Below are 55,413 nucleotides of genomic sequence, written 5' to 3'. Positions count from 1 at the left end.
CCGGCCCCTTGTTCGCCGCTGACAACGATTCGCCCATCGCCGGGGATATGGGCCGTTTCCGACCGCTGATCGTGATCGCGCAAAGCACCGTCGACCCCGTGTGGGTCGCCCTGAAAAAGTCGCTGGAAGACCCCGCGAACAAAAAAGGCGTGACCGATCGCAATATCAAGGTCTACACCATCCTCAACATGGCCGGCCAGCTCGACGGCAAGGACATGGGCCAGCAAGACACCATGGCGCTGCTGCGCTCACTGAAGCTGGGCGCCGGGGCGTACCCGAAAGTGTTCCTGGTGGGCAAGGACGGCGAGACCAAACTCTCGGCCTCGGGGGATGAAGCGAAGGCGGTGGACTTGAAGAAAATCTTCGACACCATCGACGCCATGCCAATGGCTGAGAAGGAAGCGGCCGCTGCGGCCGCCGCTCAGGCACCGGCCGCCGCCGAGCCTGAACCGGCCAAAGGTGCGAAAGGCGCCAAGCCGAGCAAACCGGCAAAACCGAGCAAGCCACCGGAAATGCCGGATGATTGATCGCAGAGTCACTGAATAAAACACGTCCCCTGTAGGAGTGAGCCTGCTCGCGATAGCGGTGTATCAGTCACCATCAGCGTTGATTGATACACCGCTATCGCGAGCAGGCTCACTCCTACAATGTTTATTCCGTCACCTGCATATTTGCGGGCACTGATGCCCTCGCAGCAACTCGTCTACCCACGGCTATTGTCCTCATCAAACAGGTAAACCAGCACACCTTTGGTATCACCTATGACCAGTGGAGAATGCGTGGTCAACACGAACTGGCAATTGGGAAAGGTCGTACTTAATTGTGCAATCAGACCGAGCTGCCATTGCAGATCCATGCGCAACTCCACCTCGTCGATCAGAACAATGCCGTCACCGTGCAGGGGGGTGTCCATCGACGGGTTCATCATCGCCAGACGCCTGGCCATGTCACCCACCAACGCAATCAGCGACCTTTCGCCAAGCGAGAGCTGAGTGACACTGAATGTAGCGCCATGTTTGTCGACGGCCATATGCAGATGCGGTTTGCGTTGTACGCGCAGGTTAGTGAAGTCCGGCATGAATGCGGTCAGAGCCGAACGAACGGCAGTCAATTGGCGATCGCGAGTAGAGGCTTTCAAATTGGCCAGGGTTTTCCAGACATCGCTGTCAGTACCGAATTTTTCCGCCATTTCGGCCAGTGTGGTATCGGAAATCCCGTCTTCGTTTTCGCTGTCCTCGCGTTCACGGAACCATTCGAAAAAACTGCCAAAATCGGCGCCCCCGTGAAAACTGGTGTCGTAGCCGTCGAGTTGATCGAAGGCTTGTTTGCCGCTGATTTTCAGCGGGACTTCAACAACGCAACGTTCGGCTGGGTAATAAGCGATCAGCGGGAGTGAGGCGCTATCGTCGGCGGTGAGTTGAGTGCGGTAGTGGTCTGCAAGCAGTCTGACTTCGTTCAAATATCCACGGCCCGAGATTGCACCTTCTTGTCGACTTCGGGCAGCGCCCCATACGAATAATTCGTTTTCGGAGCTCGCATCACTGTCAGCTGCGCGCGGGTGCGAAACGTCGGTGATGCCAATCGAAAGGACGGCTCCTGAGGCGCCGTTGCGAATGTCTTCATCGACAAGGTATTTACCATTGCCTTTATTGGAGCGAATTTTTGCGATCAGCCAGCTCAGACAAATATTCAGGGATTTCAGAATGGTGGTTTTTCCGCTGCCGTTGTTTCCCACCAGCACCGTGATGTTCGAGCGGTGTGTCAGGGTAGGGGCAAACTGAATATCCATATCTCCAAAGTGTCCGACATCCGTAAGCTTCAAACTTTTGATTTCCATCACTGCGCCCTTCAACTGACTGTTTCTTTGCCCGACGCCATCCTCGTTCAAAGATTGACTCGATGCAGTGTAGATACAACGAATTCATTCGATAAACCAAAGTCATTGCAGCATGTGCCGGCCGAAATGTCTGACACAAACCCCCTTCAACCCCCGTGGATTTTTCCTGCAAGTCGCGGCGGCGGTGGTGAACTGGTGGGCTTGGGGGAGGAGGGATAGTCTTCTTTGGCCGCTGCAAAAAACAGTGGTCGGATGTGGAAGTCCGCTGGATAGAGAATGAAACAGGCTTTCATAAAGCGCAGTGCGACATTATTTATGTCAACATTGCCGCGTTTATGGCGGCTGTGCGCGGGAGCACTTTCGAGTGCGCCGGGGTTTCGTTCTCTTCCCAGGTCTTCCACACCTGCGTACAGCTGCCACCTTTCATGTGGAAGTGAGTTTGGGTGGCCTTCTGAAATTCAAATAGAGAACTTCTGACATGAAAAAACACACGCCAAACCCTCCCGAATCCCCCATGGATTCAGGATCCTTCGACGCCCACAACCCCCGCTTACGCAACCCCCATCACCCCGATCCCATCAGCCATCTCTTCACCATCCTCCCCGATATCGATACGCCCACGCTGCTCTGCCACGCTTGCGAAACCCTCGCTTCACTGAACGTCCTGACCACCGATCTGGCCGCAGAACTTCAAGGTTCACCGCGCAGCCTTGCCCTGTCGATTCAACAGTTGGCCGTGCTCGGCGAGTTGCTGGTCAATCGGGCGCTGGACAATCTCGACCCACCGGCGGCGACGCAACATTGAGCAGGGAGGTTCAAACATGACGCGATACATTCCGATTACCGGGATTGACTGCAAGATTCCCTGCCTGCTGATCGACCGCGACGCACCGGTGGACGTGCTGCATGGCACGGCGGCCTACCGTTTACGCTGTGTGACGCAATTGATGGAGACCCTGGCGCAAGGTGACGGCAAGGGCCACGACACCTTGCTGTTGCAGGATTTCGCCCGGGTGATGGCGATTCCGTTGCGGGACAGTTGCGACTTGATGGATGTCATCGGCTGGAAGCTGCAGGCGCAGCTTTAAAGACAAAAGATCGCAGCCTGCGGCAGCTCCGACATCGACCGAGTGAAAACCCGATCCTGTAGGAGCTGCCGCAGGCTGCGATCTTTTGATTTTCAGTCAGTGACAGCGTTGAGGATTTTGTGGGCGATTTTCACCCGCTCAGGAATCGGAAAGTTCTTGTTGGCCATGATCACGATGCCAACATCCTTGCTCGGCACAAACGCCACGTAAGTCCCGAAGCCACCCGTCGAGCCGGTCTTGTTGATCAACACATCATTCGGTTGCGGTCGCGGCGGATTCAGCCACTGCACCTTGTGCGCCTCCATGGCCATTTCCGTCGAGTTGCCGGCCAGTAAGCGTTCGAGGCTGATCGGGTAGCGGTACATTTCCCAGCCCAGGCCCTGGGTCATGTCGCCAACGGTGTAGTAACCGGTGTGGGTGTTGGCGATGGTTTTTTGCAGGGACGTTTCAAGCGTTTCAGGCTTCAGGTTGGCCTGCACGTAACGCAGCATGTCCACCGCGCTGGTTTTCACGCCATACGCCTGCGCGTCCAGCGCACCGGGCGTGACGCGAACCGGTTTGTCGTTCTTGTCATAGCCCTGCGCATAAAGGCTCATTTGTGCGGCAGGCACTCTGAGGTAGGTGTGCGAAAGGCCAAGTTTCGGCAGCACGGTTTGCGTCATCGCCTGCTCAAACGGCTGGCCGAGGCTTTTTGCGGACAGATAGCCGAACAGGCCCAGGCTCGGGTTGGAATACTGGCGATGGCTGCCTGCCGGATAAACCGGTTTCCACTGCTGGAAATAGCCGAGCATCTTGTCCGCCGAATCCGAATCGGCGGGGAATTGCAGCGGCAAGCCGCCGGCGCTGTAAGTACCCAGTTGCAACACGCTGATGTTATCGAAGGCGCTGCCTTTGAGTTCCGGCCACAGTGTGCTGGCCTTGGTCGACAGGTCCAGTTTGCCGGTCGCCTGGGCGTAACTGGCGAGGGTGGCAGTGAAGGTTTTGCTCACCGAGCCGATTTCGAACAGGGTGTTTTCGCTGACTTTCTGCCCGGTGTCTTTGCTGGCAACACCGTAGTTAAAGTAATGCGGCTGACCGTTGATGGTCAGCGCCACGCTCAGGCCGGGAATGTTCTGCTGCTGCATGACTGGCGTTACTGCTGCGTTGACCAGTGCTTGCAGTTGCGCATCGCCGGGCGTGGCGGCGGAGCAGGCTGTGGCGCCGAAAAGCAGGCCGAAAGCGGCGCAGGAAATGACTTTGCTCGATTGAATGGATGGCATGAATGAACCACTCTCCATGAGTGTTGATAGTGTTATCCCGCTACACTGCGGGCGTCTTCTTTGTTGGGTGGCTGATCAGCGTCGCCAATCTAGTCAGCGCGGCGCCAATCGACAAACGATGAAAACTCGCACGAGCCATTAGAAAAATTTGGGACTGGGCATGATTCGACCACAATTGCCGCTCAACGCACTGCGCGCCTTTGAAGCGTCCGCGCGTCATTTGAGTTTCACTCGCGCGGCCGTGGAGCTGTGCGTCACACAAGCGGCGGTCAGCCATCAGGTGAAAAGTCTTGAGGCGCAACTCAACGTCACCCTGTTCAAACGCCTGCCCCGTGGGCTGATGTTGACCAGTGAGGGCGAAACCTTGCTGCCCGTGCTGAGCACTTCGTTCGATCACATCGCGCAGATTCTCGAGCGCCTCGCCGGTGGACAGTATCGCGAAATGTTGACCGTCGGCGCGGTGGGCACTTTCGCCGTCGGTTGGCTGTTGCCGAGGCTGTCTGACTTTCGGGCGAAACATCCGCTCATAGATTTGCGGCTGTCGACCAACAACAACCGTGTGGATGTCGCGGCGGAAGGGCTGGATTACGCGATCCGTTTTGGCGCCGGGGCGTGGCATGGCATCGAGGCGACGCGTTTGCTTGATGCACCGCTGTCGGTGTTGTGTGTGCCGGAAATCGCCCGGCAACTGCAATCGCCGGGGGATTTGCTGCAACAGACGCTGCTGCGTTCCTATCGCACGGATGAATGGCCGGAGTGGTTTCAGGCTGCCGGTTTGGCGACCCATGCGGCGCCGCCACAGAGCATAGTGTTCGATTCGTCATTGGCGATGATGGAAGCGGCGTTGCAGGGCAGTGGCGTGGCGCTGGCGCCGCCGCTGATGTTCGCCCGGCAACTGGCGGCGGAGGCGATTTGTCAGCCGTTTGCGATTGAGATCACCACGGGCAGTTACTGGTTGACGCGGTTGCAGTCGCGGCCGGAAACGGCGGCGATGCTCGCCTTCAAAAACTGGTTGCTACACATATCAAGCTGACACAAACCCTGTAGGAGCTGCCGAAGGCTGCGATCTTTTGATTCTGTTTTTAAGATCAAAAGATCGCAGCCTTCGGCAGCTCCTACAGTTATCAGTGAGGCATCAGCGCACCAGACACGGCCGCTTGTTATCGAACGTCCACCCCGGAATCAGAAACTGCATCGCCACGCTGTCATCCCGCGCGCCGAGGCCCATGCCTTTATATAGCTCATGAGCCTTGGCCAACTGATCCATGTCCAGCTCGACTCCCAGCCCCGGTTTCTTTGGCACCTGCATCAGACCGTCGACGATTTGCAGCGGCGCCTTGGTCAGGCGCTGGCCGTCCTGCCAGATCCAGTGGGTGTCGATCGCGGTGATCTCGCCCGGCGCAGCGGCAGCGACATGGGTGAACATCGCCAGCGAGATATCGAAGTGGTTGTTGGAATGCGAGCCCCAGGTCAGGCCCCATTCATGGCACATCTGCGCCACGCGCACCGAACCCTGCATGGTCCAGAAGTGCGGGTCGGCCAGTGGAATGTCCACCGACTGCAACTGGATCGCGTGGCCCATCTCGCGCCAGTCAGTGGCGATCATGTTGGTGGCGGTTTTCAATCCGGTAGCACGGCGGAATTCGGCCATCACTTCACGGCCGGAATAACCGTTTTCCGCACCGCACGGGTCTTCGGCATAGGCGAGCACCTGATGCTGGTCGCGGCACAAACGAATGGCCTCTTTCAGTGACCACGCGCCGTTCGGATCAAGGGTGATGCGCGCCTCGGGAAAGCGTTCGGCCAGGGCGGTGACGGCTTCGATTTCCGCATCGCCACTGAGCACGCCGCCCTTGAGTTTGAAGTCCTTGAAACCGTATTTGGCATGGGCTGCTTCAGCGAGGCGCACCACGGCTTCGGCGCTCATGGCTTTCTCGTGACGTACGCGGAACCAGTCGTTGTCGGCGTCCGGTTCGCTGCGGTAGGCGAGGTTGGTTTCGCGCTGATCGCCCACGTAGAACAGATAACCGAGCATCTTCACTTCATCGCGTTGCTGGCCTTCGCCGAGCAGCGCCGCCACCGGTACGTCGAGATGCTGACCGAGCAGATCGAGCAGCGCCGCTTCAAGTCCGGTTACGGCGTGAATGGTGATGCGCAGGTCAAAGGTCTGCAGACCACGACCGCCGGCATCGCGGTCGGCAAAGGTCTGGCGCACTTGATTGAGGATCTTCTGATACGTGCCGATCGGGCTGCCGATTACCAGGCTGCGCGCGTCTTCCAGGGTCTGGCGAATGCGCTCGCCACCGGGCACTTCACCGACGCCGGTGTGGCCGGCGTTGTCCTTGAGGATGACGATGTTGCGGGTGAAAAACGGCCCGTGGGCGCCGCTCAGATTGAGCAGCATGCCATCGTGGCCGGCCACCGGGATGACTTGCATGTCGGTGATGATCGGGGCTTTGGCGGTGTCGTGTGCGGTCATGTTCTTATCCTTGTAAAAAGTTCAGGCGTGCTTTGGCGCGGCGTCAGCCACGGCGAGGTCGGCAGCAGGTTTCGGCGTGGTGCGCGCGAAGAAGACAATGATTGCGGCAATGATCGACGTCGCGGCCAGGCCATAGAGGCCGCCCTGAATCGAGCCGGTGTGTTGTTCCAGCAGGCCGAACGTGGTCGGCGCGACGAAGCCGCCAAGGTTGCCGACCGAGTTGATCAGCGCGATCACCGCCGCAGCGATGCGGGCATCCAGATACGCCTGCGGGATCGGCCAGAACAGCGACGAGGCGGATTTGAAGCCCAGCGCAGCAAAGCAGATCGCGACGAAGGCGAAGATCGGCCCGCCGGTGGTGGACATGAACATCCCCGCGGCGGCGATCAACAGGGCGGTGGCGACCCACGCCTGCTGGTGTTTCCACTTGGCCGAGAACGAGGCGAAGGCGTACATGCCGATGATCGACAGCAACCATGGAATCGAGTTGAACAGGCCGACCTGGAAGTCACTCATCTCGCCCATTTTCTTGATGATGCTTGGCAGCCAGAAGGTCGCCGCGTAGATGGTCAGTTGAATGAAGAAATAGATCAGGCAGAACAGGATGATCTGACGGTCCTTGAGCAGTTTGCCCATCGATGGCCGGATCGGCGTCGCAGCTTCGCGGGCCTTCTGTTCAGCGTCGATGGCGTTGACCAGTGCGTCCTGTTCGGCGCGGCTCAGCCATTTCGCGTCGTGGGGTTTGGCGTCGAGCCAGAACCAGACGAAGACGCACAGGCACACGGAAAACATCCCTTCGATGAAGTACATCCATTGCCAGCCGTGCATGCCCAGCCCGTTGATTTGCAGGAGCAGACCGGACAAAGGGCCGGAGATCAACGAGGCCACGGCGGAGCCGCTGAGGAAGATTGCAATGGCCTTGCCGCGTTCGGCGCCGGGCAGCCAACGGGTGAAGTAGTAAATCACCCCGGGGAAGAACCCGGCCTCAGCCACGCCGAGCAGAAAGCGCAAGACATAGAAGTGGGTTTCGTTCTGGATGAAGGCCATGCCGGCGGCGACCAGACCCCAGGTGAACATGATGCGGGTCAGCCAGATGCGTGCGCCGACTTTCTGCAGAAGCATATTCGACGGGACTTCGAACAGCGCGTAACCGATAAAGAACAGCCCGGCGCCGAAGCCGTAAGCGGCGGCACCAATGCCGAGGTCATGTTCCATGTGGGTGCGGACGAAACCGATGTTCACCCGGTCAATGTAATTGACGATGAACATGATCACGAAGAGCGGCAGGACGTGGCGTTTCACTTTCGAGATGGCGGTCGCGAGTGTCGAATCGACGCCCTCGTGCATCCCGGAGACGGAGGTTTTCACTTGGTTTTCTCCCACTGATTATTTTTATGCGGGGCAGGGCATGTGTTGCGCTGTTGATAGACATCATACAACTCGGAAAATTTGTCCTACAAGTGGGGAGGGTCGATTATTTTCCTCTGGGAAGGCGATTTTTTATGCTGTTTTGCGTTACTTCTCAGTGTTTGTTGGAGATTGCAGGTCGTAAAACGTGACGTCGTCTCTCGATCACACGGCTTTGATCGGCAGGGTTGCAGGAGGATTTCACGATTAATTCGAATGTTGTCATACAAGTAGAGGCGCTAAACTCAACTGTGTTATCCCCGCAGGATGCTACGATCCACAAGCCCCGATCACCGGAACCGACCATGCAAGAAGACCTCGACGCTCCCACCCGCAAACGTGCGCACAACCTCGCCCATGATCTGGTTGAGAAGCTCACCCAGAGCATCCTGCTTGGCCAGTTGTCACCCGGCGACAAGCTGCCGTCGGAGAATTCCATCGTTCAGGAACACGGGGTCAGCCGCACCGTGGTGCGCGAGGCGATTTCCAAATTGCAGGCTTCCGGGCTGGTGGAGACGCGCCACGGCATCGGTACGTTCGTCATCGAGCGTGTTGCGGAGCAGGGCTTGCGTTTGAATGTCGACACGGCGCTGGGTGTGCGCAGCATCCTCGAATTGCGTCTGGGCCTTGAAACCCAAGCGGCGGCGTTGGCGGCGCAGCGGCGCACGGAGCCGCAAGTGCTGCAGATGCGTCAGGCGCTGGATGACTATCAGCGGCTCCTCGACAACAACGACAGTTGCGTCGAAGCGGATCGGCGCTTTCATCTGCTGATCGCCGAGGCCACCGGCAATGTTTGCTTCAGCGAGATCATGCAGCACCTGGGCAGCGCGATGATTCCGCGTCATCGGCTCAATGCGGCCGAGCGCGGTGCGGCGGATCTGAGCAAACTCGGGCAACTGGCTCATCTGGAGCATGAGGCGATTCTGAATGCGATCAAGCGTCAGGATGCAGATGCTGCGCGGGCAGCGATGTGGCTGCACCTGACCAACAGCCGCGACCGGTTTTCCGCGCGGGGTTGATGGCCGTTGGTCTGTTCGATAGCACGCCGTCTGCAGGGCTGATTCCAAGTTGTACGGCCCGGGTTTTCCGGACCTCCTTGGTGAGGTGTGTCATGGCTAATGATGTGCTGTTTCAGGGTGGCGTGCTGCCCACCGATCCGACCCGGTCGCTGCCCGGTACCGATGAGCCGACACTGGCTGATCACGATTCACCGATGGGAATGCCCCCGGGGCGCGATCCATTGAGTGACGCCGACCGGCCAGATGATTGGAAAGACCCGGAGGCGGACGATGAGGATGTGCCGCCGGCGGATGAGCCGACGCCGTTGTCGGATGATCGGCGCTGAACCTTGGTTTTAATGTTGAGTTTGCCGGCCTCATCGCGAGCAGGCTCACTCCTACAAGATTTTGTGGCTTGCACAGACTCTATGTACAGTCCACCCGGCGCGCCCTCACCCCAGCCCTCTCCCGGAGGGAGAGGGGGCCGACCGAGGTGTCAGGCGTTATACGTCGACCTGAACAATCGAGTCGATTATGGATTCAGCCAAGTTGAACAATCGAGTCGATTATGGATTCAGCCAAGTTGAACGACCGAGTCGATTATGGATTCGGCCAAGTCCAATCTTCTTGATTAGAAGAGTCGATTGTGGATTCACCGACGAATTTTCTGGTCGTTGGATTTCTGCAATATCCCCTGATCGGTCCCCTCTCCCTCTGGGAGAGGGCTAGGGTGAGGGCCTGCTCAGGCATCACGCAAATCCCGCATCAACAACCCGAACCGCAAATCCACTGCATCCGGAATCGGCAGATACACCGTATGCCCGTCCCCCGGCGCCACCTCGATGGCCTCGCCCTTGAAGCCCTGCAACTCATGCAGATCAAAATGAAAGTTGCCCTTGGGCGTCATCAACTCCAGATGATCGCCAAGGGCAAAGCGGTTCTTCACTTTGACCTCGGCCAGCCGCCCACGCCGCTCGCCGGTCAATTCACCGACGAACTGCTGGCGCTCCGACACCGAACTGCCATTCTGATAATTCTGGTACTCGTCATGCACATGCCGGCGCAGGAAACCTTCGGTGTAGCCGCGCTGCGCGAGTGATTCCAGGTCGGTCATCAGGTTGCGATCAAACTCACGGCCAGCCACTGCATCATCAATCGCGCGGCGATAAACCTGGGTGGTGCGCGCGCAATAGAAGTGCGATTTGGTCCGGCCTTCGATTTTCAGGGAATGCACGCCCATGCGCGTCAGACGCTCGACGTGCTGCACCGCGCGCAGATCCTTGGCGTTCATGATGTAGGTGCCGTGTTCGTCCTCGAACGCCGGCATCAATTCATCGGGGCGGTTGGCTTCCTGCAGCAGGAACACTTGATCGGTGGGCGCGCCAAGGCCCAGCGTCGGCTCTGGCTGGAAGGTCTGGACGATCTCGCCGAGCTGGTTTTCCGTGGCTTGCTGCGCCGAGTATTTCCAGCGACAGGCATTGGTGCAGGTGCCCTGATTGGCATCGCGCTTATTCATGTAACCCGACAACAGGCAGCGCCCGGAGTAGGCCATGCACAGCGCGCCGTGGACGAACACTTCCAGTTCCATGCCCGGCACCTGTTCGCGGATCTCGCCGATTTCCTCCAGCGACAATTCCCGCGACAGGATGATCCGGCTCAAGCCTTGCTGCTGCCAGAACTCGACACTCGCCCAGTTCACCGTGTTCGCCTGCACGGAAAGGTGAATCGGCATCTGCGGGAAGTGTCGACGCACGAGCATGATCAGTCCCGGGTCGGACATGATCAGCGCGTCGGGTGCCATGTCGATGACCGGTGCCAGATCCTTGAGGAAGGTCTTCAACTTGGCGTTGTGCGGCGCGATGTTGACCACCACGTAAAAGCGCTTGCCCTGCGCCTGCGCTTCACGAATGCCCAGAGCCAGATTGGCGTGATCGAACTCGTTGTTGCGCACCCGCAGGCTGTAACGCGGCTGGCCGGCGTAGACCGCATCGGCGCCGTAAGCGAAGGCGTAGCGCATGTTTTTCAGGGTGCCGGCGGGGGCAAGCAGTTCGGGGGCGGCGAGGGTAGGGGTCATGGCGGTGTCGGTCGCAAAAGTGCGGCAGGGTAATGCGCACTCGGACGCGGTTTATTGATCTGGATCTACGCTTTGCACTGAGCGTGCTTCGTTGTCGGTGATCGATCTCGATAAGCGGCTCGCGCTGATCCACAACTATGCTCCATGAATAAAAGATGGCACTCGTGCAGGCCCCGGGTGACTAAGCATCGGGGCGTGCACGACGCCTGACTGACATGGATCGGACATGAACGAAAAAAGCCTTCAATTCAAATCCCTCACCGTGCTGCTGTTGCTGGTCACGGTGGCGTTTATCTGGATCCTCTTGCCCTTCTATGGCGCGGTGTTCTGGGCGGTGATTCTCGGCATTGTGTTTGCGCCGATGCAGCGCCGGCTGCAGGCGAAATTTGGCTGGGAGCGTAATCTAACGTCGCTGTGTACTTTGTCGATCTGTCTGGTGATCGCGATTCTGCCGGTGATCATCCTCAGTGTGCTGCTGGTGCAGGAAGGGGCGACGGTCTACAAGAACATCGAAAGCGGCGAGCTGGACATTGCCGCCTACCTGGCGCAGTTCAAACACAGCCTGCCGCCGTACTTTCAGCACTTGCTCGACCGCTTCGGCATGGGTGAACTCAATGGTCTGCGCGAGAAGATCGTTAAATCGGCGATGCAGGGCAGCCAGGTGCTGGCGAGTCAGGCCTTCAGTTTTGGCCAGGGCACGTTCGAATTCGTGGTGAGTTTTTTCATCATGCTGTATCTGCTGTTTTTCTTTCTGCGTGACGGCGCCGAACTGGCGCGCAAGGTGCGGACTGCCGTGCCGCTGGAGGAAGGTCACAAACGTCGCCTGCAGTTGAAGTTCAACCGCGTAGTACGGGCGACGGTGAAGGGCAATCTGGTGGTCGCGGTGACGCAAGGCGCATTGGGCGGGGCGATTTTCTGGTTTCTCGACATCCCCAGTGCATTGCTGTGGGCGGTGTTGATGGGGTTTCTGTCGCTGCTGCCCGCAGTGGGCGCGGGGATTGTCTGGGCGCCGGTGGCGGTGTATTTCCTGCTCAGCGGGATGATCTGGCAAGGTGTGGTGCTGGGCTTGTTCGGGGTGTTCGTGATCGGTTTGGTGGACAACGTGATGCGACCGATTCTGGTGGGCAAGGACACCAAAATGCCCGATTACATGATTCTGATCTCGACCCTGGGTGGTCTGGCAGTCTTCGGCCTGAACGGTTTTGTGATCGGGCCGCTGATTGCGGCGTTGTTCATGTCGAGCTGGGCACTGTTCGCCGAGACCAAGCCCAAGGTGCAATTGCCTTAAGCGTGAAACGGCTCGCTGACCAGCTTCTGCGACAGTGCCTGCGCAGCGGGCAAGGACGTCAGCGGGCCACTGATCGCTTCGCCATCACGCATCAGATACCAGCAGGCGAGCAGGCCTGAGGCCCTGAGCGAAGCGGGAACAGCGCTGCCGATAACGGACATGATTTGAACCTGAGCCATGACGAGTACCTCCATCTATCAATGGAGCTACCTTAGAGACTCGCCGTTTTTACGGACAATCAACGCTTTCGATAGTGGTCATTGACGCCGTTGAGGGTTGGCTCAATCGACCACTTGGTCAAGCATGTGCATGACTTCGCGCTCGTTGAGCAGCCCTTTGTGCACAAGGTTCTCCGCCAGCAGCGAAAGAAGCTTGGCGCAGCGATGGCCTTCGAGGTGCTTGAGTTCGGTCAGCGCGCTGTACACCTTGCTGGAGGTGCACAGGCCGACGATGCGGTGCGGATTTTGTGTTGGCATACAGTCGTCCTTGTTGTTATCAACCTGTTGTTTACGGACGGATTCAGATTGCGGTTCCGTCATGACAAATAAATGACCGTTTGATGGAAATGTACATAACGGTCAATCAATCATGCCGACTTTAGCCGGTGAAACTGTCCTCACAGCGACCTTGGCGAGATTTTTTCAGACGCTGGCCGACCAACGGTCATAAAAAAGCCCTGCTGTAAAAGCAGGGCTTTGTGTTTCGGTTACCAGCGTGGGCCGCCGTAGTAGCCATGAGGCCGACCGTAATAGCCGCGCGGCGGGCCGTAATACACCGGGGCCGGCTGCACGTAGACCGGTTGTTGCACGTACACCGGCGCTGGCTGGTAGTAGACCGGTGGTGGTGGTTGCTGCACGTAGACCGGTTGTGGCTGAACATAAACCGGCTGTTGTTGCACATACACCGGTCGATCCTGGTTGATCAGCGCCGAGCCGATGATGGCCGAGCCGACGATCGCGCCAAACACCGCAGGGCCTTGCCAGCCGTGGCCACCACCGGCTTCTGCCTGACCTGTGACCGCAAGTGCGCCAATCAACAAGGCCATAATGGGGAGTTTACGAATCATGATAATTCCTCGGTTCTTCGACCCGGCGGCAGGGCCTGCACCAGGCCCACAGTTGTCGCGGGGATACTTCTAAGACAGCGAGATTCTGAAAATCAGCACAGCTGTTGGGTAAATTTTGTGTAAGGTCTGTACCGGCTTCTTTACCAAGCCAAGTGATGGCCCCGGAACACGTTTAAACACGCCCCTATGATCGTTCAGAAGCCGCTGGGCTGGCTAATCCCGTTTATCCGAAAGTGCGTTTGAAGGAGAAGTTTCATGCAGATGAACCCGAACAAAGACACCCAGTTGTGCATGTCCCTGTCGGGGCGCCCGGGGAATTTCGGTCTGCGTTTTCACAACCATTTGTATGAGCAGTTGGGTCTGAACTTCTATTACAAGGCGTTCAGCAGCCAGGACCTGACCGGCGCGGTCGGCGGGATTCGCGCCTTGGGCATCCGTGGTTGCGGCGTGTCGATGCCGTTCAAGGAAGCGTGCATTGCGCTGGTTGATGAACTGGATGCGTCGGCGGCGGCGATCCAGTCGATCAACACCATCGTCAACACCGCCGGCCACCTCAAGGCTTACAACACTGATTACATCGCCGTTGCGCAGTTGCTGGAAACCCACGCGGTGCCCAAGGAATCGACGTTTGCCCTGCGAGGCAGCGGCGGCATGGCCAAAGCGGTGGCCAGTGCCCTGCGTGATGGTGGCTACAAAAACGGTTTGATTGTTGCGCGTAACGAGCGCGCCGGGCGTGCGCTGGCGGATTCGCTGGGTTATCGCTGGCAGGCGGAACTGGGTGATGAACGTCCGCAGATGCTGATCAATGTGACGCCGGTGGGCATGGACGGCGGGCCGGAGGCGGGACAGTTGGCGTTTGAACCGGAGGTGATAAAAGCTGCCGAAACGGTGTTTGATGTGGTCGCGATTCCGTCGGAGACGCCGTTGATCGTGCGTGGCCGGGCCGAGGGCAAAAAGGTCATCACCGGGCTTGAGGTGATTGCGATTCAGGCGCTGGAGCAGTTTGTGCTGTACACCGGCGTGCGCCCGACTGAAGAGCAATTCGCGGCGGCGGTGGCGTTTGCCCGTAGCTGATCATTGAGTTGTGTAGGGGCCTTACCGGCCCCATCGCTGGCAAGCCAGCTCCCACAGGTATCGGGGCGGAGCATAAATATGTGAGCAGCCCCAGGCCCCATCGCTGGCTTGCCAGCGATGAATTCACCTCGGTTTATCCTGTTGCCTATACTGCCTCACCAGCAAGCCCAGACTTGCCCACCACAAAAACCGTGACCGAGGCTCCCATGCATCCGCCCATACTCAACCTGCATCAGGTCGAACTCGAACCCCTGCCCGAAGCCCTTGCCCCGCAAGGCGAAACCGCCGGCCGCTACCAACAGCGCATGGCGCGAATTGGCCAGCAATTGGGTTCGCAGAAACTCGGTTATCGCCTGTACGCCCTGCCACCGGGCATGCGTGGCAGTCCGTTTCACAGCCATCGGGTCAATGAAGAAATGTTTTACGTGGTGGCCGGGGAGGGCGAGGTACGTCTTGGCGTCGAGCGTTTTCCGATCCGCGAAGGCGACGTGATTGCTTGCCCGCCGGGTGGGCCGGAGAAGGCGCATCAGATCATCAATACCAGCTCGGGCGAACTGCGTTATCTGGCGGTGAGTACACAGCAGCAACCGGACATTTGCGAATACCCGGATTCGAACAAGTACGTGGTGATGGATAACTTCAAGGTGGATGCCGAGGGCAATGCCTCAGGTTTTGTGGCTGTGGCACGGCAGGCGGATGGTGTGGATTACTGGGAGGGTGAATAACCCCAGGATCTGAAGCCTGATGAATAACCCCTGTGGGAGCGAGCCTGCTCGCGAATGCGGTGTGTCATTCAAAAATGATCTGGTTGACACAACCTCTTCGCGAGCAGGCTCGATCCCACAATAAAACGGTGGTGATTATTCGAGGCGGGCCAGGCGCTCTTCCAGCGCCGCAATCCGCGCTTCCAGCTCTTCGATGCGTTCTACGGAAACGCCGGCGCTCGATCGATCCTGCGGATTCTGCCGTGCCGCCATGATCGCCTCGCTATCCGCCGGATCACCCAGCGCATGGGTATAACGATCTTCGCGCTGCCCGGCCTGGCGCGGAATCAGCACCGCCAGCCCGCGCGCAATCAAGCGCTCAAGCTGATGCACCACCTGTTCGGCGTCTTCGAAATCATGCATGCGTCCGCTGCGGGTCAGCAGCTCATTGACGGTTTGCGGACCGCGCAGAAACATCAGTCCGCTGAGAATCACCTGCGCCGGCACCAGTTCCAGCGCCTTGTCGACCTTATGCTCCCAGCGGTCGGCTCGGCTGCCCATCACCAGTTTGGCGAAACCGCGGCTTTCGAGAGCGCGCAAGCTCTGGCCGACCTGGCCTTGGGTCAGGTTCATCACCGGTTCGCGACTGGTTTTCTGATTGCAGGCCAGCACCAGCGCATTGAGGGTCAGCGGGTAGGTTTCCGGGCTGGTCGCCTGTTTCTCGATCAGCGCACCAAGGATGCGGATTTCCGTGGCATTGAGCCGTGGTTCGTCGAAGCTGGATTCTGTCTCTGTGGTCATCGCGCGTTCCCTCTGCAGTCGAAGGCGCCTAGCCTAATCCTTGCCAAACAAAAGGCAAGCCGTGTGGTCATCAAGCATGGCTATAATCGCCTCCTTGTTCCACCCAGCCACCACACGAGACTGCCATGACCATTTCCCTGTACGCCGCATCCGTCCCGGTATTTCAACAAATGCTCAACGCCCTGAGCGATGTACTGAAAAAGGCTGAAGCCCACGCCACCGAGAAAAACATCGACCCGAACGCGTTCCTGCAGGCCCGCCTGTACCCGGACATGTTCCCGCTGACCCGCCAGGTGCAGATCGCCGTCGATTTCGCCAAAGGTGTTTCGGCACGTCTGGCCGAAGTCGAGCTGCCGAAATACGACGACACAGAAACCACCTTCGCCGAGCTGCAAGCCCTGATCGCCAAGGTTCTGGCCTTTATCGGCGAGATCAAGCCAGAGCAGATCAATGGCAAGGAAGGCATCGAAATCGTCACCCGTCCGGGCACGCCGAAAGAGAAGCGCTTCAGTGGCCAGTCGTACCTGCTGACTTACGGTCTGCCGCAGTTCTTCTTCCACGTCACCACCACCTATGCGCTGCTGCGTCATAACGGTGTTGAAGTGGGTAAACGCGATTACATGGGCGCGTTCTAAAAAGTCAAAAGCCCCTCACCCTAGCCCTCTCCCGGAGGGAGAGGGGACTGATCGCGTTGTTTGTTCGAGATACGCCGACCTGAACTATCAAGTCGAACTCAGGTTTGAACAGCACTCGGTCTGCCCCCTTTCCCCCTCGCCCCCCTTGGGGGGAGAGGGTTGGGGTGAGGGGGGAAAAGATCTCAGCCACAAAAAAGCCCGCCAAGGTTCACACCTCGGCGGGCTTTTCATTTTCCATTGTGGGAGCGAGCCTGCTCGCGAATGCAGTGTGTCAGGCGACATCTATGTCAACTGACCCACCCCTTCGCGAGCAGGCTCGCTCCCACAGGGTAAGACGGTTACGCCGTACGTTGGGCTTTCGCTTCCTCACCCAGGCACGCCGCAGCGGTGAACAGCACGTCTGTCGACGAGTTCAGCGCGGTCTCCGCCGAATCCTGCAGCACACCGATGATGAAACCGACTGCTACCACCTGCATGGCGATTTCGCTCGGAATGCCAAACAGGCTGCACGCCAGCGGAATCAGCAGCAGCGAACCGCCAGCCACACCCGAAGCGCCACAGGCACAAATCGCCGCAACAACGCTGAGCAGGATGGCGGTCGGGATGTCCACGGCGATGCCCAGTGTGTGCACGGCTGCCAGGGTCAACACGGTGATGGTGATCGCCGCGCCAGCCATGTTGATGGTCGCGCCCAGCGGGATCGACACCGAATAGGTGTCTTCATGCAGGCCCAGACGCTTGCTCAATTCCAGATTGACCGGAATGTTCGCCGCCGAGCTGCGGGTGAAGAACGCGGTGATCCCGCTTTCACGCAGGCACTTGAGTGTCAGCGGGTACGGGTTGCGACGCAGTTTCCAGAACACGATCAACGGGTTCATCACCAGCGCCACGAACAGCATGCAGCCGAGCAGCACGGCCAGCAGGTGCGCGTAACCGATCAGTGCGCCGAAACCGGAGGTGGCCAGCGTCGAAGCCACCAGACCGAAAATGCCCAGCGGCGCGAAGCGAATCACCACACGCACGATTACCGTCACGCCATTGGACAGATCACCCAGCACTTCGCGGGTGGTGTCGCCGGCATGACGAATCGCGATGCCCATGCCGATCGCCCACGCCAGAATGCCGATGAAGTTGGCGTTCATCAGCGCGCTGACCGGGTTGTCGACCACGCTCAACAGCAGGCTCTGCAGCACTTCGCCGATACCGCCCGGCGCCGTCACCGAGACGTTGTCGGTCGACAATACCAGGTGCGACGGGAACGCCATGCTCGCGACCACCGCCACGACTGCTGCCGCGAAGGTGCCCAGCAGATAGAGGAACAGGATCGGGCGGATATGGGTTTCCTGACCGTGCTTGTGGTTGGCAATCGAGGCCATCACCAGCACGAACACCAGAATCGGTGCGACGGCTTTCAATGCAGATACAAACACTTTGCCGATGAACGCCGTGCCTTTCGCCGCTTCCGGGGCGAACATCGCCAGGGCGATACCGGCGATCAGGCCGATGACGATCTGCGTGACCAGGCTGAGGTTTTTCAGGCGTTGCAGTAGAGAAGGGGATGAAGCGGTCATAGCGGCATCTCTGATTTTTTATAGGGTGCAAGGTTGCGTAACGCGATGGCAAAACAGGGGCAGGCCACCGCCACGAACCGAAAGTGTTGTCGCGACATCAACGCCAATAAACCGGTCGTTGAACAGGCTGTACGTTTTTCAGGGCGCGGACTTTATCACAGCGTAGGCCTTATCCTTCAGGCCTGTGACGATCTGCCACCGGATCAGGCAACAAAGTCGGCAGGTTTGTGCAAGTCAGCCCGGACACACTCTGTTAAGATTGCGCATCCTTATTTTCAAATTCCGCCAGCGGGCCTCCGGGTCAACGCTGGTGTCGTCGTTTTGCTGGAGTTGCGCATGCTGTTGCCCATTCTTCTGTTGTCCGCTGCCGGGTTCACGGTGCTGACCACGGAATTCGTCATCGTCGGCCTGTTGCCGGCGATCGCCCGAGACCTCGAAGTCACCATCCCGCAGGCCGGGTTGCTGGTGACTCTATTCGCTTTTACCGTGGCGATGTTCGGGCCTTTCTTGACCGCGTATTTCGCCCGCTTCGAGCGGCGCAAACTGTTTATCAGCATCCTGATCATGTTTGGCCTGGCCAATACCGTGGCGGCGCTGGCGCCAAATATCTGGGTGATGGCGATTGCCCGGTTGATCCCGGCGCTCGGTCTGCCGGTGTTCTGGGCCCTGGCCAGTGAGACCGCCGTGGACATCGTCGGCCCGGACTTCGCCGGTCGTGCGATCGCCAAGATCGGTTTCGGCATTGTCTGCGCCACGGTGTTCGGCATCCCGGTCGGCACGCTGATTTCCGATGCGTTCGGCTGGCGTAGTGCCTTTGGCATTCTGGCGGTGATCGCGTTTGCCAAGGCATTGTTGCTGTTTGTTTATCTGCCGAAAACCAGCCTGCATCAACATCAGGTCAGCTTCCGCTCGCAATTCAAGATCCTGCGCAGTCCGCTGATGATCGGCCATATCCTGCTGTCGATCCTGGTGTTCAGCGGCATGTTTACCGCTTACACGTATCTGGCCGACATTCTTGAGCGCCTCGCCGGGTTCAACGGCACCGTGGTCGGTTGGTGCCTGATGGCGTTCGGTGCAGTCGGGCTGATCGGCAACTCCCTGGGCGGTCGTGCGGTGGACCGGCATCCGCTGGGGGCGTCGGTGTTGTTCTGTGCGTTCATGATTGCCGGCATGGTCTCGCTGGTGCCGAACATTCATTCGCCGCTGGGCTTGGCGGTGGCGATGGGGATCTGGGGCGTGACCCAGGCCGCGTTGTTCCTGGTCAGCCATGTGCGCCTGATGAAAGCCGCGCCGGAAGCGCCGGCCTTTGCCGCCTCGTTGAACATCGCCGGGGCCAATCTGGGGATCGGCCTGGGCGCCATCGTCGGTGGCCGGGTCATCGACAGTGCGGGTCTGGGCTTCCTCGGCTTTGCCGCCGCCGGGTTCATTTTGCTGTCGGTGTTCCTCGCCATGGTGCTGATGACGCTCAAACCGCGCGAAATGTGCGCCGAGGCCTCATAACGCAGTAAACAGCTCGCGTCGGGCACCTTCGGTAATCGCAACGATGCCGGGGTGCTTGACTTTGCGCTCCACCGAAATGGCATAGAACGACTCGGTCACCGCGTCGGTCTGGCCAATCAGTTCGACGCCGTACTGGCGCTTCACTTCATCGGCAATCACGCTCGGGCCGATAAAAATCCCGCTGCCGGATTGGCCGAAGGCCTGCATCAACGCACTGTCATCGAACTCGCCGACGATTTGCGGCTGGATCTGCTGCTCGGCAAACCAGCGCTGCAAGCGGCTGCGCACCACGGTTTCCGGCCCGGGAATCAACAGTGGTGCACCGTGCAGGTTGCGTGGGAAGTCCTGACCGTATTTTGCTGCCAGTTCCGGGGTGGCAAAGAAACTTATCCCGCACTCACCGAGCTTCTGGCTGTAGCCCTTGATGTCCAGGTGTGAGGGCATCGGACTGTCGGAGATCACCAGATCCAGGCGCTGAATCGCCAGATCGGCGAGCAAACGTTCGAGTTTGTCTTCGCGGCAGGTGATGCGCAGTGGCTCGTTCAGCTCCATGGTTGGCGCGATCAGGCGATAGACGATGGATTTCGGCACCACGTCAGCCACGCCGACGCGGAACAGAATTTGCTGTTCGTTGGGCTGTGCGCGCAGCATCAGTTCCAGTTCACCGCCCAGTTGAAACATTTGCTCGGCGTAGGGCAGGGCTTGTCGCCCGGCTTCGGTCAATTCGAGTTGTCGGCCGACCCGTCTGAATAATTCGATGCCGTAAGTCTGTTCGAGCAAGGAAATCTGCCCGCTGATGGTTTGTGGAGTCAGGTTCAGTTGCTCGCAGGCGCGCACGATGCTGCCGGTCTTGGCTACGACCCAGAAGTAATGCAGTTGTCGGTAATTGAGCATGGCGTTCTACAGTTCGTGAAAACCGAAGTATAGCCGCTAAAAATACGAATTTTACTGAAGTGTTTGTCTCCCTAGAATGCCCAGCCATCGACGGGTGGTCTATGGCCCTGTCTGTTCATTCGAAGGAAGCCTCATGAAATACACCATCCCCGCATTGATGTTTACGTCTTTACTGCTTCTGGCTGGTTGCGATCAAGCCGAGAAAAGTGCCCAGCAACTGATGGGCAAAGCGGCTGAAAACGCCAAGCAAGCGATCGACGACACCCATAAAGCCGCCGAGCAGGCGCTCAGCGATGCCACCGGCGGGTTGATCGAGAAGAAAGAAACACCGGAAAAAGATGCGGAACAATCCGAATCTTCCTCCAAGACCATCTAAACCGTCTTACACAGAGTCAGGACTGACCCATGGAATATCTGTTAGAACTCGCCGCCAGCCCCACCGCCTGGGTTGCTTTGGCCACACTGGTGGTGATGGAAATCGTGCTCGGCATCGATAACCTGATCTTTATTTCGATCCTGACCAACAAGCTGCCCGAGCAGCATCGGCAGAAAGCCCGCCGCATCGGTATCGGCATGGCGTTGATCCTGCGTCTGGCGCTGTTGAGCACCATCGCCTTCATCGTGCAGTTGACCGAGCCTGTGATCGAGATCCTTGGCCATGCCTTCTCCTGGAAGGACATGATCCTGATTGCCGGTGGCCTGTTCCTGGTCTGGAAAGCCACGACTGAGATCCATCACAGCATGGACCCGGCGCCGGAAGATCCGAAGTCGGCGACCTCGACGGTCACTTTGGGTTTTGCCGCAGCTATCGGCCAGATCCTGATGCTCGACATGGTGTTCTCGATCGACAGCATTATTACTGCGGTCGGCATGACCGAACACTTGCCGATCATGATCATCGCGGTGGTGGTGTCGGTACTGGTGATGCTGTTTGCTGCTGAGCCGCTGGCCAAGTTCATCAACGACAACCCGACGGTGGTGATGCTGGCCCTGGGCTTCCTGATCATGATCGGTATGACCTTGATCGCTGAAGGCTTCGGCGCCCATGTACCGAAAGGTTATGTGTATGCGGCCATGGCGTTCTCGGCCGGTATCGAGGTGCTGAACATGATGTCTCGTCGTGCGAAGCAGAAGAAGCTGGCTGAACACGCGTAACCGCCAGTAAGCCAAAAAGGCCGCTTGAACTGAGTTCAGGCGGCCTTTTTTTATTTCAGGTTTTCTATGTTCTGTAAGGCAAGCCCCTCACCCCACCCCTCTCCCGAGGGAGAGGGAGCCGATCTGTGTGGTTTTCAAACTTGAGTTCAGCTCGGTATTTCAGGTCGACGTAATTCGAGCTTGTCACTCGGTCAGTCCCCTCTCCCTCTGGGAGAGGGCTAGGGGGAGGGGCTTCTCGCTTTTGACGTAATCCTCAATGCGCGGCGGCGTGGCGTACCCGGTGCTTCTCGTTTTTTTCAACCGCAGCAGATTGAACCGGATGGTGATGATGGCGCCGCGAAATCCGCAGCACGCCCCACAACATGGCAGTGGCCACGGCCAGCCAGCCGGCAATCAACATCACAATGGTCATGGTCAGGCTCATCAGTGCCTCCTCTTTGCCCTGCATCGGGCGCCTACTTTCAATTCGCTCTGTTTCAGTGACAGTCTAGACAATAGGGTGTTTCAGACTATTGACCAAAGGTCGGTGACGACCAATCAGTTTGCTCTATGCAATCGGTATGTCTGCGGCTTAAGGCTATACCGCAGCCTGGCGTGGCCCTATGATCGCAGGCGTTGCCGGAACACGATGACCGGCGTCTGAACAGAGAGTGATGATGGTGCAGGTATTTTCCCGAATTCGTGCGGCGCTGCTGGTGGCGGGTTGTGCGGCCGTGTTGGCCGGATGTGCAGGTACTGTAGCGCCCGAGGTCAAGCGTCTGCCGGAGCGGGTCGAACTCAGCGGCACGTTCTATCGCGGCGAAGCCAATCAGAGCGGCCCGCAAGTGCTGGCCAGTCTGTTGTCGCAGCAGGGCATCGTGATCACCCCGGGGCTGCTCGAGAAACCTCTGCACTTGCCGGGTGCCGAAGACAAGTTGCAGCAGAACCTGCAAAACCTTGCCCGCGAATACGGCATGGTGGTTTATCCGCTGGACAGCAACCTGCCCGCGCTATTGACCCAGGTGGCAGCGGGGTATCCGGTGATGGTGCGTTTCAGTGAGGGTTCGGCCTTCTGGGCCGAGCCGCGATACGCGATCCTGTCCGGTTACGATCGCAACAAACAGAAGGTCTTGCTGCGCGCCGGCATGAACCGTCGCGAACTGATGAGTTTCAGCGCCTTTGAGTCGGCACTGGAAAAGTCCGGTGGCTGGGCCGTGTTGATTCAGAAGCCGTCGCAGATCCCGGCGGCCGTCGACCGTCAGCGCTGGCTCAAAGCGGCGGATGAACTGGCCCAGGCCGGTCAGGAAAACGAAGCGGTGCAGGCGCGCAAGGCGCTGGCCGCCCATTGAGTCTCCGTTCGTCATTTGCCGGGCACGACTGCGCCCGGCAAGCCTCCTAATAATAGAACCCGTGTTCCGCGGGTGAATCAGGAGGCGACATGACAGATTCCCAAGCACCCAAAGGCCCGCACTCGTCCGAGCATGCTTCGGGAGATGATCTGGGATTTGATCCGGACTCGCCCGACCTCGATGATCCACAAGTCGATCCTGTCGGCCCCGCCAAGGCGCCCCTCGACGTCGAGCCCGGCGAGGACGCCAAGAAGCCGGCCAAGCCTTATGACCCGTTAGCCAATCTGAAACCTTGAAGTGAGGTGCGTATGAGTACCGATTCGAGCTTCGATGACCAAAAAAACCCGGACAGTGTTCCGACGACGCCAGAACCTGAGATTGATCCGGTGCTGGACCCGGACAGCCCGTTGCGCGACCCGATGGCCCGGCCCAATGTGCTCACGCCTGAGCCTGCGCGGGATCCAAGCGCGGGCGATGGCATCCCTGATGACGACAAGATGCCGCTGCCCAATGACTGATTCACAGATGAAAAAAAGCCCCGAGGATTCGGGGCTTTTTCTTGTGCGAAGTTACTTGGACGCTTCAACCACGCCGCTCTGGCGCGATTTGAGGTTTTTCTCGGCCTTGTATTGCTGAGCCACCGCAGGAACGCTGGCGCTCCTGCCGGTTTCGACCCAGCTGCGAATGCGGCTGGCGTCGGCAAAGTGGGTGTATTTGCCGAACGCATCGAGAATCACCAAAGCGACCGGGCGGTTGCCCATTCTTGTCACCAGGACCAGGCAATGACCGGCAGGATTGGTGAAACCGGTTTTGGTGATCTTGATGTCCCAGTCGGCTTTATTGACCAAGTGATCGGTATTGCGGAAACCCAAGGTGTAGTTGGGTTTGCGGAACGACACGGTCTTTTCCTTGGTGGTGGTGAGTTCGCTGAGGATTGGGTATTTGTGCGCGGCCACCAGCAGCTTGCTCAGGTCGCGGGCAGTGGATACGTTGCGCTCCGACAGACCTGTCGGCTCGACGAAGTGTGTGCTGGTCATCCCCAGTGCCTTGGCCTTGGCGTTCATCGCCGCGATAAAGGCGGCGTAGCCTCCCGGATAGTGGTGCGCGAGGCTGGCGGCGGCGCGGTTCTCCGAAGACATCAAGGCGATCAGCAGCATCTCGCGACGCGGCAGCTCACTCTTGAGTTTGACTCGGGAGAACACGCCCTTCATTTCCGGCGTGTTGCTGATATCGACATTGATCCATTCGTCCATGTTTTGCCGGGCTTCAACCACAACCAAACCGGTCATCAACTTGCTGACAGAGGCGATCGGTACGATCACGTCAGGGTTGCTGGAGTAAATGACTTTGTTGGTCTGCATATCCATGAGCAGGGCGCTGCCGGAAGCGATCTTCAGGGTCGAAGCATCACGTGGGGCAGCGGTGGTTTCCGCAGCGTTGATCGTAGGCGTGATGAATGTGCCTGTAAAAGCAAAAAACAGGCTCAGAATCGAAAGACGAATTTTCACGCGGGCGAACTCATAAAGGTTGGATATTCCGTTAGTTTGTAACGGGTTATTACTTCAAAGCGTCGCATTCTAGGAGTATGGCTGAAGATCTGTCGATGGTTGTTTGAGCGGCCTGAAAATCTCGTGAAAAGACCTGTAAAAAGAGGGGTTTCCGGCGAACGGTTACAGTTTTTTCTCAGGCATGAAAAAACCCGCACAAGGCGGGTTTTTCTTATTGCTGAAAGTACCGATCAAGCGTGCAGGGTTTCTGCCGCATAGAGGGTGTTTTCCAGCAGGCAGGCGCGGGTCATCGGGCCTACGCCGCCCGGTACCGGGGTGATCCAGCCAGCGCGGGGCAGGGCGGTTTCGTAGACAACGTCGCCGACCAGTTTGCCGTCGTCCTGGCGGTTGATACCGACGTCTATCACGATCGCGCCTTCCTTGATCCACTCGCCTTTGACCAGACCCGGCTTGCCGGCGGCTACCACTACCAGATCGGCACGACCCACGTGGCCGGCCAGATCCTTGGTGAAACGGTGGGTCACGGTCACGGTGCAACCGGCCAGCAGCAGCTCCATCGCCATCGGACGACCGACGATGTTGGACGCGCCGACAACCACTGCGTCCATGCCATAAAGATCAGCGCCAGTGCTTTCCAGCAAGGTCATGATGCCTTTAGGCGTGCATGGACGCAGCAGCGGAATGCGCTGGGCCAGACGGCCGACGTTATAAGGGTGGAAACCGTCGACGTCTTTGTCCGGGCGGATACGCTCCAACAGTCTGGAGGCGTCCAGGTGCTCGGGCAGCGGCAACTGCAGCAGGATGCCGTCGATTGCAGGGTCGTCGTTGAGGCGATCGATCAGATCGGTCAACGCGTCTTGCGTGGTGTCGGAGGGCAGGTCGTAGGCTTGAGAGAGGAAGCCAACCTCTTCACAGTCTTTACGCTTGTGCGAGACATAAACCTGAGAGGCAGGATCGCTGCCGACCAGGATCACCGCGAGGCCGGGAGTGCGCAGGCCTTGCTGGCGACGCTCGGCAACTCGTTGGGCGATCTGCTGGCGCAGGCTGGCGGCGATCGATTTGCCGTCGATTAGTTGTGCAGTCATTGCGCGTGATTAACCATCGAGAGGGGAAAAAATGAGAACGCATTCTCGCATGTCGAGCGGTGGGGGCAAAGGCGCTTGGTCAGCAAATTCCTCTAACCCCTTTAATTAAATGAATTTTTTTCAAAAAGGATTTGACGACCTTCGGAGCGCTCTATACTATTCGTCGCACTTGTCGGGCACAGCCTAGCACTGGTTAAGAAGGTGAAGCGGAATCAAGGTTCTGCAACACTGGAAAGCACTTAGTTTGTAGTCCTTTAAGAGTACAGATTAATAAGGCGCCCGTAGCTCAGCTGGATAGAGCATCCGCCTTCTAAGCGGATGGTCGCAGGTTCGAGTCCTGCCGGGTGCGCCATTAGGCAGCATTGGCACAAGTAGCGCGATATGGTGGGCGTAGCTCAGTTGGTAGAGCACGGGATTGTGACTCCCGTTGTCGTGGGTTCGATCCCCATCGTCCACCCCATATTTCGAAAGGCGCCAGATGTAACAGTCTGGCGCCTTTGCTTTAAAAGCTTCATCCGCGGATGTGGTGGAATTGGTAGACACACTGGATTTAGGTTCCAGCGCCGCGAGGCGTAAGAGTTCGAGTCTCTTCATCCGCACCAATTAAAGCTTCATTCATGTCTTCGGGCTGGTGAGGTTTCAACAAAGAAGTTGTTTGGCTTTTTTGTTACGCAATATGGTGGGCGTAGCTCAGTTGGTAGAGCACGGGATTGTGACTCCCGTTGTCGTGGGTTCGATCCCCATCGTCCACCCCATATTTCGAAAGGCGCCAGATTTAACAGTCTGGCGCCTTTTTTGTTTTAGCGCTTCTGAAAGGCGGCGATTGCCGGTTTCGGGGTGCAGGGGCAGGGCGCTTCGTCGTATTTATGTTGCTCGATGATGCTGTGCTGCTCGCCGGACTTGCTTGCAGGTTCGGCCGTCAGGGACTGATTGGCAGCCTCTTCTATATATAGAAGCGGTTGGCGCAGAGCCCTGGCGTGATTGGTTGTATTCGCCTGTGGGACGCGCTGCATCCGTGCATCGATCCCTATAAATTGCCTGCTGTTTTTTTACCCGTTTTCAGTAGGGTGACTTCTTGAGTTTGACCCACTAGAATGCATGCCCTTGATTCTGGGGTCGGAAACGGCCGGCTAACGTCTGTGCAACGAGGAATATCCATGCAAGTTTCTGTTGAAAATACTACTGCTCTCGAGCGCCGCATGAGCGTCACCGTGCCGGCTGAGCGCATCGAGACTCAGGTCAACAAGCGTCTGCAACAGACTGCCCAAAAGGCCAAGATTGCTGGCTTCCGTCCAGGCAAAGTGCCAATGAGCGAAATCAAGCGCCGTTTCGGTGCTGATGCTCGTCAGGAAGCTGTAGGCGACGTGATCCAGTCCTCCTTCTACGAAGCTGTGGTTGAGCAGAAGCTGAACCCTGCTGGTTCGCCATCGATCGAGCCTAAGTCGCTCGAAGCTGGCAAAGACCTGGAATACGTTGCTGTATTCGAAGTGTTCCCTGAGTTCACCGTTGCCGGTTTCGAAGGCATCACTGTTGAGCGCCTGAGCGCTGACGTGGCTGACGCTGACCTGGACAAAATGCTCGACATCCTGCGCAAGCAGAACACTCGTTTTGAAGTGGCCGATCGCGCTGCCCAGAACGAAGACCAACTGAACATCGATTTCGTTGGCAAGGTTGACGGCGAAGTATTCGCTGGTGGTTCCGCCAAGGGCACTCAGCTTGTGCTGGGTTCCGGCCGCATGATCCCGGGCTTCGAAGAAGGCCTGGTTGGCGCTAAGGCTGGCGAAGAGCGCGTTCTGAACCTGACCTTCCCAGAGGACTATCAGAACCTGGACCTGGCTGGCAAAACCGCCGAGTTCACCGTGACTGTCAACACTGTTTCCGAGCCTAAGCTGCCTGAGCTGAACGAAGAGTTCTTCGCTCAATTCGGCATCAAGGAAAGCGGCATCGACGGTTTCCGCACCGAAGTTCGCAAGAACATGGAGCGTGAACTGCGTCAGGCGATCAAATCCAAGGTCAAGAATCAGGTAATGGACGGTCTGCTGGCCACCAACCCGATCGAAGTGCCTAAGGCTCTGCTGTCCAACGAAGTTGACCGTCTGCGCGTGCAGGCTGTTCAGCAGTTCGGCGGTAACATCAAGCCTGACCAACTGCCGGCCGAGCTGTTCGAAGAGCAAGCCAAGCGCCGCGTCGTGCTGGGTCTGATCGTTGCTGAGGTGGTCAAGCAGTTCGATCTGAAGCCTGACGAAGCTCGCGTTCGCGAAATGATTCAGGAAATGGCTTCCGCTTACCAGGAGCCTGAGCAGGTTGTGTCGTGGTACTACAAGAACGAGCAGCAACTGAACGAAGTGCGTTCGGTTGTGCTGGAAGAACAAGTTGTGGATACTGTTCTGCAGAAAGCTAGTGTGACCGATAAAGCGGTCTCTTACGAAGAAGCAGTCAAGCCGGTAGAAGCTCCAGCAGCCGACTGATTGATTTAGCGCTAAGAAGTACACACCATAAGCCAGCTCTCGAGCTGGCTTATGCGTATTCAAGACATAACTATTTGGGAGCGACTGCAGAGCATGTTCCGTAATTCTTATATTCAGCAGAACTCTGATATCCAGGCCGCCGGCGGCCTGGTCCCGATGGTTGTCGAGCAATCTGCTCGTGGCGAACGCGCCTATGACATCTATTCGCGCCTGCTCAAGGAGCGAGTGATCTTTCTGGTTGGTCCGGTAGAGGACTACATGGCCAACCTGATCTGCGCGCAACTGCTGTTCCTTGAAGCGGAAAACCCGGACAAGGACATCCATCTCTACATCAACTCACCGGGCGGTTCGGTGACAGCGGGCATGTCGATCTACGACACCATGCAGTTCATCAAGCCGAACGTGTCTACCACCTGCATCGGCCAGGCCTGCAGCATGGGTGCGTTCCTGCTGACCGCAGGTGCCCCGGGCAAGCGTTTCTGCCTGCCGAACTCGCGCGTGATGATTCACCAGCCACTGGGCGGTTTCCAGGGCCAGGCGTCGGACATCGAAATCCACGCCAAGGAAATCCTCTTCATTCGCGAGCGTCTGAACACGCTGATGGCCAAGCACAGCGGGCGTACTCTGGAAGAAATCGAGCGCGACACCAATCGCGACAACTTCATGAGTGCAGAAGCTGCGAAGGAATATGGCCTGATCGACGAAGTGATCAACCAGCGCCCAGCTTAAAATAAGCAGCTCAAAATAGGCTTGGTCGGCTTGTCTGATCAGCGGCGGGCTTGAAAAAGCCCGCAATAGCCTTCATCTTGTGTTGCAAGCCTATCGGATTTGGATCGAACGAATGACTGACACCCGCAACGGCGAGGACAACGGCAAGCTGCTCTATTGCTCCTTCTGTGGCAAAAGCCAGCATGAAGTGCGCAAATTGATTGCCGGCCCCTCGGTCTTTATCTGCGACGAGTGCGTCGACCTGTGCAATGACATCATCCGCGAGGAGGTGCAGGAAGCCCAGGCCGAAAGCAGCGCGCATAAATTGCCTTCGCCTAAAGAAATCAGCGGCATCCTTGACCAGTACGTCATTGGTCAGGAGCGTGCGAAAAAGGTTTTGGCCGTAGCGGTGTACAACCACTACAAGCGCCTGAACCAGCGTGACAAAAAGGCTGACGACGTCGAACTCGGCAAGAGCAACATCCTGCTGATCGGCCCGACAGGCTCCGGTAAAACCCTGCTGGCCGAAACACTGGCCCGCTTGCTGAACGTTCCGTTCACCATTGCCGACGCAACCACCCTCACCGAGGCGGGTTACGTGGGTGAAGATGTCGAGAACATCATTCAGAAGCTGCTGCAGAAGTGCGATTACGACGTAGAGAAGGCCCAGATGGGTATTGTCTACATCGACGAAATCGACAAGATTTCCCGCAAGTCCGACAACCCGTCGATCACCCGGGACGTTTCCGGTGAAGGCGTGCAACAGGCCTTGTTGAAGTTGATCGAAGGCACGGTCGCTTCCGTACCGCCGCAAGGTGGTCGCAAGCACCCGCAGCAGGAATTCCTGCAGGTCGACACCCGTAACATCCTGTTCATCTGCGGTGGTGCGTTCTCCGGTCTGGAAAAGGTTATTCAAAACCGTTCCACCAAGGGCGGCATCGGTTTCAACGCAGAAGTGCGCAGCAAGGAAGAAGGCAAGAAAGTCGGTGAATCCCTGCGTGAAGTCGAGCCTGACGATCTGGTCAAGTTCGGTCTGATCCCGGAGTTCGTCGGTCGTCTGCCGGTCCTCGCGACGCTGGACGAACTTGATGAGGCTGCGCTGATGCAGATCCTCACCGAGCCGAAAAATGCTCTGACCAAACAGTATGCCAAGCTGTTCGAGATGGAAGGCGTGGATCTGGAATTCCGTTCCGACGCGCTGAAATCGGTCGCCAAGCGTGCCCTGGAACGTAAAACCGGTGCCCGTGGCCTGCGCTCGATTCTCGAAGGTGTACTGCTCGACACGATGTATGAAATCCCCTCGCAGTCCGAGGTGAGCAAAGTCGTGATCGATGAAAGCGTGATCGAAGGCAAGTCCAAGCCACTGTATATCTACGAAAACAGTGAGCCGACGGCCAAGGCAGCGCCGGACGCGTAAGCGCCCAGTCTGCTGCAATAAAGAAGGGGCCTTCGGGCCTCTTTTTTTTTATGTCGTTTTTTACATCCGCTTTGCGCTTGTTTTTTTTCAAGGCAGCCCCCATCTTGGTTTCAAGCTCAATTCCATCTGATTACGGCCATATGGCCGCCGTAGAGGCGAAATCATGAAGACAACCATCGAATTGCCTCTCCTGCCATTGCGTGATGTCGTGGTTTATCCGCACATGGTTATCCCGCTGTTCGTGGGGCGCGAGAAATCCATCGAAGCCCTCGAGGCCGCGATGACGGGCGACAAGCAGATCCTGCTGCTGGCCCAGAGAAACCCGGCTGACGACGATCCCGGTGAAGACGCTCTCTATCGCGTAGGTACCGTCGCCACTGTTCTACAGCTGCTCAAGCTGCCTGACGGCACCGTCAAGGTGTTGGTGGAGGGTGAGCAGCGCGGCACCGTCGAGCGTTTCAGCGAAGTCGACGGCCACTGCCGTGCCGAAGTGTCGTTGATCGAAGAAGTCGACGCTGCCGAGCGCGAATCCGAAGTGTTCGTGCGCACGTTGCTGTCGCAATTCGAGCAATACGTTCAGTTGGGCAAGAAAGTCCCGGCTGAAGTCCTGTCGTCGCTCAACAGCATCGATGAGCCAGGTCGCTTGGTCGACACCATGGCAGCGCATATGGCGCTGAAAATCGAGCAGAAGCAGGAAATTCTCGAAATCATCGATTTGTCGGCCCGGGTCGAGCACGTTCTGGCGTTGCTGGATGCCGAGATCGATCTGCTGCAAGTCGAAAAACGCATTCGCGGTCGTGTCAAAAAGCAAATGGAGCGCAGTCAGCGCGAGTACTACCTGAATGAGCAGATGAAGGCCATTCAGAAAGAACTCGGCGACAGCGACGAAGGCCACAACGAAATCGAAGACCTGAAAAAGCGTATCGACGCTGCCGGTCTGCCGAAAGACGCGTTGGCCAAGGCCACTGCCGAGCTGAACAAGCTCAAGCAGATGTCGCCGATGTCTGCTGAGGCCACCGTGGTGCGCTCTTACATCGACTGGCTGGTGCAAGTGCCGTGGAAGGCCCAGAGCAAGGTACGTCTGGACCTGGCGCGCGCAGAAGACATTCTCGATGCCGACCACTACGGTCTCGAAGAGGTCAAGGAACGTATCCTTGAATACCTCGCCGTGCAAAAACGCGTGAAGAAAATCCGTGGCCCGGTGTTGTGCCTGGTCGGTCCTCCGGGCGTAGGTAAAACCTCGCTGGCCGAGTCGATTGCCCATGCCACCAACCGTAAATTCGTGCGCATGGCCCTCGGTGGCGTGCGTGATGAAGCGGAAATCCGTGGTCACCGTCGGACTTACATCGGTTCGATGCCAGGAAGATTGATTCAAAAGATGACAAAGGTGGGCGTGCGCAACCCGCTGTTCCTCCTCGATGAAATCGACAAAATGGGCAGCGACATGCGTGGCGACCCGGCGTCGGCGTTGCTGGAAGTGCTCGATCCAGAGCAGAACCACAACTTCAACGACCATTATCTGGAAGTCGATTACGACCTCTCGGATGTGATGTTCCTGTGCACCTCGAACTCGATGAATATCCCGCCGGCGCTGCTCGACCGGATGGAAGTCATCCGTCTGCCGGGCTACACCGAAGACGAGAAGATCAACATCGCCGTCAAATACCTCTCGCCAAAGCAGATTGCCGCCAATGGTCTGAAGAAAGGCGAGCTGGAATTCGACGCTGAAGCGATCCGCGACATCATCCGTTACTACACCCGTGAAGCCGGTGTGCGTGGCCTCGAACGTCAGATCGCCAAGGTCTGCCGCAAGGCCGTTAAAGAACATGCACTGGAAAAACGCTTCTCGGTGAAAGTGACAGCTGATCTGCTGGAACACTTCCTCGGTGTGCGCAAGTTCCGCTACGGTCTGGCCGAGCAGCAGGATCAGATCGGTCAGGTCACCGGCCTTGCCTGGACTCAGGTGGGCGGTGAATTGCTGACTATCGAAGCCGCTGTAGTGCCGGGTAAAGGTCAGTTGATCAAGACCGGTTCGCTGGGCGATGTGATGGTCGAATCGATCACTGCCGCGCTCACCGTAGTACGCAGCCGCGCCAAGAGCCTGGGCATTCCTCTGGACTTCCACGAGAAGCGCGACACGCACATCCACATGCCGGAAGGGGCGACGCCGAAGGACGGCCCTAGCGCTGGTGTAGGCATGTGCACGGCGCTGGTGTCGGCATTGACCGGTATTCCGGTGCGCGCCGATGTCGCCATGACCGGTGAAATTACTTTGCGTGGTCAAGTGCTGGCGATTGGTGGTCTGAAGGAAAAACTGCTGGCGGCTCACCGCGGCGGAATCAAGATCGTGATTATTCCGGAAGAGAACGTGCGTGATCTGAAGGAGATTCCTGACAATATCAAGCAGGATCTGCAGATTAAACCGGTTAAATGGATTGACGAGGTCCTGCAAATTGCGCTGCAATACGCGCCGGAGCCCTTGCCGGATGTGGCTCCCGAGATAGTTGCCAAGGACGAAAAACGTGAGTCTGACTCTAAGGAAAGAATTAGCACGCATTAATACGCTTTTGCCTGGGGGGCTTCCTTGACAGTTTTTTAGAGCCCTTGTTATAAAGCGGCTCTTAAGTGTCTGTAGGCCATTCAGCACTCGTTTTTGCTTTCACCAAAAAACTTAGAATCATCTCAAAATAGATATAAGGGGACTTAGAGTGAACAAGTCGGAACTGATTGATGCTATCGCTGCATCCGCTGATATCCCGAAAGCTGCTGCTGGCCGTGCGCTGGACGCTGTAATCGAATCCGTCACTGGCGCTCTGAAGGCTGGCGACTCCGTTGTTCTGGTTGGTTTCGGTACTTTCTCCGTGACGGACCGTCCGGCTCGTACCGGTCGTAACCCTCAAACCGGCAAGACTCTGGAAATACCGGCTGCCAAGAAGCCAGGTTTCAAAGCCGGTAAAGCACTGAAAGAAGCTGTTAACTAAGTTTTCAGGTTTTTACCCATCCGGGTCGGGGTCATGCCTGACTTGGCAGCGGAGCGGTAGAGCAGGTAGCTGAAACAGTTGCCTGTAACGCCGGGATCGAGGGTTCGAGCCCTGTCCGCTCCGCCAGTTACGAGAAGGCGCATCCTCGGATGCGCCTTTCTTCTATCCGGATTCTACCCACGCTCCACGGTTGCCTAATTTTGAAGTTCAACCGTTTCTGGGGGACGCATGCTGCAGAATATCAGGGACAATTCACAAGGCTGGATTGCCAAGACCATTATCGGGGTCATCGTTGCACTGATGGCTCTGACCGGTTTCGACGCCATTTTCCAGGCCACGACTCACAAGAATGAGGCGGCCAAGGTCAACGGTGAAGAAATCAGCCAGAACGAGCTGAGCCAGGCCGTTGATATGCAACGCCGTCAGCTGATGCAACAGTTGGGCAAAGACTTCGATGCTTCTTTGCTTGACGAGAAAATGCTGCGTGAATCGGCGCTCAAGGGCCTGATCGATCGCAAGTTGCTGCTGCAAGGCGCCGAACAAGCGAAATTCGCTTTCTCCGAAGCCGCGCTGGATCAAGTGATCCTGCAGACACCTGAATTCCAGGTGGACGGCAAGTTCAGCTCCGAGCGCTTTGACCAGGTGATCCGTCAACTGGGTTACAGCCGTATGCAATTCCGCCAGATGCTGGCTCAGGAAATGCTCATCGGCCAACTGCGCGCCGGTGTGGCGGGCAGCGGTTTCGTCACCGACGCCGAAGTGCTGGCATTCGCCCGTCTGGAAAAACAGACCCGCGATTTCGCTACCCTGAACGTCAAGGCTGACCCGGCGGCAGTTAAACTGACTGACGACGAAGTCAAGGCGTACTACGACGAACACGCCAAGGAGTTCATGACTCCGGATCAAGTGATCATCGATTATGTAGAGCTGAAGAAGTCCTCGTTCTTCGATCAGGTTGCGGTCAAGGACGAAGACCTGCAGGCGGCGTATCAGAAAGAGATCGCCAACCTGTCTGAACAGCGTCGTGCCGCGCACATCCTGATCGAAGTGAACGACAAGACCACCGAAGCTCAGGCCAAGGCGAAGATCGACGAAGTCCAGGCGCGTCTGGCCAAGGGCGAGAAGTTCGAAGCGCTGGCCAAAGAGTTCTCGCAGGACCCGGGTTCGGCCAACAATGGCGGTGACCTTGGTTACGCAGGTCCGGGCGTTTACGACCCAGCGTTTGAAAAAGCCTTGTACTCGCTGTCGAAAGACCAGGTGTCCGAGCCGGTTCGTACCGACTTCGGCTACCACTTGATCAAGCTGTTGGGTGTGGAAGCGCCTGAAGTACCGACCCTGGCCAGCCTGAAAGACAAGCTGACCCGCGAGCTGAAAGCTGCGCAGGTCGAGCAGCGTTTCGTCGAGGCGACCAAGCAACTGGAAGACTCCGCGTTCGAAGCGTCTGACCTGGCTCAGCCAGCGGCGGATCTGAAGCTGACCGTGCACACCTCCAAGCCGTTTGGCCGTGAGGGTGGCGAAGGTGTTACGGCCAACCGTGCCGTGGTCACTGCTGCGTTCAGCACCGAAGTGATCGATGAAGGTGCCAACAGCACCGCTATCGAACTGGATCCGGAAACCGTGATCGTGCTGCGCTCCAAGGAACACCTCAAGCCTGCGCAACTGCCGCTGGAAAGCGTGAGTGCGGCGATCCGCACTCAGTTGACCAAAGAGCACGCCAGCGCGGCTGCCAAGACCAAGGCCGAGAAGCTGATTGCTGATCTGCGTGATGGCAAGGCGCCGTTGGACAAGGCGGTTGATGGCCAGAACTGGAAAACCACTGAAGCGGCCACCCGTGGTCAGGAAGGTGTTGATCCGGCGGTGCTGCAAGCGTTGTTCCGTATGCCGAAGCCGGCTGCCAAGGATAAACCGACATTCACCAGCGTGACGTTGCCGGATGGCAGCCTGATGATCGTGCGCCTGAACGGCGTTAACGAAGCGGCTGCGCCGACGGATGAAGAGAAGCTTCAGTACCGTCGCTTCCTTGCTTCGCGTGAGGGGCAGCAGGACTTTGCTGCGTATCGCAAGCAGTTGGAAGCTCAGGCGGACATCAAGCGGTTTTGATGGTTGACTGAGATGTGATGTGAAAGCCCCGGCCTGAGAAGGTCGGGGCTTTTTTTTGCGCGCGCGGTGCGGCGTGGCAGCCTTTGGGCCTGCCATGCTTTTGGGGTTTTGGGGGATATCCCCAGTCGCCACGCTACGGCAAAATTGCGCGCGTTCATCGATCATCGGGTGTTGCGACTTTTTCCCGCAACTGACGGTCGATAGAGTTGTAACTGCTTTAAGACACTAATCCATGCGCCGCGGGGGCGTGATCTGTTGCACAATACGCCCCGGACTGTTTTCTTTCAGGATGTTCAATGTTGATTTCCACTCCCATGCGTGTTGTCGGGTTGGCGCTGTTGTTGACCGCTGTTGCCGGCTGTTCGAAAGACAAGCCGATGTATGAGCATGAGAACTTCGATGACTCCGGTACGTTTTCGCGCAATTACCCGGTGACCGACGCGGCCAGTTGCGAAGCGGCGCGCCGTGCGTTGCTCAGCCAGGGCTACATCATCACCAGCAGCGACCCGAAACTGGTCAGCGGCCACAAGAGCTTCCAGCAAACCGGCGACACCCACATGGAGATCAGCTTCAATGTGGTCTGCGCCGATGACGGCAGTGCCGGGCACCATGCAACGATGTTCGCCAACGCCTTGCAGGATCGCTACGCGCTGAAGAAGACCAACAACTCGGCCAGCCTCGGTGTGGGTGTGCTGGGCTCGGTGTCGATGCCGATCGGCTCGTCGGACGATTCGATGGTCAAGGTCGCCAGCGAGACGGTGACGTCGCAGAAGTTCTACGAGCGTTTCTTTACGTTGGTGGAGTTGTTCCTGCCGGCGGATGCGAAGAAGGCAGCGCATATCGAAGAGAAGCCCAAGACCGATCTCGGTATGCCTGAGGCGAAGGCGGCTCCGGCAGCGTTGGCGCCAACGCCAACGCCAACGCCTGCGCCGAAGGTTGAACCTACGCCTGCTGCAGAACCGGCGCCCGCACCTGCTGAGGCCGCTCCAGTGACGTCGGAACCGGTTGCACCACCGGCAGACGCTGCGCCAATCACTCCGGCCCCGAGCGCTGAACCTGCGCCGGCACCTGCAGCTGCGCCGGCGACCGAAACCATCACGCCTCCGGCCAACCCGGATATTCCGCCGCCATCCGAGCCGATTCCGGCGATGCCTGCGTCCGGCCAATAATCCAGCCTCACCGCAACCCCCTGTGGGAGCGAGCCTGCTCGCGAAAGCGTCGGTACATTCAGCACTTATGTGACTGAGAGTCCGCCTTCGCGAGCAGGCTCGCTCCCACAGTGGTTTTTGGGTGGCTTAAATTTCGTTACATTCCCCTGACAAAATTCCCACGATAAATTCCTGACCACCTGCTACGTTTTATTCATGAAGGCCGGGTTTCACTTTTCCTTCATACGAGCACGTTAAGCTTGAGGCACTGGGCATTTGCTCAGGCCCATTCAAGAGAGCAGCAGGGGGATTACACGATGGATGAATATCAAGAAGAGCTGCTCGAATACCAGGCCTTTGAACTGGATCAACCCGAGCCCGCCGAAGACGCCACCGAGCTTTGACTTGAAGCTTGAAGCTCGCAGCTGCTTTTATGCCGTTTTGCGGTGACTGCGGCGGAATTCGCCGGGCGTCTGACCGCTCCAGCGTTTAAAGGCTCGCTGGAACGCTTCGGCTGAAGCAAAACCCAGCAGGTAGGCGATTTCGCCGAATGCCAGTTCGGTATCGCGGATGTAAGTCATCGCCAGATCGCGCCGGGTGTCGTTGAGGATCGCGCGAAACTGCGTGCCTTCCTCGGCCAGTTTGCGGCGCAATGTCCAGGTCGGCAGCTTCAGGCGCGACGCCACTTCTTCCAGGTCGGGTTCCCGGCCACCATTGAGCAACGGCCCAAGCAACTGCGTGATGCGTTCGCGCAGACTGCGGGTGCGGGTCAATTGCTCCAGTTCGCGTTCACACAGTTGCAGCAGATGCCGCCAGGTACTCGGGCAGTGCTCCGGGTTGCGCTGCGCGAGGCTGTTGAGGTTCAGGCGCAGCTGATTGCCATCGGCGCCAAACTGGATCGGGCAATCACCCAGCACGCTGTAGGCCTCGCGGTAATCCGGCTCCTCGAACTCGATGTCGATGCGTTCAGCGCGCAGCGCTTCGCGGCTGACACTGGAGAGCTGATGCAGCCATCCGGCGATGATCGAGTCCACGACAAAGCGGTTATAGGCGTTGTACGGGCTGATCGAATAGAAACGCAGCCACGCGCCATTGGCGTCCTCGTGGAAGCTGGATTGGCCGCGATAGTTGGAGCCGTACAACGCCTCGAAACGGATCAGACAGCGCGCGGCTTCACGCACCGTCGGCGCTTGTGCGGCGGTGACGCCGGCCAGCCCGGCCTGGCTGAGGCGACTGAGCTGGCCCATGCGCAGGCCCAGCGCCGAATCGCCGGTCAACTGAATCGCGGCGTGGCCCAGGCGCATATAGCGCGGAATCGACAAACGCGCCCCGGCCTCGGCCAGTCGCGCGGCGTCCAGTCCATATTGCTCCAGCAACGGCTGCGGATCCGCCCCATGACTGCGTACGGCGTCGGCGAGGCTGTGAACAAAGCCCACCGACAGATCCCCGAGGCGCATCGGCAGCGGCTTCATGGCTTACAACCAGATGTTCAGCAAACGCGCGCCACGGGCCTCGCCATCGGCGAACTGCTGACCGTTGCTGCTGAGGAAACTCTGGCCGGCACTGGCCTTGTCCCAGAACTGCCCGCGCAGGAACACACTGATGCCGGCGATCGCTCGGCTGCTCGGCGGTTGCGCGGTCAGTGTCAGTCGATGCCAGGCCTGTCCTTCGGTGACTTCACCGGGTTTGAGGCTGACCGACCCCGGCGTGCTTGAACCTTTGTAACCGCGCCATGGCTGATTCCAGGCACCCTGGCCGAATACCTGCGCCGGTACCGCGATCAATTGTGTGTTTTGCTCGTCAAGTTTGCGGTAGTTGTCCGGGTACCAACTGTCGCTGCCAATCAACACGCCAAGGCGCCCGGCCGGGGTGTCGACCACGTTTAGCGCGTGTTTGTCTGCGCTTTCGAGCACCTCGCGCTGATCGAACACCGGATGCATCTGCCGTTGCGGCTGGCCAAGCGGCACGCCATCGCGGCCGAACACCACGCTGCTGTTGAACAGGGCACCGCTACCGGGTTTGAGCTGGCCGTCGCGGACACTCGGCTCCGGCAGCACGATCGAGCCGGCCACCAGGGTCACGTGAAATTCTTTGGCCAGCCCCCCGAACAGCGCCTGGTAATCCTTGGCCATCGCCTTGGCTTTCATGCGCAGGTAGGCGTCGTTGAGGCGGTCGCTGCCGTTGGCGCTGAGCCAGGCGCGGGCGAACAACAACGGATTGCTCGCGGCCAGCCAGTTCATTGCCTCGGCGAGGCTCGGGGCCTGATACAGCTCGTCTTTTTCGCCGCTGAGCAGCAACCAGGTGCCGATGTTCTCCGGCAGCACCACGACGGTTTTGTCGTTCAGCAGGCCTTGATCCTGCGCTTGCTGCAGATAGGCTGCGAGTTTGCGGTGCAAGCGCTCGGGGTTTTGATAGTCCGTGGGAAACAGCTCGGGCTGGATGCCCAGCAGATTGCCGCGATCGGCGGGGGTGCCCTGATCGACCGCCACGTTGATGCGCAGGTCCGACAGGTAGTGGCCCGCCGGCCGGTCCGCCGCCCACATGGAGTAGGTGGTCAGGGCGGCAACGAGGGCCATGGAAAAAAACAGGTACAAAAGTTTGCGCATGAAAACCAACAACTACCGGGTACAGGGTATGGCGACTAGGGTAGGGCCCATGGACCTGATTGCCAAGGGGCGCTGCGCATTTGGATCAATAAGTTGTCAGTTACGGTCATTGAGTGACAGCGATGCGACTCTTAGTCTGTCGAACATGACTGACGGGAGCCGCAGAGCGCCCGCAACTTTTCCGTGATCGCTCGTTGTGGAGTTACCGATGACCGCCGCTCATTACCCGCACCTGTTGGCCCCGCTGGACCTGGGATTCACCACGCTGCGCAACCGCACCCTGATGGGGTCGATGCACACCGGTCTGGAAGAAAAACCGGGGGGCTTCGAGCGCATGGCGGCGTACTTCGCTGAACGTGCGCGTGGCGGTGTCGGCCTGATGGTCACCGGTGGTATCGGCCCGAACGACGAGGGCGGCGTGTATTCCGGCGCGGCCAAGCTGACCACCGAGGAAGAAGCACTCAAACACCGCATCGTCACCCGCGCGGTGCACGAGGCGGGCGGCAAGATCTGCATGCAGATCCTCCACGCCGGGCGTTATGCCTACAGCCCGAAACAAGTCGCGCCGAGCGCGATTCAGGCACCAATCAACCCGTTCAAGCCCAAAGAGCTGGACGAGGAAGGCATCGAGAAGCAGATCAGCGATTTTGTCACCTGTTCGGTACTGGCGCAGAGCGCCGAGTATGACGGCGTCGAGATCATGGGGTCGGAAGGTTATTTCATTAACCAGTTCCTCGCCGCGCACACCAACCACCGCACCGACCGCTGGGGCGGCAGCTACGAAAACCGTATGCGCCTGCCGGTGGAAATCGTTCGCCGTGTACGCGAAGCGGTTGGCCCGAACTTCATCATTATTTTCCGTCTGTCGATGCTCGACCTGGTCGAGGGCGGCAGCACCTGGGGCGAGATCGTCACCCTGGCCAAAGCCATCGAGCAGGCCGGTGCGACCATTATCAACACCGGCATCGGCTGGCACGAAGCGCGGATCCCGACCATCGCCACAAAAGTGCCGCGTGCGGCATTCAGCAAGGTCACGGCCAAACTGCGCGGCTCGGTGAAGATTCCGCTGATCACCACCAACCGCATCAACACGCCGGAAATCGCCGAGCAGATTCTGGCTGAAGGCGATGCTGACATGGTCTCGATGGCGCGGCCGTTCCTCGCCGACCCGGACTTCGTCAACAAGGCCGCTGAAGGTCGTGCGGACGAAATCAACACCTGCATCGGTTGCAACCAGGCGTGCCTCGATCACACCTTTGGTGGCAAGCTGACCAGTTGCCTGGTCAATCCGCGTGCCTGCCACGAAACCGAACTCAACTACCTGCCGGTGCAGCAGATCAAGAAAATCGCCGTGGTTGGCGCCGGCCCTGCCGGATTGTCCGCCGCGACCGTGGCTGCCGAGCGTGGCCATCAGGTGACCCTGTTCGATTCGGCCAGTGAAATCGGCGGCCAGTTCAACATCGCCAAGCGCGTGCCGGGCAAGGAAGAGTTTTTCGAAACCTTGCGTTACTTCAAGCGCAAGCTGCAGACCACTAATGTTGAGGTGTGCCTGAACACCCGCGTCGACGTGGCGAAACTGGTTGAAGGCGGTTATGACGAGATCATCCTCGCCACTGGTATTGCGCCGCGTGTGCCGGCAATTCCGGGTGTCGACAATGCCAAGGTGCTGAGCTACCTGGACGTGATCCTCGAGCGCAAACCGGTGGGCAAGCGCGTGGCGGTGATTGGCGCCGGCGGTATCGGTTTTGACGTCTCGGAATTCCTCGTTCACCAAGGTATAGCGACCAGCCAGGATCGCGCCGCGTTCTGGAAAGAATGGGGCATCGACACGCAACTGGAAGCCCGTGGTGGCGTGGCCGGGATCAAAGCCGAACCGCACGCGCCGGCACGCGAAGTGTTTCTGTTGCAGCGCAAGAAAACCAAGGTCGGCGATGGCCTCGGCAAAACCACTGGCTGGATTCACCGTACCGGTCTGAAGAACAAGCAAGTGCAGATGCTCAACAGCGTTGAATACCTGAGCATTGACGATCAGGGCCTGCATATCCGCATCGGCGAAACCGGCGAGCCGCAAGTCTTGGCGGTGGACAACATTGTGATTTGCGCAGGGCAGGATCCGTTGCGCGAATTGCACGACGGTCTGGTGGCTGCGGGGCAGAACGTGCACCTGATCGGCGGCGCGGATGTCGCGGCTGAGCTGGATGCCAAGCGTGCGATCAACCAAGGTTCGCGTCTGGCGGCTGAGCTATAAACAACGTCGCTTGACCTGTGGAGCGAGCCTGCTCGCGAAAGCGGAGTGTCAGTCAATACACCTGTCGACTGACACGACGCCTTCGCGAGCAGGCTCGCTCACACAAGTGTTTTGTTGTTCACAGATTCGGTGAGCGCCAACCAACCAATCCAGGAGTGGGCCTGCTCGCGATGCCTGCTTGTGAGCGACTAGAATGCCGGCTCTGTCCAGATCGAATCGCCGCCCATGCTTTTGCCACCCTCCGATTGGCTACCCCAAGCCCCTCTCGAACGCCTTCACCTCGACTGGCTCGCAACCGCCGGCATTGAAGTCGCCATCCTGCGCCTCGACCAGATCGACCCGCTGATCAGCGGCAACAAATGGTTCAAACTCGTCGAACACCTCAAAGCCGCCGACCGCGCGGGTGCCGAGGGCATCATCAGCCTCGGTGGTGCGCATTCCAATCATCTGCATGCGTTGGCGGCGGCAGGGAAACGGCTGGGCTGCAAAACCGTGGGGCTGTTGCGCGGGCATGCGCAGGACACACCGACGGTGCTGGATTTGCAGGCGTTCGGCATGCAGTTGCATTGGTTGGGTTATGGCGGTTATCGCGCGCGCAATGAACCGGGCTTCTGGGCGCCCTGGCATGAGCAGTATCCGCAGCTGTATGCGGTGCCGGAGGGCGGCGGCGGGTTAGCAGGGGCGCGCGGTTGTGCAGCGATCAAGGAACAGGCGCAAGCACAATTGCCTACGCTGGGCTGGACTGATTATCACGGCTGGTGGGTGGCCTGCGGCACCGGCACCACGCTGGCCGGGCTGGTTCTCGCCGAGGCGGGTTCGCATCGGGTCTATGGCGCGTTGGCGGTACCTGGAGATCACGGCGTAGCGCCGCAGGTCGAGTCGATTATTCAGTCAGCCGGACTGGCCAGTGTTGACTATGAGTTGATCGATGCCAGCCGTGGCGGTTTTGCCAAGGTCGATCCGCTGCTGCTCGCGTTCATCGAGCAGACCGAGCAGGCCTGCGGCATAGCTCTGGAGCCGTTGTACACCGGCAAGGCGTTGCTGGCACTCAAGCAACAGGTCGAGGCAGGCCGGTTCGCGCCCGGAACGCGGCTGATCTTCATCCACACCGGAGGCTTGCAGGGGCGGCGCGGTTTTATCGCCAGCCCCTGATATTCAGCCGCGCTTGGGCATCATCCGCAGCAGCGTGTTATCGCCCACCACGTAATGGTGATAGATCCCCGCCAGCGCATGCAGCCCGATCAGCCAGTAACCCACAGTGGCGATCAGTACATGCCAGCCCTCAACTTGTTTGGCGAAATCCTTGTTCTCCGCGACCAGCAGCGGCAGGTCAAAACCATAGAACATCACCTGATGTCCCTCGGCGCTGGTAATCAGCCAGCCCAGAATCGGCATGCTGATCATGAACAGGTACAACGCCCAGTGCATCAGCCGCGCCAGCACAGTCTGCCATTGTGGCGAAGCAGGGAAAATTTTCGGCGCCGGACCGAGGCTGCGTGCGAGGAGGCGAAACCACACGAGTACAAACACGGTCAGGCCGAGCATGTAGTGCACTTCGCGGATCAGTGTGCGCCCGCCACTGCCCTTGGGGAACAGGCCACGCAGTTCCATGCTGGCGTAAACCAGCACCAACAACACCAGCATCAGCCAGTGCAGCAGGACTGAAACGGTGCTGTAACGCGATTCTGAGCTTGTCCACGGCATAAGCGGTTTCCTCGGGATCGATGTGCAATCAGGCCGTCGTGACGGCACTCTTGTCACTGTAAACCTGCCGCGATGTTTTTGCCCGGAGTTCGTGATGTTTTTTGCAAGAAAGAAAAGTATTCAATACCCGATTTTGATTTGCTCGTTACTTGAAACTCGGTTTTGTATGTGGTCTGGTCAAGCGTAACTTTGTGTTGTTTATATCTTGTGTTTTCTTTTGGTTTGAATGGTTTGTTTTGGATGGTTATTGTCGGGTCGAATCTTTAGTGAGTTGTTGAAGATTAAAAGTTTATTATTTTAAGTTGAGTATAAATATGAAACGTCCGATTTCGAAGCCTCGCCCATCTACTACAGCGCCAACGCCAGTAGCTCCAACCAGGCCGGTTGTGCCGACCAAACCGGTGGCACCGACCAAGCCAGTGGCACCGACCAAGCCAGTGGCGCCGACCAAACCGGTGGCGCCGACCAAACCGGTGGCACCGACCAAGCCAGTGGCCCCGACCAAGCCGGTGGCTCCGACCAAACCGGTAGCGCCGACCCAGCCGGTAGCGCCGACCCAGCCGGTGCGGCCGACCAGTCCTGCCACGCCAACCGAGACCAAGCGCCCGCCAATGCCATGGCCGACCATTAACGTCAACGTCGATCCGGTGGCCTTGATTGCGCTAATCCAGACACTTGGTGCGACAGTCAATGTCGATGGTTCGACCACACTGCCTGATGGCAGTTTGATTAACGCCGATACAACTTCAATCAAGCGTCCCGATGGCATCATTCAATATGAAGATGGCCGGGTCGAGTATCCGGACGGGCGGATTATCTGGCCGGATAATACCGTTGAATATCCGGATGGACGTATTGTCTGGGAAGACGGAACTGAACAGTTACCGGATGGAAGTGTTAAACATCCCGACGGCCGGACCTACGATGCAGAAGGCAATCTTGTTTCGGAGTAATTGATTACCGAGACTTGTGCTGGTTTTTTATACGGCGAAAAAAAACACCGCTGATTGTCATGGATCAGCGGTGTTTTTCATTTTCAGCTTCAAGCGTTTTGCGGCATCTCACCGTTGGCCAGGCGCTTGTTGATGTCAGCGATGACTTCCGGCAGATCGGTGATGGTGTCGATCATGTAGTGCGGGCGCGAACCTTCGAACAGCGCGTGAATGCGCTTGCGTTCGCTGGCCAGTTCATCGCTGCCCAAGGCGCGGAAACCGGCGTAATCCAGACCCAGTGCGTTGCCCGAGCAGATCAGCGCCACGGTCCACATTCCGGCGCGGCGGCCTTCGAGAATGCCCGGCACGGTGTCATCGATCTTCACGCACGCTGCGACATCGTCGATGCCCAGCGCGATCACGTTGGCCAGCGCCTGGGCCGGCCACGGACGGCCATTTGGCACTTCGTCGGTGGCAACCACATGATCAGCGACGTAGCCGTTGCTGGCGGCAAGTTCGACGACCTTGTCCATCACTTGCTTCGGATAGCCGGAGCAGGAACCGATCTTGATGCCTTGCTGACGCAGATTGGCGATGGTTTCCAGTGCACCGGGAATCAGCGCCGAGTGCTCGGCGATCTTTTCGATCTGCAGCGGCATGAAGCGGTTGTAGATTGCGGTGACGTCATCGTCGGTCGGCGTGCGGCCGAACGCCTTGCGATAACGCTCGGCCACTTGCGGCTGATCGCAGAGGGTACGGATGTGGTCCCACTTGCCCATCCCCATCGGGCCACGGGCTTCTTCGATGGAGACCTGCACGTCGAACTCGGCGAAGGCTTCGACGAAGATCTGCGTCGGTGCGAACGAGCCGAAATCGACCACGGTGCCGGCCCAGTCGAGGATCGCGGCTTGAAGTTTGTTTGGGTTTACATAGTTCATGGCAATCAAATTCCTGAGTTGAAATGCAGTTCAAATGTTGGAGCGAGCCTGCTCGCGAAGGCGTCGATATCAGTCGATATCAATGTTGAGTGTTCGACCGCATTCGCGAGCAGGCTCGCTCCCACAGGGGATTTAGGATGGGGTTTAGATGTCGAGGACTTCCATCTCGCGCAGCACTTCGCCGATCGCTGCAACGGCCTGGCGCATTTCTTCCGGGCTGACATGGCCAATGCAGCCGACACGGAAGGTCTCGACCTGAGTCAATTTGCCGGGATAAAGGATGTAACCCTTGGCCTTCACGCGTTCATAGAAGTCCTTGAACTGATAACGCGGATCTTGCGGCGCATGGAACGTGGCAATGATCGGCGCCTGAATCGCCGCCGGCAGGAAGCTGCGCAAACCCAGTTTGCCCATCTCGTCCATCAGCGCCTGACAGTTGGCGGCGTAGCGCGCATGCCGCGCCGACAGGCCACCTTCTTCGTTGTATTGCAGTAACGCTTCGTGCAGCGCCGCGACCACGTGGGTCGGCGGGGTGAAGCGCCATTGCCCGGTCTTCTTCATGTAGGTGTGCTGGTCATACAGGTCCATTGCCAGCGAATGTGAATTACCGGCGGCAGCGGCCAGGGATTCTTTGCGAGCGAAGACAAACCCCATCCCCGGTACACCTTCCAGGCATTTGCCGGACGCGGCGATCAGCGCGTCGAACGGCACTTGCTGCGCGTCCACCGGCAGTGCGCCGAAGGAACTCATGGCGTCGATGATCAAGCGTTTGCCGTGTTGCTGGACCACCTCGGCAATCTCCGGCAGCGGGTTGAGAATGCCGGTGCTGGTTTCGCAGTGGATCAGGGCGACGTGGGTGATGGTGCTGTCGGCGCGCAACAGACGGTCAACGTCGGCAGCGGTGGTCGGTTCATCTTCGGCGGTTTCGAAGGTGCTGAACGAACGCCCGAGCACTTCGCAGATCTTCGCCAGACGCTTGCCATAGGCGCCATTGATCAGCACCAGGACTTTGCCGTCACGCGGCACCAAAGTGCCGATGGCCGCTTCGACAGCGAACGTGCCGCTGCCCTGTAATGGCACGCAGTGGTGAGTCGCGGCGCCGTTGAGGATCGCCAGCAATTGTTCGCAAAGGCTGGCGGTCAGTTGATTGAAGCGGTCATCCCATGACCCCCAGTCGACCATCATCGCCTGGCGGGTGCGGGCCGAAGTGGTCAACGGGCCGGGAGTGAGCAGGATGGGTTCGGCGATACTCATTCGTGTGTCCTCGGATAGCGCTGTGGGATGAAGCTACGGGGCATACGTTGCAATTCGCCGTTGCATCAATCAAATTGTTTGTTGTTATGCCAGCCATCAGCGAGAGTTATTCATGAACCTGTTCCAGCTCCGCGCCTTCGACGCTGTGGCCCGTGAAGGCAGCTTCACCCGCGCCGCCGCGCGTTTGTTCATCAGTCAGCCGGCGGTCACCGGGCACATCAAGGCGCTGGAGGAGCACTACCAGATCACCCTGTTGCGGCGCACCGCGCGACGGGTGGAACTGACCGAGGAGGGCACCAAACTCGCGGCGATTACCCGAGCGATGTTTGGCCTCGCAGAAGAGGCGCAGACAATGCTCGAGGCCAACCGGCAATTGCTCACCGGGCGGTTGGAGGTGGCGGCGGACGGGCCGCACATGGTCATGCCGATGCTCGCCAGCCTGCGCACGCGGTATCCGGGAATCACGGTGAATCTGCGTTTGGGCAATGCCCAGGAAACCCTGGCGGCGTTGTTGTCGGAACACGCGGACGTGGCGGTGTTGACCGAGGTCGAACCGCGCAAAGGCCTGCATCTGCAAGCACTGAGCGAGTCGCGGATTTGCGCGTTGGTGCCGGCAGGGCACCCGTGGGCGATGCGCGCCGGGGAAGTGAAACTCAAGGAACTGGATCAAGTGATCATGGTGCTCCGTGAGCCGAGTTCGATCACCCGGCGTACATTTGATGAGGCCTGTGCGCAGGCCTCGATCCATCCTCGCGTGTTGCTGGAACTGGACAGCCGTGAGGCGGTGACCGAAGCGGTGGCGGCCGAGCTGGGCGTTGGCGTGGTTTCATCGGTTGAGGTCAGCCATGACCCGCGCGTGGTGGCGATTCCGATTGCCGGCGAAGGGCTGGTCAATCGGCACATGATCGGCTGCATGGAGCGGCGGCGGGAGTTGCGTTTGATTCAGGCGTTCTTTGGTCTTGCGCCAGTCTGATACACCGAGTCGCCCCAATCGCTGGCAAGCCAGCTCCCACAGTGTTCTCGGTCGTTCAAAGGTGCTGTGTACAGCCAGGAAACCTGTGGGTGCTGGCTTGCCAGCGATGGGGCCGATATTACTTACACAAGGCTGTCGCGAACCATTTCGAGGAAGGTCGCCACTACCCGTCGATTACTTTGCTCGCGCAAACACACCAGTGTCTCCGTCAATCGACGGGTGCAGTCGACGATCGGTAACGCACACACCCGCGAATCTGCGCCAAATTCCGCCGCCGACACCACGCCAACGCCAATCCCGACCACCACCGCCTCACGCGCCGCTTCCCGGCCTTCCACCTGAATCGCCGGGCGAATGCGAAACCCCACCCTTGCCATTTCCTCTTCCAGCGTCTGCCGGGTTACCGAACCGTGTTCACGCAACACCAGCGGCGTGTCATCCAGGTCTGCCAGGCAGATCGATTCACGCGTGGCCCATGGATGATTGCGCGACACGAACGCCACCATCGGATCATTGCGCAGCGGCACACACAGCAAGCGCTCATCGCTGACATCACGCCCGAGCAACGCCAGATCGGCCTGATAGTTGAACAGGCGAAACAACGATTCATCGGTGTTGCCGGTCTCGATCTTCACGCTGATCCCCGGATAGCGCTCGCAGAACCGCGCGATCTGCGGTAGCACGTGCACCGGCGCATCCACTGCGAGAATCAGGCTGCCGGTCTGCAGGGCCTGGGACTCCTGCAGCAATTCCTGCGCTTCGGCTTCAATCACGAACAGCCGTTGCGTGATCGCCAGCAAGCGTTCGCCCAAGTCAGTCAGGCGCACGGAACGTTTATTGCGGTGAAACAGCAAAACGCCAAAACGCTCTTCGAGTTTGCGCACTTGGTCGGATATCGCCGGTTGCGTGAGAAAAAGACGCTCGGCGGCTTTGGTGAAGCTTCCATGCACGGCCACGGCGTGGAAGGCTTTGAGTTGGGCGTGGGACACCGACATGAAGTCACCTGATCGCTCAGTCAGTAACAAGCTGAGCTTATGTGTGAAATACGATAAATCGATTTTATTTATTAAACAGTAATTGCTTTGATCGGCTCACGCCATCGCTGACTGCCTTCTCGGGCCGCACGGTGGCCATGAGCCTGTACGTGCAACCGCAGGACTCATCTGACCGATATCGCCGTAGGGACGGGGTGATATCGCAGTGCTCAACAATAAAAACACAGGCGTTTTTCTTAACGATTCTGCCGGCACACTCACACCCTGAGGTCAGAACCACCATGAACAAGCACATCGGCACCATTGCGCGTTGGCGCGTGCAGATTTTCGCGATTACCTGGCTGGCGTACGCGGCTTTCTACTTCACCCGCAAAGCGTTTTCGGTGGCCAAACTCGGTATCGCCGAAGACCCCACCTTCATGCTCGACAAGATGGCCATGGCCAACCTCGATGCGATCTATCTGGCGGCTTACGCCATCGGCCAATTCACCTGGGGCATGCTCGCCGACCGCTTTGGTCCGAGGGTCGTGGTACTCGGCGGGTTGTTGATTTCCGCCGCCGCAGCGCTGGTGATGGGCAGTTACGCCACGCTACCGATCTTCGCCACTTGCATGTTGATTCAGGGGTTGGCGCAGTCCACCGGTTGGTCGGGATTGTGCAAAAACCTCGGCAGTTTTTTCCCCTCCCAACAACGCGGGCGAGTGCTCGGGTTATGGAGTTCCTGCTACGCGTTTGGTGGTCTGGTGGCGTCGCCATTTGCCGGCTGGTGGGCGTACACCTTGATGGGCACCTGGCACGCAGCGTTCATTTCAAGTGCGGTGGTGGTCGCCGTGGTGGCGGTGTTGTTCTTTATCTTCCAGCGCAACAAACCGGAAGACGTCGGCTTGCCGGCGGTCGAGCCAGAACCTGAGCTGACCGCAGAAGAAACCGAAGCCAACAGCAAGCTCAGCGTCTGGGAGCCGTTGAAGGAAATCCTGCGTAACCGCACGGTGCTGGTACTAGGCCTGGCGTATTTCATGTTGAAACCGGCGCGTTACGCGATTCTGTTGTGGGGGCCGGTGATTGTCTTTGAACAGATGCCCAGTGTCGGCAAGGTCGGCGCGGCGATCATTCCCACTTCGTTTGAACTGGCCGGGTTGCTCGGGCCGATCCTGATCGGCCTGGCCTCGGACAAACTGTTCGGTGCCCGGCGGATGCCGGCCTGCGTGTTGAGCCTGCTGGCGCTGACCGTGACGCTGGCGCTGTTCATGGCCGCGCTGCACACCGGCAGTGTCTTGCTGGTCGTCGCGTTGCTGTTCGTCATGGGCCTGACCCTGTACGGCCCGGATTCGATGATCAGCGGTGCCGCCGCGATCGATTTCGGCAAAGCCAAGGCCGGCGCCACGGCGGCCGGTTTCGTCAACGGCTGCGGCTCGGTTGGCGCGGTGCTTGGCGGTTTGTTGCCGGGCTACTTCGATTCGGTGACGGTGTTCATTGTCTTCGCCGGTTGTGCGCTGTTTTCGGCGCTGGTGCTGATTCCGCACTGGAACAGTCGTCCGGTTGGCGTGATGGAACCGCGCGCCTCAATCCCCAATTGCCCGCTGACGATCAAACCCCTGCGTTCCTGAACCCTCTTGCCTCGCGGCCTGCTGCGGCGCTTGCGGCAGGCTGTGTTGTGGCCTACTGACTGGAGAAACCCCATGAGACCGTTTTGGCTGGAGCAGGCCTTGCTGGCCGACACCGCGCAAACTTGCCCGCCGTTACAGGGCGAAGTCCGCGCCGATGTGTGCATCGTCGGTGGCGGCTACACCGGGTTGTGGACGGCGATCATGCTCAAGCAACAGAACCCCGAACTCGATGTCTTGCTGATCGAAGCGGACATCTGCGGCGCCGGCGCCAGTGGCCGCAATGGCGGATGCGCGCTGTCATGGTCGGCGAAGTATTTCACCCTTGAGCGCCTGTTTGGCGTCGAGGAAGCGGTGCGCCTGGTCAAGGAGTCGGAGCGCAGCATCCATGCGATCGGCGAGTTCTGTGAACAGTACGGCGTCGATGCCGATTACCGCCTCGATGGCACGCTGTACACCGCGACCAACCGCGCGCAAGTCGGTTCGACCGACGCGGTGATCGCCGCACTGGAGCGCAACGGCATCAACTCGTTCACCCAGCGTCCGGTCGCCGACGTGCAGCGTATGGCCGGTTCGAGCAAGCATCTGGAAGGCTGGTTTTCGCCGGCGGCGGCCAGTGTGCAACCGGGCAAACTGGTGCGAGGCTTGCGTCGGGTGGCGTTGCAACTGGGCGTGAAGATTTACGAAGGCACGGCGATGACCGGGCTGGAAGAAGGGCGCCCGGCACGCCTGCAAACACCGAATGGCAGCGTCGTGGCCGATCGCGTGGTGCTGGCGATGAATGCGTGGATGGCCCGTGCTTTTCCGCAATTCGAGCGCAGCGTGGCGATTGTTTCCAGCGACATGCTGATCACCGAACCGCGCCCGGATCTGTTGCAGCAGATCGGCCTGACCAGCGGCATCAGCGTGCTTGATTCGCGGATTTTCGTGCACTACTACCACAACACCCCGGACGGCCGCATCATGCTCGGCAAGGGCGGCAACACCTTCGCCTTTGGCGGGCGAATGCTGCCGGTGTTCGATCAGCCATCGCCTTATGCGGGCCTGCTGAAAAACAGCCTCGCGGACTTTTTCCCGGCATTTGCCGATGTCAAAGTCGATGCCACCTGGAACGGCCCGTCGGATCGCTCGGTCACCGGTTTGCCGTTCTTCGGCCAGATGAGCGGCGCCGGCAATGTGTTTTACGGTTTCGGCTATTCGGGCAGCGGCGTCGGCCCGTGTCATATGGGCGGGCAGATTCTCGCTTCGCTGGTGCAAGGACTGGACAACCCGTGGACGCGCTCGCCGCTGGTCAACGGGCCGCTGGGTTATTTTCCGCCGGAACCGATTCGCTATCTCGGTTCTTTAATGGTGCGCAACGCCATTCGCCGCAAGGAACGCGCCGAGGACCATGGGCGGCGGCCCCGGCATCTGGATGTGCGTCTGGCGAAATTCGCCGCAGCCGCGGGTAAGGCTGACAAAGCCTGAAGCACGGCGTGTTGATGTAGGAGCTGCCGCAGACTGCGATCTTAAGATCAAAATCAAAAGATCGCAGCCTGCGGCAGCTCCTGCAACGGGATCAGCGTGCGCCGCTGTCGAGTAGCCAGTCGAGCAATAGGTTGTCACGTGCGGGCGGTTCGCGAGGTGTGGGCTTGCGTGAGTTGCCCAGACACAGAATCGGCCGGTCGGGGTCGCTGTCAAGGAAACTCACCCACACTTCACTGCCGGCGCAGGGCAGTTCCTCGCAGGCGATGCGACCATTGGCCCGGGTCATGGCGATGGGCAGCCAGATCGCGTCGTCATCAGGCGATTGCAGAGGTTCCGAGGGCCACAGCCGGACGGCAACTCGACCCTGTTCATCGAGCTGCGCCGGTTGTCCGGCAGGTCCGAGTACCTGCGCCAGGTGATACCCGGCAATACTTGGGCGGGCTTGTTTGAGCGCCGGACGAAAATCGCTGGACCACGGCTGGGCGGTAAAATCGTTGTGATAGCGGTGCAGGGGCGGGATCGGGTCGAGAATCGACGGATGTTGCCCGTGATGACTTGTCGCGGTGAGCCGCCATTGTTCGTTGAAGTGACTGATCGGATGTTCCGACACTTGCAGCAAGTGCCCACTGAGCAGACCAACCCGGTCGCTGCGGCCGTTGATCGTTCGATGCTGACAGCGTTGCCGTTCCAGATGTCGACGGCAGCGTTGTTCGTGGTGTCGTTGTTCGAGGGAAGATGCCTGCGGCAGGGGACTGGCCGTGATGTGGTTGGCGGCCTCGTCGCTGATCGCCCGCTGCCCTCGGTTACGCACGGCATGCAGCGTGGCGATGGGGGCGGCGTGATGATGCTGGTACAGCGAGCTGATGCAGGGTGAAGGCGTTTGCTCGCAGGCCTTGAACGCAACCAGTACTGGCGTTTGCGGCAGGCTGAGGCTGTCATCGGCAAACACGACAACGTGCTCGTCCACCCGGTGTTCAAAGTGATAGTGAATACCTTCCTCTTCGCAAAGCCTGTGCAGCAGCGCCAGATCGCTTTCTTCGTACTGGATGCAAAAAGGCCGGATCGGGTATTGACCGACGGTCATTTCGATCCGGTAGCTGTCAACGGGCAGGGCATTTTCCGTGAGCAACTGCTGGAGAATCTGCGGCACACTCCGATGCACAAACACTCGCCGTTTGCTCGGCTCGGCAAGGCTTTGCAAGCGCGGCACAACAGTCAGTCGATAGCCGATCCGGTGCGTACCGCGATGTTCGCAACTGGCACTGTCGATCACGCCGTGGATTCCATGATGGTCGTCCAGACGCAGAAAGGCCCGTTGGTGCAGGAATGTACCCGGCGCCACGGCGGGGGCCAAACCGATCAGTTCGATGTCGAAACGGTAGGGCTGGTTGAGTGCTTCCTCGCCGTGAAAGCGCACCACCGGCAGGCACAGACCGCTGTCGGTCAGGGTCAGGGTAAAAGGACTTTCCTTGTCATTGAGCATTCGGACAGGCTCTGTCAGGCAATACGGGCCTGAGAGGGTACGAAACCACAGCGCTGAATGGTCATGTCAAAGCCGTTTTTCAGAATCGCCCTACAACCCCTGGTGAAGATGTCGATTCTGCATTGTGTTTTTTTGGTCGATTGCCGACTTTAGGCCGTATAAACTTGGCGCCACGCGTCGGCCAATAGATGTCTCGGCGCCACAGATCAAGAGAGTGAGTAATGGGCGCACAGTGGAAGGTTAAACACAAAGAAGCGGCAGCCAACGCCAAGGGCAAGATCTTCGGCAAACTGGTGAAAGAAATCACCATCGCTGCCCGCAACGGTGCCGATACCGCCACCAACGCACACCTGCGTCTGGTGGTCGAACAGGCCAAGAAAGCCTCGATGCCAAAGGAAACCCTGGACCGCGCGATCAAGAAAGGCGCAGGTCTGCTGGGTGAAACCGTGCAATACCATCGCGTGACCTACGAAGGGTTCGCCCCGCACCAGGTGCCGCTGATCGTTGAGTGCGTGACCGACAACATCAACCGTACCGTCGCGGAAATCCGTGTCGCGTTCCGTAAAGGCCAACTGGGGGCTTCCGGCTCCGTGGCGTGGGACTTCAACCACGTCGGCATGATCGAGGCTTCGCCGGATACCCCGGACGCCGATCCGGAAATGGCCGCGATCGAAGCCGGTGCGCAGGATTTCGAAGCCGGTGAAGATGGCGCGACGCTGTTCCTGACCGACCCGACTGACCTCGATTCGGTGCAGAAAGCACTGCCAGAGCAGGGTTTTACCGTGCTGTCGGCCAAGCTCGGCTACCAGCCGAAAAACCCGGTCAGCGGTTTGAGCGACGAGCAGATGGCTGAAGTTGAAGCGTTCCTCGAAGGCCTCGACAACCATGATGACGTGCAGGACATGTTTGTTGGTCTGGCGGGCTGATCGACTGCGTCAGTGATAGCCTCATCGCTGGCAGGCTAGCTCCCACACCGGATCTGTGGCGTTCACAAATCCCCTGTAGGCGCTAGCCTGCCAGCAATTGACCGCGCTGCGGTCACAGACCTTCAAGTTGCTTGATAACCTCTCCGAACCCAGGCCGCGCCAGCACATCCGCCTGACAGCAACGCCGCTCCAGCTCTTCAAGCACCGTACGCTGCTCATCACTCAATCCCGAGTCGATGCGCGCCAGCAATTCCCCCAGCAAAATCCCGAACGCGCGCACTTCGATGCGTTGCAACGCGCGCGTTTCTGCTGTGTCGACGACCGCATGGAACGAAGCCCCGCCAAAATCCCCGAGCAGGCAATCGCCGCGCTCGTTCAACAGAATGTTGTGCCCGTAGAGATCACCGTGGGTGATGCCTTGCCGATGCAGGTGTTCGGCTGCCGAAGCGATGCCTTTGGCAATGTTCAGCGCGACCTCGGCACTGAACCGGCAATCATCGGCGTACACATCCCGCGAGCAGGACGCCAGGCTGGGCAGGTCGGCGAGGTTGCGGAACGACGGATCGATCAATTGCATCACCAATCCTTGCTGGCCGTCGGGGTGACCGCTGATGCGACCCTCGACACGGATCAGATTGGGATGCAGGCCTGCGGTGATGCAGGCATTCATTTCGTGCAGCGGCGAGCCGTCGCTGGTCATTTCACCTTTGTACAACTTCACCGCAACCGGCGTGACTGAGCCATCGTCGCGTTGCCAGCTCGCCCGGGAAATCACCCCCGAAGCGCCTTCGCCCAGGCGTTGCTCCAGACGCAGCGCCGACCAGGCGATTTGCGCCGTCGCCTCGAGTGCGGCGGCGTCCGCCTCGGTTTCCAGCGGGTTACCGGCGTAGGCCAGCCAGGTCAGGCTCGGCATCGCGAGCAGCCACTGTGGCAGCTCGGTCAGACGGTTGGCGGAGATGCGCAACAGCTCCAGACGATGGCAGTTGCTCAGCGAGGGCGGCAGCGCTTGCAGGCGGTTGCCGGACAGCATGAGTTTTTGCAGGGTAGGGCGCTCACCGAGTTCGCTCGGCAGGCTTTCGATGCAGTTGTCGGTGAGGATCAGCCAGCGCAGCTGCGGCGGCAGGGCGGCTCCTGGTACGTTGACGATGCGGTTGGCCCTGAAACCGACCATCGTCAACGCAGCGCATTGGCCGAGGCAGACCGGCAGTTCGGTGAACGGGTTGTCGGAACAGAACAGCACCCGCAAGCGCGTCAGACGGTGCAAGTCATCCGGCAGGCTGCTCAGGGCGTTGCCGCTGAGGTTGAGGATTTCCAGGGTGTCGGCCAGGTCGAAAATCTCCCGCGGGAATTCGCTCAGGCCACAGGACAGATCCAGACGCGTAATGCCCGACAACTCGCCGGCGCGTAATTGAGCAAGGGTGTGCATGTTGGTGTTCGCTATTGATCGGTGGAGCGACGCTGGGGCGCTGGGAATGGGCGACATGATAACGGCAAAGCCCGGGTTTGAATTGGATAGGCGGCGAAACTTCAGTTGCCCTTGGTGGGAGCGAGCCTGCTCGCGAAGGCGGAGTGTCAGAAGCTGATGTTTTGACTGATAGGGCGCTTTCGCGAGCAGGCTCGCTCCCACAGGGGAATGGCGTGCTCAGGTCGGTTCGTGCACTTCCTGCAACTGCCCTAACCGACTGCGCGTGCGCGCCAGGTCAATGGCCT

General features: G+C 58.8%; 53 protein-coding genes and 4 tRNA genes (2 of these 57 only partly in view). 34 read left to right on the top strand and 23 right to left on the bottom strand.

Annotated features, from left to right (window positions below):
* On the top strand, positions 1 to 527 hold the 3' portion of the coding sequence (locus QZR14_RS21395; RefSeq protein WP_250606571.1) for a DUF4174 domain-containing protein. 43 nt of this gene lie to the left of the window's left edge; the window shows 527 of its 570 coding nt (coding positions 44-570); the start codon falls outside the window, past its left edge; it ends in the stop codon at positions 525 to 527.
* Positions 528 to 703: 176 nt separating this feature from the next.
* Here the strand turns inward: QZR14_RS21395 and QZR14_RS21390 are convergent, their stop codons facing one another.
* Positions 704 to 1,888 (bottom strand): AAA family ATPase, encoded by a 1,185-nt coding sequence (locus QZR14_RS21390; RefSeq protein WP_311997690.1) that lies wholly within the window; start codon positions 1,886 to 1,888, stop codon positions 704 to 706.
* Between the two features lie 427 nt (positions 1,889 to 2,315).
* On the opposite strand from QZR14_RS21390, the gene QZR14_RS21385 reads away from it, so the two are divergent.
* Together QZR14_RS21385 and QZR14_RS21380 are read left to right on the top strand one after the other, a co-directional pair.
* Positions 2,316 to 2,642: a DUF6124 family protein gene (locus QZR14_RS21385; RefSeq protein ID WP_311997689.1), complete on the top strand. Its 327-nt coding sequence runs from the start codon at positions 2,316 to 2,318 to the stop codon at positions 2,640 to 2,642.
* 16 nt (positions 2,643 to 2,658) lie between these two features.
* A complete protein-coding gene (locus QZR14_RS21380) occupies positions 2,659 to 2,925 on the top strand; it encodes a hypothetical protein (protein WP_311997688.1) in 267 nt (88 codons plus the stop codon).
* A 92-nt stretch (positions 2,926 to 3,017) separates the two neighbouring features.
* Here the strand turns inward: QZR14_RS21380 and ampC are convergent, their stop codons facing one another.
* Positions 3,018 to 4,184, bottom strand: coding sequence for a class C beta-lactamase (gene ampC, locus QZR14_RS21375; protein WP_311997687.1), 1,167 nt, complete (start codon positions 4,182 to 4,184; stop codon positions 3,018 to 3,020).
* Between the two features lie 160 nt (positions 4,185 to 4,344).
* Between ampC and QZR14_RS21370 the strand changes: the two genes are divergently transcribed.
* The gene (locus QZR14_RS21370; RefSeq protein ID WP_250606579.1) at positions 4,345 to 5,217 is read left to right on the top strand and encodes a LysR family transcriptional regulator; all 873 of its coding nucleotides are present in this window, start codon (positions 4,345 to 4,347) and stop codon (positions 5,215 to 5,217) included.
* Between the two features lie 102 nt (positions 5,218 to 5,319).
* Here QZR14_RS21370 and gudD read toward each other — a convergent pair whose 3' ends face one another.
* The gene (gene gudD, locus QZR14_RS21365) at positions 5,320 to 6,663 is read right to left on the bottom strand and encodes a glucarate dehydratase (protein ID WP_311997686.1); all 1,344 of its coding nucleotides are present in this window, start codon (positions 6,661 to 6,663) and stop codon (positions 5,320 to 5,322) included.
* A gap of 21 nt (positions 6,664 to 6,684) precedes the next feature.
* The gene (locus QZR14_RS21360) at positions 6,685 to 8,031 is read right to left on the bottom strand and encodes an MFS transporter (protein ID WP_311997685.1); all 1,347 of its coding nucleotides are present in this window, start codon (positions 8,029 to 8,031) and stop codon (positions 6,685 to 6,687) included.
* A 344-nt stretch (positions 8,032 to 8,375) separates the two neighbouring features.
* Between QZR14_RS21360 and QZR14_RS21355 the strand changes: the two genes are divergently transcribed.
* A complete protein-coding gene (locus QZR14_RS21355; RefSeq protein ID WP_250606582.1) occupies positions 8,376 to 9,089 on the top strand; it encodes a FadR/GntR family transcriptional regulator in 714 nt (237 codons plus the stop codon).
* 92 nt (positions 9,090 to 9,181) lie between these two features.
* Positions 9,182 to 9,415: a hypothetical protein gene (locus tag QZR14_RS21350; RefSeq protein ID WP_311997684.1), complete on the top strand. Its 234-nt coding sequence runs from the start codon at positions 9,182 to 9,184 to the stop codon at positions 9,413 to 9,415.
* Positions 9,416 to 9,810: 395 nt separating this feature from the next.
* On the opposite strand, the gene trhP is transcribed toward QZR14_RS21350, so the two are convergent.
* Positions 9,811 to 11,142 (bottom strand): prephenate-dependent tRNA uridine(34) hydroxylase TrhP, encoded by a 1,332-nt coding sequence (gene trhP / locus QZR14_RS21345; RefSeq protein ID WP_250606584.1) that lies wholly within the window; start codon positions 11,140 to 11,142, stop codon positions 9,811 to 9,813.
* Between the two features lie 226 nt (positions 11,143 to 11,368).
* On the opposite strand from trhP, the gene QZR14_RS21340 reads away from it, so the two are divergent.
* Positions 11,369 to 12,430, top strand: coding sequence for an AI-2E family transporter (locus tag QZR14_RS21340; protein ID WP_311997683.1), 1,062 nt, complete (start codon positions 11,369 to 11,371; stop codon positions 12,428 to 12,430).
* Here QZR14_RS21340 and QZR14_RS21335 read toward each other — a convergent pair.
* From QZR14_RS21335 to QZR14_RS21325, 3 genes are all read right to left on the bottom strand, one after another.
* Positions 12,427 to 12,609: a hypothetical protein gene (locus QZR14_RS21335; RefSeq protein ID WP_123450964.1), complete on the bottom strand. Its 183-nt coding sequence runs from the start codon at positions 12,607 to 12,609 to the stop codon at positions 12,427 to 12,429. The genes QZR14_RS21340 and QZR14_RS21335 overlap by 4 nt on opposite strands.
* 102 nt (positions 12,610 to 12,711) lie before the next feature.
* Positions 12,712 to 12,906, bottom strand: coding sequence for a hypothetical protein (locus QZR14_RS21330; RefSeq protein WP_129391949.1), 195 nt, complete (start codon positions 12,904 to 12,906; stop codon positions 12,712 to 12,714).
* A 230-nt stretch (positions 12,907 to 13,136) separates the two neighbouring features.
* Entirely contained in the window at positions 13,137 to 13,496 is a 360-nt protein-coding gene (locus QZR14_RS21325) for a hypothetical protein (RefSeq protein WP_187677652.1), read from the bottom strand.
* 255 nt (positions 13,497 to 13,751) lie between these two features.
* Between QZR14_RS21325 and QZR14_RS21320 the strand changes: the two genes are divergently transcribed.
* Both QZR14_RS21320 and QZR14_RS21315 read left to right on the top strand, forming a co-directional pair.
* Complete coding sequence (locus tag QZR14_RS21320) at positions 13,752 to 14,570, top strand: shikimate 5-dehydrogenase (protein WP_250606586.1); 819 nt, start codon at positions 13,752 to 13,754, stop codon at positions 14,568 to 14,570.
* A gap of 206 nt (positions 14,571 to 14,776) precedes the next feature.
* Entirely contained in the window at positions 14,777 to 15,295 is a 519-nt protein-coding gene (locus tag QZR14_RS21315; protein WP_311997682.1) for a cupin domain-containing protein, read from the top strand.
* Positions 15,296 to 15,430: 135 nt separating this feature from the next.
* Here the strand turns inward: QZR14_RS21315 and QZR14_RS21310 are convergent, their stop codons facing one another.
* Positions 15,431 to 16,075: a YceH family protein gene (locus QZR14_RS21310; RefSeq protein WP_311997681.1), complete on the bottom strand. Its 645-nt coding sequence runs from the start codon at positions 16,073 to 16,075 to the stop codon at positions 15,431 to 15,433.
* A gap of 125 nt (positions 16,076 to 16,200) precedes the next feature.
* Between QZR14_RS21310 and QZR14_RS21305 the strand changes: the two genes are divergently transcribed.
* Entirely contained in the window at positions 16,201 to 16,710 is a 510-nt protein-coding gene (locus tag QZR14_RS21305; RefSeq protein ID WP_250606589.1) for a DUF1993 domain-containing protein, read from the top strand.
* Between the two features lie 338 nt (positions 16,711 to 17,048).
* Here QZR14_RS21305 and sstT read toward each other — a convergent pair whose 3' ends face one another.
* Positions 17,049 to 18,281: a serine/threonine transporter SstT gene (gene sstT / locus QZR14_RS21300; RefSeq protein WP_250606590.1), complete on the bottom strand. Its 1,233-nt coding sequence runs from the start codon at positions 18,279 to 18,281 to the stop codon at positions 17,049 to 17,051.
* Between the two features lie 336 nt (positions 18,282 to 18,617).
* Between sstT and QZR14_RS21295 the strand changes: the two genes are divergently transcribed.
* Entirely contained in the window at positions 18,618 to 19,781 is a 1,164-nt protein-coding gene (locus QZR14_RS21295; RefSeq protein WP_250606591.1) for an MFS transporter, read from the top strand.
* Here the strand turns inward: QZR14_RS21295 and nhaR are convergent.
* The gene (gene nhaR / locus QZR14_RS21290) at positions 19,776 to 20,675 is read right to left on the bottom strand and encodes a transcriptional activator NhaR (RefSeq protein WP_250606592.1); all 900 of its coding nucleotides are present in this window, start codon (positions 20,673 to 20,675) and stop codon (positions 19,776 to 19,778) included. The genes QZR14_RS21295 and nhaR overlap by 6 nt on opposite strands.
* Before the next feature lie 133 nt (positions 20,676 to 20,808).
* Here nhaR and QZR14_RS21285 point away from each other — a divergent pair, with 133 nt between their 5' ends.
* Positions 20,809 to 21,051: a hypothetical protein gene (locus QZR14_RS21285; protein WP_311997680.1), complete on the top strand. Its 243-nt coding sequence runs from the start codon at positions 20,809 to 20,811 to the stop codon at positions 21,049 to 21,051.
* Positions 21,052 to 21,080: 29 nt separating this feature from the next.
* Positions 21,081 to 21,830, top strand: a complete 750-nt coding sequence (locus tag QZR14_RS21280) for a TerC family protein (protein ID WP_250606593.1) — start codon at positions 21,081 to 21,083, stop codon at positions 21,828 to 21,830.
* Between the two features lie 253 nt (positions 21,831 to 22,083).
* On the opposite strand, the gene QZR14_RS21275 is transcribed toward QZR14_RS21280, so the two are convergent.
* Entirely contained in the window at positions 22,084 to 22,254 is a 171-nt protein-coding gene (locus QZR14_RS21275; protein WP_250606594.1) for a hypothetical protein, read from the bottom strand.
* A gap of 232 nt (positions 22,255 to 22,486) precedes the next feature.
* On the opposite strand from QZR14_RS21275, the gene QZR14_RS21270 reads away from it, so the two are divergent.
* The 3 genes from QZR14_RS21270 (at position 22,487) to QZR14_RS21260 (ending at position 23,676) form a co-directional block, all read left to right on the top strand.
* A complete protein-coding gene (locus tag QZR14_RS21270; RefSeq protein ID WP_311997679.1) occupies positions 22,487 to 23,158 on the top strand; it encodes a peptidase C39 family protein in 672 nt (223 codons plus the stop codon).
* A gap of 89 nt (positions 23,159 to 23,247) precedes the next feature.
* Positions 23,248 to 23,454: a DUF6021 family protein gene (locus QZR14_RS21265; RefSeq protein WP_311997678.1), complete on the top strand. Its 207-nt coding sequence runs from the start codon at positions 23,248 to 23,250 to the stop codon at positions 23,452 to 23,454.
* Positions 23,455 to 23,466: 12 nt separating this feature from the next.
* On the top strand, positions 23,467 to 23,676 hold the full coding sequence (locus QZR14_RS21260) for a hypothetical protein (RefSeq protein ID WP_311997677.1): 210 nt from the start codon (positions 23,467 to 23,469) through the stop codon (positions 23,674 to 23,676).
* Positions 23,677 to 23,727: 51 nt separating this feature from the next.
* On the opposite strand, the gene pbpG is transcribed toward QZR14_RS21260, so the two are convergent.
* Complete coding sequence (gene pbpG, locus QZR14_RS21255; RefSeq protein WP_250606598.1) at positions 23,728 to 24,666, bottom strand: D-alanyl-D-alanine endopeptidase; 939 nt, start codon at positions 24,664 to 24,666, stop codon at positions 23,728 to 23,730.
* Positions 24,667 to 24,896: 230 nt separating this feature from the next.
* Positions 24,897 to 25,751: a bifunctional methylenetetrahydrofolate dehydrogenase/methenyltetrahydrofolate cyclohydrolase FolD gene (gene folD, locus QZR14_RS21250; protein ID WP_007917331.1), complete on the bottom strand. Its 855-nt coding sequence runs from the start codon at positions 25,749 to 25,751 to the stop codon at positions 24,897 to 24,899.
* Positions 25,752 to 26,026: 275 nt separating this feature from the next.
* Between folD and QZR14_RS21245 the strand changes: the two genes are divergently transcribed.
* The 11 genes from QZR14_RS21245 to QZR14_RS21195 all read left to right on the top strand — a co-directional run bounded on the left by QZR14_RS21245 (position 26,027) and on the right by QZR14_RS21195 (position 36,594).
* Positions 26,027 to 26,103, top strand: a tRNA-Arg gene (locus QZR14_RS21245).
* Positions 26,104 to 26,135: 32 nt separating this feature from the next.
* Positions 26,136 to 26,211, top strand: a tRNA-His gene (locus QZR14_RS21240).
* A gap of 57 nt (positions 26,212 to 26,268) precedes the next feature.
* Positions 26,269 to 26,353: transfer RNA gene (locus QZR14_RS21235), tRNA-Leu, on the top strand.
* A 77-nt stretch (positions 26,354 to 26,430) separates the two neighbouring features.
* Positions 26,431 to 26,506, top strand: a tRNA-His gene (locus QZR14_RS21230).
* Positions 26,507 to 26,908: 402 nt separating this feature from the next.
* Positions 26,909 to 28,219 carry a trigger factor gene (tig, locus tag QZR14_RS21225; protein ID WP_242207556.1) on the top strand — a complete coding sequence of 437 codons (1,311 nt, stop codon included), beginning with the start codon at positions 26,909 to 26,911 and terminating at the stop codon, positions 28,217 to 28,219.
* A 93-nt stretch (positions 28,220 to 28,312) separates the two neighbouring features.
* Positions 28,313 to 28,948, top strand: a complete 636-nt coding sequence (gene clpP, locus QZR14_RS21220; RefSeq protein WP_007951559.1) for an ATP-dependent Clp endopeptidase proteolytic subunit ClpP — start codon at positions 28,313 to 28,315, stop codon at positions 28,946 to 28,948.
* A gap of 112 nt (positions 28,949 to 29,060) precedes the next feature.
* Positions 29,061 to 30,344, top strand: a complete 1,284-nt coding sequence (gene clpX, locus QZR14_RS21215; RefSeq protein ID WP_016775335.1) for an ATP-dependent Clp protease ATP-binding subunit ClpX — start codon at positions 29,061 to 29,063, stop codon at positions 30,342 to 30,344.
* A gap of 163 nt (positions 30,345 to 30,507) precedes the next feature.
* Complete coding sequence (lon, locus tag QZR14_RS21210) at positions 30,508 to 32,904, top strand: endopeptidase La (protein WP_311997676.1); 2,397 nt, start codon at positions 30,508 to 30,510, stop codon at positions 32,902 to 32,904.
* A 148-nt stretch (positions 32,905 to 33,052) separates the two neighbouring features.
* Positions 33,053 to 33,325 (top strand): HU family DNA-binding protein, encoded by a 273-nt coding sequence (locus tag QZR14_RS21205; protein WP_003183171.1) that lies wholly within the window; start codon positions 33,053 to 33,055, stop codon positions 33,323 to 33,325.
* Between the two features lie 228 nt (positions 33,326 to 33,553).
* A complete protein-coding gene (locus QZR14_RS21200) occupies positions 33,554 to 35,425 on the top strand; it encodes a SurA N-terminal domain-containing protein (RefSeq protein WP_250606599.1) in 1,872 nt (623 codons plus the stop codon).
* A gap of 296 nt (positions 35,426 to 35,721) precedes the next feature.
* Positions 35,722 to 36,594 carry a DUF2242 domain-containing protein gene (locus tag QZR14_RS21195; protein ID WP_311997675.1) on the top strand — a complete coding sequence of 291 codons (873 nt, stop codon included), beginning with the start codon at positions 35,722 to 35,724 and terminating at the stop codon, positions 36,592 to 36,594.
* A gap of 410 nt (positions 36,595 to 37,004) precedes the next feature.
* On the opposite strand, the gene QZR14_RS21190 is transcribed toward QZR14_RS21195, so the two are convergent.
* Complete coding sequence (locus QZR14_RS21190) at positions 37,005 to 38,045, bottom strand: AraC family transcriptional regulator (protein ID WP_250606601.1); 1,041 nt, start codon at positions 38,043 to 38,045, stop codon at positions 37,005 to 37,007.
* 3 nt (positions 38,046 to 38,048) lie between these two features.
* Positions 38,049 to 39,179 carry a carbon-nitrogen hydrolase family protein gene (locus tag QZR14_RS21185; RefSeq protein ID WP_311997674.1) on the bottom strand — a complete coding sequence of 377 codons (1,131 nt, stop codon included), beginning with the start codon at positions 39,177 to 39,179 and terminating at the stop codon, positions 38,049 to 38,051.
* 208 nt (positions 39,180 to 39,387) lie between these two features.
* Here QZR14_RS21185 and QZR14_RS21180 point away from each other — a divergent pair, with 208 nt between their 5' ends.
* Together QZR14_RS21180 and QZR14_RS21175 are read left to right on the top strand one after the other, a co-directional pair.
* Positions 39,388 to 41,427 carry an NADPH-dependent 2,4-dienoyl-CoA reductase gene (locus tag QZR14_RS21180; protein WP_311997673.1) on the top strand — a complete coding sequence of 680 codons (2,040 nt, stop codon included), beginning with the start codon at positions 39,388 to 39,390 and terminating at the stop codon, positions 41,425 to 41,427.
* A 225-nt stretch (positions 41,428 to 41,652) separates the two neighbouring features.
* A complete protein-coding gene (locus QZR14_RS21175) occupies positions 41,653 to 42,579 on the top strand; it encodes a 1-aminocyclopropane-1-carboxylate deaminase/D-cysteine desulfhydrase (protein WP_311997672.1) in 927 nt (308 codons plus the stop codon).
* A 3-nt stretch (positions 42,580 to 42,582) separates the two neighbouring features.
* Here QZR14_RS21175 and QZR14_RS21170 read toward each other — a convergent pair whose 3' ends face one another.
* A complete protein-coding gene (locus QZR14_RS21170) occupies positions 42,583 to 43,131 on the bottom strand; it encodes a cytochrome b (RefSeq protein WP_250606605.1) in 549 nt (182 codons plus the stop codon).
* Between the two features lie 386 nt (positions 43,132 to 43,517).
* Here QZR14_RS21170 and QZR14_RS21165 point away from each other — a divergent pair, with 386 nt between their 5' ends.
* Positions 43,518 to 44,084 carry a hypothetical protein gene (locus tag QZR14_RS21165; protein WP_311997671.1) on the top strand — a complete coding sequence of 189 codons (567 nt, stop codon included), beginning with the start codon at positions 43,518 to 43,520 and terminating at the stop codon, positions 44,082 to 44,084.
* Positions 44,085 to 44,173: 89 nt separating this feature from the next.
* On the opposite strand, the gene phnX is transcribed toward QZR14_RS21165, so the two are convergent.
* Together phnX and QZR14_RS21155 are read right to left on the bottom strand one after the other, a co-directional pair.
* Positions 44,174 to 45,001: a phosphonoacetaldehyde hydrolase gene (gene phnX, locus QZR14_RS21160; RefSeq protein WP_250606607.1), complete on the bottom strand. Its 828-nt coding sequence runs from the start codon at positions 44,999 to 45,001 to the stop codon at positions 44,174 to 44,176.
* Between the two features lie 144 nt (positions 45,002 to 45,145).
* Positions 45,146 to 46,255, bottom strand: a complete 1,110-nt coding sequence (locus tag QZR14_RS21155; RefSeq protein WP_311997670.1) for a 2-aminoethylphosphonate--pyruvate transaminase — start codon at positions 46,253 to 46,255, stop codon at positions 45,146 to 45,148.
* Positions 46,256 to 46,367: 112 nt separating this feature from the next.
* Here QZR14_RS21155 and QZR14_RS21150 point away from each other — a divergent pair, with 112 nt between their 5' ends.
* Positions 46,368 to 47,228, top strand: a complete 861-nt coding sequence (locus tag QZR14_RS21150; RefSeq protein WP_311997669.1) for a LysR substrate-binding domain-containing protein — start codon at positions 46,368 to 46,370, stop codon at positions 47,226 to 47,228.
* 122 nt (positions 47,229 to 47,350) lie between these two features.
* On the opposite strand, the gene QZR14_RS21145 is transcribed toward QZR14_RS21150, so the two are convergent.
* Positions 47,351 to 48,223, bottom strand: coding sequence for a LysR family transcriptional regulator (locus tag QZR14_RS21145; protein WP_311997668.1), 873 nt, complete (start codon positions 48,221 to 48,223; stop codon positions 47,351 to 47,353).
* A 281-nt stretch (positions 48,224 to 48,504) separates the two neighbouring features.
* Between QZR14_RS21145 and QZR14_RS21140 the strand changes: the two genes are divergently transcribed.
* Both QZR14_RS21140 and QZR14_RS21135 read left to right on the top strand, forming a co-directional pair.
* Positions 48,505 to 49,830, top strand: a complete 1,326-nt coding sequence (locus QZR14_RS21140) for an MFS transporter (protein WP_311997667.1) — start codon at positions 48,505 to 48,507, stop codon at positions 49,828 to 49,830.
* 72 nt (positions 49,831 to 49,902) lie between these two features.
* Complete coding sequence (locus tag QZR14_RS21135; protein ID WP_250606614.1) at positions 49,903 to 51,294, top strand: FAD-dependent oxidoreductase; 1,392 nt, start codon at positions 49,903 to 49,905, stop codon at positions 51,292 to 51,294.
* A gap of 91 nt (positions 51,295 to 51,385) precedes the next feature.
* Here the strand turns inward: QZR14_RS21135 and QZR14_RS21130 are convergent, their stop codons facing one another.
* On the bottom strand, positions 51,386 to 52,777 hold the full coding sequence (locus QZR14_RS21130; protein ID WP_311997666.1) for a type VI secretion system Vgr family protein: 1,392 nt from the start codon (positions 52,775 to 52,777) through the stop codon (positions 51,386 to 51,388).
* 221 nt (positions 52,778 to 52,998) lie between these two features.
* Here QZR14_RS21130 and QZR14_RS21125 point away from each other — a divergent pair, with 221 nt between their 5' ends.
* On the top strand, positions 52,999 to 53,703 hold the full coding sequence (locus tag QZR14_RS21125) for a YebC/PmpR family DNA-binding transcriptional regulator (protein WP_123450896.1): 705 nt from the start codon (positions 52,999 to 53,001) through the stop codon (positions 53,701 to 53,703).
* A 112-nt stretch (positions 53,704 to 53,815) separates the two neighbouring features.
* On the opposite strand, the gene QZR14_RS21120 is transcribed toward QZR14_RS21125, so the two are convergent.
* Positions 53,816 to 55,129 (bottom strand): leucine-rich repeat-containing protein kinase family protein, encoded by a 1,314-nt coding sequence (locus tag QZR14_RS21120; protein WP_311997665.1) that lies wholly within the window; start codon positions 55,127 to 55,129, stop codon positions 53,816 to 53,818.
* Between the two features lie 216 nt (positions 55,130 to 55,345).
* Positions 55,346 to 55,413, bottom strand: partial view of a cell division protein ZapE gene (gene zapE / locus QZR14_RS21115; protein WP_311997664.1) — the end only. The gene runs 1,063 nt beyond the window's last position; only the last 68 of its 1,131 coding nucleotides appear in the window; its start codon lies off the right edge, out of view; the stop codon is at positions 55,346 to 55,348.

The sequence above is a fragment of the Pseudomonas sp. rhizo66 genome, from assembly GCF_031931925.1.
Classification (GTDB): domain Bacteria; phylum Pseudomonadota; class Gammaproteobacteria; order Pseudomonadales; family Pseudomonadaceae; genus Aquipseudomonas.
The sequence above is the reverse complement of the archived record's forward strand: the minus strand, read 5'-3'. Positions and strand labels throughout refer to the sequence as shown.

Excerpts from the sequence above, each read along its gene's own strand:
- QZR14_RS21385 (WP_311997689.1), top strand. The coding sequence starts at position 2,316 with ATGAAAAAACACACGCCAAACCCTCCCGAATCCCCCATGGATTCAGGA.
- QZR14_RS21380 (WP_311997688.1), top strand. The coding sequence starts at position 2,659 with ATGACGCGATACATTCCGATTACCGGGATTGACTGCAAGATTCCCTGC.
- ampC (WP_311997687.1), bottom strand. The coding sequence starts at position 4,184 with ATGCCATCCATTCAATCGAGCAAAGTCATTTCCTGCGCCGCTTTCGGC.
- QZR14_RS21370 (WP_250606579.1), top strand. The coding sequence starts at position 4,345 with ATGATTCGACCACAATTGCCGCTCAACGCACTGCGCGCCTTTGAAGCG.
- gudD (WP_311997686.1), bottom strand. The coding sequence starts at position 6,663 with ATGACCGCACACGACACCGCCAAAGCCCCGATCATCACCGACATGCAA.
- QZR14_RS21355 (WP_250606582.1), top strand. The coding sequence starts at position 8,376 with ATGCAAGAAGACCTCGACGCTCCCACCCGCAAACGTGCGCACAACCTC.
- QZR14_RS21350 (WP_311997684.1), top strand. The coding sequence starts at position 9,182 with ATGGCTAATGATGTGCTGTTTCAGGGTGGCGTGCTGCCCACCGATCCG.
- trhP (WP_250606584.1), bottom strand. The coding sequence starts at position 11,142 with ATGACCCCTACCCTCGCCGCCCCCGAACTGCTTGCCCCCGCCGGCACC.
- QZR14_RS21340 (WP_311997683.1), top strand. The coding sequence starts at position 11,369 with ATGAACGAAAAAAGCCTTCAATTCAAATCCCTCACCGTGCTGCTGTTG.
- QZR14_RS21335 (WP_123450964.1), bottom strand. The coding sequence starts at position 12,609 with ATGGCTCAGGTTCAAATCATGTCCGTTATCGGCAGCGCTGTTCCCGCT.
- QZR14_RS21330 (WP_129391949.1), bottom strand. The coding sequence starts at position 12,906 with ATGCCAACACAAAATCCGCACCGCATCGTCGGCCTGTGCACCTCCAGC.
- QZR14_RS21325 (WP_187677652.1), bottom strand. The coding sequence starts at position 13,496 with ATGATTCGTAAACTCCCCATTATGGCCTTGTTGATTGGCGCACTTGCG.
- QZR14_RS21320 (WP_250606586.1), top strand. The coding sequence starts at position 13,752 with ATGCAGATGAACCCGAACAAAGACACCCAGTTGTGCATGTCCCTGTCG.
- QZR14_RS21315 (WP_311997682.1), top strand. The coding sequence starts at position 14,777 with ATGCATCCGCCCATACTCAACCTGCATCAGGTCGAACTCGAACCCCTG.
- QZR14_RS21310 (WP_311997681.1), bottom strand. The coding sequence starts at position 16,075 with ATGACCACAGAGACAGAATCCAGCTTCGACGAACCACGGCTCAATGCC.
- QZR14_RS21305 (WP_250606589.1), top strand. The coding sequence starts at position 16,201 with ATGACCATTTCCCTGTACGCCGCATCCGTCCCGGTATTTCAACAAATG.
- sstT (WP_250606590.1), bottom strand. The coding sequence starts at position 18,281 with ATGACCGCTTCATCCCCTTCTCTACTGCAACGCCTGAAAAACCTCAGC.
- QZR14_RS21295 (WP_250606591.1), top strand. The coding sequence starts at position 18,618 with ATGCTGTTGCCCATTCTTCTGTTGTCCGCTGCCGGGTTCACGGTGCTG.
- nhaR (WP_250606592.1), bottom strand. The coding sequence starts at position 20,675 with ATGCTCAATTACCGACAACTGCATTACTTCTGGGTCGTAGCCAAGACC.
- QZR14_RS21285 (WP_311997680.1), top strand. The coding sequence starts at position 20,809 with ATGAAATACACCATCCCCGCATTGATGTTTACGTCTTTACTGCTTCTG.
- QZR14_RS21280 (WP_250606593.1), top strand. The coding sequence starts at position 21,081 with ATGGAATATCTGTTAGAACTCGCCGCCAGCCCCACCGCCTGGGTTGCT.
- QZR14_RS21275 (WP_250606594.1), bottom strand. The coding sequence starts at position 22,254 with ATGAGCCTGACCATGACCATTGTGATGTTGATTGCCGGCTGGCTGGCC.
- QZR14_RS21270 (WP_311997679.1), top strand. The coding sequence starts at position 22,487 with ATGGTGCAGGTATTTTCCCGAATTCGTGCGGCGCTGCTGGTGGCGGGT.
- QZR14_RS21265 (WP_311997678.1), top strand. The coding sequence starts at position 23,248 with ATGACAGATTCCCAAGCACCCAAAGGCCCGCACTCGTCCGAGCATGCT.
- QZR14_RS21260 (WP_311997677.1), top strand. The coding sequence starts at position 23,467 with ATGAGTACCGATTCGAGCTTCGATGACCAAAAAAACCCGGACAGTGTT.
- folD (WP_007917331.1), bottom strand. The coding sequence starts at position 25,751 with ATGACTGCACAACTAATCGACGGCAAATCGATCGCCGCCAGCCTGCGC.
- tig (WP_242207556.1), top strand. The coding sequence starts at position 26,909 with ATGCAAGTTTCTGTTGAAAATACTACTGCTCTCGAGCGCCGCATGAGC.
- clpP (WP_007951559.1), top strand. The coding sequence starts at position 28,313 with ATGTTCCGTAATTCTTATATTCAGCAGAACTCTGATATCCAGGCCGCC.
- clpX (WP_016775335.1), top strand. The coding sequence starts at position 29,061 with ATGACTGACACCCGCAACGGCGAGGACAACGGCAAGCTGCTCTATTGC.
- lon (WP_311997676.1), top strand. The coding sequence starts at position 30,508 with ATGAAGACAACCATCGAATTGCCTCTCCTGCCATTGCGTGATGTCGTG.
- QZR14_RS21200 (WP_250606599.1), top strand. The coding sequence starts at position 33,554 with ATGCTGCAGAATATCAGGGACAATTCACAAGGCTGGATTGCCAAGACC.
- QZR14_RS21195 (WP_311997675.1), top strand. The coding sequence starts at position 35,722 with ATGTTGATTTCCACTCCCATGCGTGTTGTCGGGTTGGCGCTGTTGTTG.
- QZR14_RS21190 (WP_250606601.1), bottom strand. The coding sequence starts at position 38,045 with ATGAAGCCGCTGCCGATGCGCCTCGGGGATCTGTCGGTGGGCTTTGTT.
- QZR14_RS21185 (WP_311997674.1), bottom strand. The coding sequence starts at position 39,179 with ATGCGCAAACTTTTGTACCTGTTTTTTTCCATGGCCCTCGTTGCCGCC.
- QZR14_RS21180 (WP_311997673.1), top strand. The coding sequence starts at position 39,388 with ATGACCGCCGCTCATTACCCGCACCTGTTGGCCCCGCTGGACCTGGGA.
- QZR14_RS21175 (WP_311997672.1), top strand. The coding sequence starts at position 41,653 with ATGCTTTTGCCACCCTCCGATTGGCTACCCCAAGCCCCTCTCGAACGC.
- QZR14_RS21170 (WP_250606605.1), bottom strand. The coding sequence starts at position 43,131 with ATGCCGTGGACAAGCTCAGAATCGCGTTACAGCACCGTTTCAGTCCTG.
- phnX (WP_250606607.1), bottom strand. The coding sequence starts at position 45,001 with ATGAACTATGTAAACCCAAACAAACTTCAAGCCGCGATCCTCGACTGG.
- QZR14_RS21155 (WP_311997670.1), bottom strand. The coding sequence starts at position 46,255 with ATGAGTATCGCCGAACCCATCCTGCTCACTCCCGGCCCGTTGACCACT.
- QZR14_RS21150 (WP_311997669.1), top strand. The coding sequence starts at position 46,368 with ATGAACCTGTTCCAGCTCCGCGCCTTCGACGCTGTGGCCCGTGAAGGC.
- QZR14_RS21145 (WP_311997668.1), bottom strand. The coding sequence starts at position 48,223 with ATGTCGGTGTCCCACGCCCAACTCAAAGCCTTCCACGCCGTGGCCGTG.
- QZR14_RS21140 (WP_311997667.1), top strand. The coding sequence starts at position 48,505 with ATGAACAAGCACATCGGCACCATTGCGCGTTGGCGCGTGCAGATTTTC.
- QZR14_RS21135 (WP_250606614.1), top strand. The coding sequence starts at position 49,903 with ATGAGACCGTTTTGGCTGGAGCAGGCCTTGCTGGCCGACACCGCGCAA.
- QZR14_RS21130 (WP_311997666.1), bottom strand. The coding sequence starts at position 52,777 with ATGCTCAATGACAAGGAAAGTCCTTTTACCCTGACCCTGACCGACAGC.
- QZR14_RS21125 (WP_123450896.1), top strand. The coding sequence starts at position 52,999 with ATGGGCGCACAGTGGAAGGTTAAACACAAAGAAGCGGCAGCCAACGCC.
- QZR14_RS21120 (WP_311997665.1), bottom strand. The coding sequence starts at position 55,129 with ATGCACACCCTTGCTCAATTACGCGCCGGCGAGTTGTCGGGCATTACG.